Origin of the sequence: Streptomyces sp. NBC_00726, assembly GCF_045161735.1 — a bacterium.
Taxonomy (GTDB): domain Bacteria; phylum Actinomycetota; class Actinomycetes; order Streptomycetales; family Streptomycetaceae; genus Streptomyces.
Genome location: NZ_CP108983.1, coordinates 2,909,820 through 2,965,955 on the forward strand (window position 1 = coordinate 2,909,820; position 56,136 = coordinate 2,965,955).

A 56,136-nucleotide genomic window follows, 5' to 3' on the forward strand; every position below is an offset into this window, starting at 1 on the left:
GGGCGAGCGGCCTGCCGGTGTTCCCGGCGTCGCGCGCCAGCGCCACCCCGCCGCCCGCGAACAGCGGTACGGCGGTGGCCACGAGCGCCGCCTTGAGGAGGGACTTACGGCTGATCGCCGGACCGCCTGCGGCTCGGGCGGCGGGCTCGTTGCTCTCGGGGGATGCGGGGGGCATGGCTGACGGACTCCTCGGGATGGTGGGGAAGGGGCACGTGCGCGGTGCGGGGCCCGGGGCGGTGTCGGTCGCCCCGGGCCCGTTCCTCGATCGCCTGAGGGGCGGGGTGTTCCGCTGTTACACGGTTTTCGCTGTTACATGGCCTGCCAGAGGGCCGGGACGTTCGGCGGGGTCCAGCCGGGCTGCGCCTGGTGGCCCTGGAGGCAGCGGTAGCTGGCGGAGCCGTACGTCACGACGTCACCGGCCGCGTAGGTGGTGCCGGCCGCCCAGGTGCCGCCCGGGTTGGTCGGCGGGTCGGTCGGGTCCGGCGGGGTGGTGGAGCCGTTGGTGACCAGGGTCAGCCCGTACGCCTGGAGCGCGGCGTTCAGCGGCTGGAAGTAGGTCACCCCGCCCTGCGAGCAGTTGCCGGTGCCGCCGGAGGTGACGCCCTGGGCCTGGCTGCCGGAGATGAACGAGCCGCCGGAGTCGCCGGGTTCGGCGCAGACGTTGGTCCGGGTCACCCCGGAGACGGTGCCCTCCTGGTAGGTGACGCTGCTGTTGCGCTGCTGGATGGTGCCACAGTGCCAGCCGGTGGTGGAGCCGGAGCGGCAGACGGACTGGCCCTCGATCGCCTCGGTGGAGCCGGTGACCGTCACATCGCCGTTGCCGTAGCCGTTGACCAGCGGGCGCGGGGTCCAGTTGGTGTTGGTGGCGACCCAGGAGTAGTCGCGGCCGGGGAAGGTGGAGCCCTGGAAGGAGCCCTGGGCCTGCTGGTTGTAGCCGCTGGTGGAGACGCCCGGGGTGCCGCAGTGCCCGGCGCTGACGAAGCCGCTCTGGGTCCCGCGCTTGACGGGGAAGCCGATGGAGCAGCGGCCGGAGCCGTTCATGTAGTACGCGTCGCCGCCGCGCAGGTCCGTGAAGGTGCGGGGCTGCTCGGTGGCGTGCGCGACCTTCACCAGGTCGCGGGAGACCCCGGCCTTCGCGAGGAACGCCTCGGCGGCGGACGCCTTTCCGGCCTGGACGACGACGCGGTTGCTGCTGACGTCCACGTACCAGGCGGGGACGTCCTTCGGCGCGGTGCGCAGCGCGACCCGGTCCAGCGCGGCCTTGGCGGTGTCCAGCTCGGCCAGGCTGTGGTCGACGACCTCGGCCCGGGCACCGGCCTTCGCGATGCGGGCGGCGTCCGCGGCGTCGGTGGTGGAGACCGTCAGGTTGCCCGCGTCACCGGAGACCCGGGCACCGGCGTAGGCGGCGCCGAGCGAGTGGCGAAGCCCGGCGGTGACGGCGGTGGCCCGCGCCTCGTTGGCTATGCGGCTGCGGGCCTCGGACGCGGTCAGCCCGAGGTCCCGCTGCATGGCCTTCAGCAGCCCGGGCGACAGCTGGGCGGCATCGGTCGTGACGGCGGGGGTGTGGGGGGCGGGGTCGGCGGACGCGGTGCCGGTGAGACCGGCGAGTGCGAGCGCGCCGACGGCCACGGTGGCGGTACACGCGGCCAGGGCCCGTCTGCGGAGCATGGATCTCTCCACGGAACTCTCCTTGTTCTGGGGAACGCTTCGGGGGGAAGCAGTGCGGGGGAATTCGCCGCCAAGCTAGCCGCGTACACGTCAGTTTTAGGAGATCCCGTCCGCCCCATCGCGCCGCGTTATGGGGCGCCGAATCCGGGCCCGAACTCCCTTTGTATACGGGTCCGAAGTAGGTTCCCCTCATGCGAATAGGCCGGCTGCTGGGCAGTGGACGCGACGCGGATGTGTACGAGCTGGACGAGGCGTGGGTGCTGCGGCGCTACCGCCACGGGCTGGACGCCTCCCGGGAACTGCCCGTCATGTCCTACCTGTCGGCCTCCGGCTATCCGGTGCCCCGGCTGGGCCCGCAGCCCCTGTCGGCCGGTCCCGGCGATCTGGTCCTCCAGCGCCTGCACGGCCCGACGATGCTGGAGTGCCTGCTGTCCGGGGCGCTCGGCGCCGAGGAGGGCGCGGACCTGCTGACCGGTCTCCTCGCCGAGCTGCACACCGTCCCGGCCCGCCTCTCGCCCGACCCCGAGGACCGGGTCCTCCACCTGGACCTGCACCCGGACAACGTGATCATGACGCCGGACGGCCCCGTGGTCATCGACTGGAGCAACACCGAGGAGGGACCGCCCGCCCTGGACCGGGCCATGTCGGCGCTGATGCTGGCCCAGGTCGCGGTGGACCCCGCCCACCCGGCGGCGGACGGCGCCCGCGAGCTGGTGGCCGCCCTGGTCCCCCGCCTGGCCGCCGACGACGGCATCCCCGCCCCCCACCTGGCCGACGCGGCCGCCCGGCGCGCGCTCAACCCGACGATGACCCCGGCCGAGAAGGCCGTGATCGGGGAGGCGGCGGAGCTGGTGGCGGCGCTGGCGGAGCGGTAGCGGCGGGCCGGGCCCGGCGGCCGGTCACAGGTACAGCTGGCGGCTGCATTCGGCGCAGTGGGTCTTGCCCTCGTGCAGGACGACCCGGCGGTGCTCGCAGGCGCGGGGGCGGGGGCGCTGGGTGGTGGCCGGGGGTGTGATGCCGTCGCGGAGGTGGGCTTGTACGCGGACCATGCGGGCCAGTTCCGTGACGCAGGGGCCGCAGGCGTAGACGTCGCCCGTGGCGCCCGGGGTGGCCACGGCGCCGAGCCAGAGCACCGCGACGGCCTCGCGGCGGCAGTACAGCCAGCAGGTCCCGGTCACCCACGCGTTGCCGTCGCCGGACTGCGCGGGCAGCGGCCACGCGTCGCGCCACGGGCGCTCGACGGTGGGGGTGAACATCACACCGTGCCGCCGTTCGAGCCCGCGAGCTCGGCCGGGCGCAGCACCGCGTAGTCGCCGAAGTTCCGCCGGTAGCGCCGGTGTCCGGTGTCCTGAGTGTGGACGCGCTGCCACTCCTCGACCGGTTCCGGCGCCGTCCAGTTGCCCGACCGGGCCCCGCACTCCGCCTCGTCCCCGGACACGCATCGCGCCTCGTACTCCGGTTCGGCCGTCCCGTCCTGCTCGATGGTGAACGGGACGTAGCGGAACACCCGCCGCGTCACCGGGGTTCACCCGTGCCCGAGCGGAGCGCCACGGCCAGCGCGCGGGCGGTGACCGCGTTGCACCGCCCGAGGTCGATCAGCGCCAGCTCGTACGAGACGGGGTCGACGCCCAGCGACGGCAGGGTCACCCCTGCCGCGCCCAGCGCCTCCCGCAGCTCGTCCCGCGCCCGCTCGGCCTCCGCGACCTTCTCCTCCGCCGTCCGCTTCCCGTCTTTCGTCGCCATGTCGTCTCTCCGTACGCCCTCGTGCGCCCACCGCGCCCCAAATGCGCCGTGTGCTCTCTGTGACCAATCACTCACACCATGGCTCGCGAAGCCGTACGCTCGGTAGACCTTCAGGCATTCCAACGCCGGGCGTCATAGCGGGGAGTTGAACAGATGAACGAGCAGGCGGACCAGGACCAGGAGCCCACCAGCGCCGCGGCCTACTTCGGCGCGGAGGTCAAGGCGTTACGGGAGGCCATGGCCCTGTCCCAGACGGGCTTCGCGGGCCGGCTGCACTACCAGCAGGCCCAGGTGAGCAAGGTGGAGAACGGAGCCGCACTGGCCTCCGAAGCGTTCGCCGAGGCGATGGACCGCGTGGCGGGCACGCCGGGCACGTACGTCCGCCTGCGCGCCAAGGTGAGCAAGCTGGGTCACCCTGAGTGGTTCATCCCGTACATCCAGCTGGAACGCACGGCGACGAAGGTCGAGGACTATTCCAACGCCTTCGTGATGGGCGCGCTACAGACCCCGGAGTACGCCGAGGCCGTCTACCGGGCGGGGCATCCGCGCGAGTCCGACGCACAGATCAAGCAGAGGGTCGAAATTCGGCTGCGCCGTCAGGAAATACTGGAACGCGAAAATCAGCCCCTTCTGTGGGTGATCCTGCACGAGTCTGTCCTGCGTACGGTCGTCGGCAGTCACGCCGTCATGGTGGGCCAGCTTGAGCATCTGCTCGCGATGGCGGAGAACCCCCATGTCTCCCTGCAAGTACTGCCGTTCGCAGCAGGTGCCCCCGCGTCGGGAGTCTCGTTTACCATGCTTACGCAAGCCGATGGGGCAACAGTCCTGTACTCGGAGACGACGGGGCAGGGGCGCGTGAGCGACTCCACGACGGCCGTGCAGGAGTGGGCGGCCACGTACGAGCAGCTGCGTGCTTCGGCCGAGTCGGAGGCCCGGTCACGGCACCTTATCCACTCGATCATGGAGGACCACGCGAATGAGCAACACCCTGGACCCGCGTGACGTGCGTTGGGTCAGCAGCACCTACAGCGACGCCCAGGGTGGCCAGTGCGTCCAGTGGGCGCCCGAGCACGCCCTCGCCACGGGTGAGTTCCTGGTTCGCGACAGCAAGAACCCGAGCGGCCCGCACCTGGCTCTGTCCTCCACCGGCTTCGCCGGCCTCGTGGAGCTCGCCAAGAACCACGCGTAACCCACTCCCCCAACTCGACCTGGAGGAACGCGAATGAGCAGCACACCGGCCCTGCGTTGGGTCAGCAGCACGTACAGCGACGGTCAGGGTGGCCAGTGCGTCCAGTGGGCGCCCGAACACGCCCTCGCCACAGGTGAGTTCCTGGTGCGGGACAGCAAGAACCCGCACGGCCCCCACCTGACCCTTTCCTCCAACGGGTTCACCGGTCTCGTGGAGTTCGCCAAGAGCTGCGCGTAACCCACTTTCCGCTGACGGCCCCCGCCCCACGGCGGGGGCCGTCATCGTGCCGGGACACCGGCGAGCGCCTGGCGGGCGAAGGCCACCACATGGGCGCGCAGATCGAGGCCGCCGGCCTCCTCCGCTTCGGGGCCGATGATCAGGCGGGCCAGCTGCGGCACCGCGTTCGGCCAGGCGGCGAGGCCGATCAGGCTCAGCAGACAGGCCGCGACCCTCGGCGACGCCTCGGTCCCGAAGCTCTCCGCGAGGGCGGCGATCTTCTCCTCGTAATGACCGCGACGGCCCTCCTCGTTGGGCAGGACGCCGTCGCGGTAGTGCAGGCCCTCCCAGAAGAAGAGCCGGACGAGGACCGGATTGTCGCGGTGGAAGTCGTACACCCGGCCCACGTATTCGGCGGGGTCGTCGCCGCCCTTCAGCGGGACGGCCGCGGCCAGCTCGTCCAGCGCGCGCACGACGACGGCGTCGAACAGCTTCTGCTTGTTGCCGAAGTAGCCGTAGATCCGTTCCTTGTTCACACCGGCCAGCTCCGCGATGCGGTCGACGCGGGCTCCGGCAATGCCGTGAGCTGCGAATTCCTCCCTCGCCGCAGCGAGGAGCCGTTCCTTGGTGGAGGTCGTGTCCGAGGTCATGCCACCAGCGTAGAACGGCTTCCCATCATTGCCAACCAACTGGATGGTTGACGCCCAACCAATCGGTTGGCAGAGTGGAGACCGTCACCGGGGGCGGCACCGCCACAACGCCCTCCGCACGCCTCGTACACCTACCCGTAGGGGATTCCTCATGACCACCGCCACCCGCCCCGCCACCGCTTCCGCGCTGCCCTCCGTCCACATGCGCGCCCTGCTGACCTGGATCGCGGTGTTCGCCGCCCTGACCGTGGTGCAGCTGCTCGTCGGCCCGTACGTCAAGGGCTTCCCGATGCTGCTGCGCACCCTGGTCATCACCGGGCTCGTCGTGCCGGCCGTCGTCTACACGCTGGTGCCGAACCTGCTGAAAGTCCGGACCGCCGTACTGCGCCGCCGCGCGTCGGCTTAGGGCATACCCGTACGGGGAGGGCTTACGAGGAAGGCGTACGGAGGGGGCATACGGAGAGGGCTCACGGAGAAGGCTTACGTCCTCGAATCCCGTTGCCCGGGCCGGGGTTGTCGACCATGATCGGACCCCGTGACCGCCAACGAAACACCGCCCGCCGCCCCGACCCGCCCCCTCGCGCTGATCACCGGCGTCGGCCGCACGGTCGGCATCGGAGCCGGGATCGCACGTCAACTCGCCGCCTCCGGGTGGGACATCGCCTTCACCTACTGGACGCCCTACGACCGGCGCATGGACTGGGGCGAGGAGCGCGGGGCGACCGCCGCCATCGAAGCCTCGCTCGCCGCGCACGGCGCCCGCACCGCCGCGATCGAGGCCGACCTGAGCGACCCGGACGCCGCCACCCGGATCTTCGACGAGGCGGAGAGCCGGATCGGGCCCGTCACCGCGCTCGTCCTGAGCCACGCCGAATCCGTGGACTCCGGGCTCCTCGACACCACCCTCGCGAGTTTCGACCGCCACTTCGCGGTGAACACGCGCGCCACCTGGCTGCTCATCCGGGAGTACGCGCTCCGCTTCCGGGCCCCGGCCGGAACCGGCCGGATCGTCGCCCTCACCAGCGACCACACCGTCGGCAACGTGCCCTACGGGGCCAGTAAGGGCGCCCTGGACCGCATCACCCTGGCCGCCGCGCGCGAACTGGCGCACCTAGGGGTCACCGCCAACGTCATCAACCCCGGCCCGATCGACACCGGCTGGATGACCGAGGAGCTGGCGGAGGAGCTGCGCCTGGGCACCCCGCTGCGCCGCCTCGGCACCCCGCAGGACACCGCCCACCTGGTCGACTTCCTCTGCTCCCCGCAGGGCCAGTGGGTCAACGGCCAGCTCCTCAAGAGCAACGGCGGAGCCGCGTAGGGCGTGATCCACCGGACCGGGCCGGCCTCTTGACGCGCGCCCCGGTGGTGGCGAGGATCGGCCCGTTATCGAAGCGCTTCGACACGGGCGCCCCGCCACCGCCGCGGCGGGACTCGCGCGACGTACAGGAACGGATGCCATGCCAGTCCGAGCCCAGACGGGGACCACCGTCAGCAATCCGGTGATCCCCGGATTCCACCCCGACCCCAGCGTCTGCCGCGTGGGGGACGACTACTACCTGGCGTGCTCCAGCTTCGAGTATTTCCCGGGCATCCCGCTCTTCCACAGCCGCGACCTGGTCCACTGGACGCAGATCGGCAACGTCCTCGACCGCCCCGGACAGCTGCACCTGACCCCGGAGACCCGGGCCTCCGGCGGCATCTACGCGCCGACGCTCCGGCACCACGACGGCCGGTTCTGGCTCGTCGTCACCAACGTCGAGGTGGGCAACCTGCTGTTCACCACCACCGACCCGGCCGGCCCCTGGTCCGACCCGGTCCCGCTGCCCGGAGTCCCCGGCATCGACCCGGACCTCGCCTGGGACGAGGACGGCGACTGCTGGTGCACCGTGGCCGGGGTCTCCCAGGTCCGCATCGACCCGCACACCGGCGAGACCTTCGGCGAACTGCGCCGCATCTGGTCCGGGGCGCCCGGGGCGAAGGCGCCGGAGGCCCCGCACCTCTACCGGATCGGTGACCACTGGTACCTCGTCATCGCGGAGGGCGGCACCGAGCGCGGGCACGCCGTCTCCGTCGCGCGCGGCCCCTCGCCGGCCGGGCCGTTCGAGCCCTGCCCGGACAACCCCGTGCTCACCCACCGGGGCCGCGAGCACCCCGTCCAGAACACCGGCCACGGCGACCTGGTCCAGGGGCCGGACGGCTCCTGGTGGCTGGTGCTCCTCGGCGTACGGCCGGGCGGCGGCACGCCCGGCTGGCACGTCCTCGGCCGGGAGACCTTCCTGGCGCCGGTGACGTGGGTGGACGGGTGGCCCGTCGTGGGTCCGGTGTCCACCGAACTCCCTGCCCCTGATTGGCCGCTGACGCCCGCGCCCGATGCCCTGGCCCCGGTCCGGGACGACTTCGATGCGGCCGAGCCACCCCCGTACTGGATCTCGCCCCGCCACTCGACCGCCGGGCGGGGCGGGACGACGGAGCGCCCCGGCCGGCTGACCCTGCACGGGCGGGGCGGCACGCTGGACGACCCGGACGCGGTGTTCACCGGGCGCCGCCAGCAGCATCTGGCGTGCCGGGCCCGTGCGTTGACCGACGCTTCGGACGGGCACGGCGGCCTCGCGGTCCGGCTCGACGAGGCGCATCACTACGCGGTCGAGACGGGCGGCGGCGAGATCCGCCTCATCGCCCGCATCGGCCCGCTCCGCACGGTCCTCGCGACCCGCCCCGCCCCCACCGGACCGGTGGTGCTCGGCATCGACATCACGCCCAACCGCGCCCCGCTCGACCCGTGCACCGGCCCGGACACGGTGACCCTCGGCATCGAGGAGCCGGACGGCACGTTCACCCCGCTCGGCTCCCTGGACGGGCGCTACCTCTCCACGGAGGTGACCGGCGGCTTCACGGGCCGGGTGATCGGGCTGTACGCGGCGAGCGGGACGGTGTGCTTCGACTGGTTCACGTACGAAGGTCTCTAGGCGGCGGGGGCGGCGGGCGGCGGGACACCGGTTCGGGTGCACGGCTCATCATCGAGGCCGGGAAAGCGCCACCCCGGTTCCAGTACGCTTCCCGGATGCGCTATTTCATCCAGTACCCCGCCGGGACCAGCGAACTCGTCGCGGATGCCATGTCGCACTTCGTGGACGACTTCCGCGCGGAGTACCAGGACGACAGCGCCATGATCTTCACCTCCAGTTCGCCGATGGAACGCGTCGCGGACATTCCCTTCGCGAAGAACGCCTTTGCGGTGATCACCGAAATCCGGCGCGGCGACATCAATGCGAACGTGGCGCGGCTGGCGGGTTCGCTGAAGAAATCGCAATTCCCGGCCCTCCCCGGACCGCGCGCCCGGGGATTCCGGGTGATGGTCCACATCGACGGCGAACTGGCGTCGGTCGCGGGCGCCCCGAAGCGGGAGATCGAGCGCACGGTCTCCGCCTGCACGGGCCTGCGGCTCGAACCGAGCGGCCGCGGCCAGGAGTTCTGGGTCATCGGCCGCCTGGACATGCGGGACCTCATGTTCTGCGCCCGGCTGCCCAAGCCCGCCCGACCCAAGAAGGCCCGCGGCGCCCTCTCCCACGAGCTGTCGTCCATGCTCGTCCTGGCGTCCGAGCCGCGCCCCGACGACACCTTCCTCGACCCGTTCGCCGGCAGCGGCTCCTTCGTGGCCGCCCGGCTCGCCCTGCCGGCCGAGGAGGTCATCTACTCCGACCCGGACCTGGCCGAGCACCGCGACCAACTGCCGGGCGAGGCGCTGCGCGACCACCGGGTCCGGCTGCTCGCGGAGGACGCCATGAGCCTCCCATCCCTCCCGGACGGCTCGGTCGACGTCATCGTGACCGACCCGCCGTGGGGCGAGCACGAGGAACTACCTGTCCCCTACGAGGAGTTCGCGGCGAGCACCTGCGACTCCTTCGCCCGGGTGCTGCACCCCGACCACGGCCGCTTCGTCCTGCTCTGCAACCGCCGCGGCGCGCCCGTCTTCGACCACGCCTTCGGCGCCGCCGGATTCCAGGTCCACGCGACGCACGAAATCCTGGTCAACGGCCACCCGGCGACGGTGTTCGTCGGCGCCCGTCGCGACGGGGGCGAGCCGTCACAGACAGCCGAACGGTCCCGCGCGACCGAGCCGCCGCGCGAGACCGGGCAGCCCGCCAAGCCCCTGCTCATCGGAATGGGCACCTACCGCCGCTCACTGAACCGCTTCTCGCGCTGACGACTCCCGGGCCCGGACCCCGCGCAAGGACTGATAACCATGGCAACTCAGGAAAGCACCATCCCTCCCCAGAAAAGCCGCTGGAAACTCCTCACCCCCGCCGTGATCAACTTTCTGCTCGGAATTCCCGCTGTGATCCCGCTGTATTCGGCACAGCTGCTTCTCACGACATACCGAGCGTGTGCCCTGAACACCGAGGGTTACGGATCCGACTGCGGGGATGCGAGAACAATCGAGGCAACCGGCTGGCACAGGGCAAGCGTGGTCCTCATCGGCGGACTGGGACTGCTGCTCGTCCTCGCTGTTGACGTTCTGTTCCCCGCCGGCACCGGTCGCCCTCGGCGGCGCTGGCTCGCCGCCTCGGCCGCCCTCCCCGTGCCCTACCTGCTCGCTTCAATCGCATTCGCGATCTTCAACTGAAGGTTTCCGCGTCGGCATCGCCACGGTCCGCCGGCACATACGCAAGGACGCTGTCCCCCTGGCCACTCCCGCGCCCTCCCCTTGACCTAGTGCACTAAATACACTCTCCGTGTTCTCTGTTGCCTCTCCGCCAAGGGTCACTCATGCCTGCCGCCATCGCCCTGATTGTCGTCGGACTCCTTCTTCGACAGGTCGACCGTCTCCGTCACTTGCGCAGGCCGGCGGCGCTCACAGCTGCCGAGGCAATGGCGTTACAGAGATCCCGTGCGACGGCTTGGGCACCGGCGCTTCTGCTGCTCGGGGAGTGGATACAGATAGTCGGCTGGTGGCTCCTGGCCGATGCCGAACCGGTATTGGCCGCTCTCACCGCGGTGGCGGTCGGTGTTCACTTCAGGCACCTACAGGAGATCAGCCACTTCGCGGTGCATGGCGTCCTGGCCCGCGGCCGGCGGGCCAACGTGCTACTGGCAGAGGTCTTCGTACATCTACCGATGGCGCTGGGACCGGTGGGGCAGCGCAGGACCCGGCATGTACGTGATCATCATCCGAACGCGACGGTCCGCGGAGTCGACCCGAACTTCGAGGAGTTGAGGTTCGCCGGGTTGGTGCAAGGGGCGGGAAAGGGTGCCGTGACACGTGCGGCGGTCTTCCCACTGACCGCCCGTGGCCTGTGGGGCACGCTCACCGGCATGGGACGGGCCCTCGCCGGTCCGGGGCGTGCAGCTGCGGTCCTCGTGACAGCGATGGCCGCGTACGCGGTGGGGGGTTGGCTCGGGCTGGTGGCGGGGCTGGTCGTTCCCCGGCTGTGGCTGTACCCGCAGTTCGCCTGGCTGTCGCTGCTGGGGGAGCACACCTGGTTCGATCCCGAGCGGCGCACTGGGAACAGGACCGAGATAGAGGCGGGGCGTTGTCTGCGTCTGTACCCGGAGAGCGCCGTGATGTCGGCTGTGGCAGCGGTTACCTGGCTTCCCTACGGTGACCTGCACCATTACGCACACTCCGCGCACCCGGCCGTGCGGTGGAACTACCTTCCGGCGGTGGAGCGAGGGCTCGCGCCACCCCACTGCACGCCGCCGGCTCTCCTGATCGGAGCCGACTCGCTGCTCGCCCGCCATCGCCGCGCGCTGGCCCGAACTGTGGGTACGCCCCCGGCCCTGGCTTCAGGAGGGCCGGCGGGCGGCAGCAGGAACCTGTGACACCCCCGTATCGTGCCCGGTCCGGTGGCGGTTCCGACCGCACTCAAAGACCGTCGACAGTGGCGGCGGCCTCCTGCGGGTCCCAGGATTCCAGAAGCCGGCTGAACGTGTTCTCGTAGGTGCGCAGGGCGTTGGGCGCTCCCATGCCGTGCTCCCAGGCACGGGTGAAGTGGCCGACGTAGGTATCGATGCCTTTGAAAAGGACGGTCGAACGACCCTCTGTGTAGGCCGCGTCGCCCTGCTCGTCCTCAATCAGCACGGCCGCGTGCGCGAACACCACCGTGTCGACGGTTTCTTCGTGCCTGAGATGTTCGCGTACGGCCAAGCCGCAGATGACGCCGAGTTGCCGGTGCTGGTTGATCAGGGCGAGGAGATCGCGGGCGAAGTCCCGGTCGACAAGGTGCTCGCGCCGTACGACGAACAAGCGATTGATGCGACCGTCGGCCGCGAGGAAACGGCGGTTGGCGTCGAGGTACTCGCGGCGCTGGGTGAGCAGGGAAGGGTTGGTCGTGCGGTCGACGGCAAGGATCCGCTGGGGCTGTATGCCCGTCTCCACGAGGGCGTCGATGAGCATGACCGACGTCCGTGGCACCTCGGCCCCGTGGATGCTGAGATAGCCGTCCGCGATCCGCCGGTAGGCGGAGGCCAATGACGTCTCCAGCGCCGAGCGGATCGCGTCGTAGTACGAGGGCTCGTCCATGGCCTCGATGCTGTTCGTCCGGCGTAGCCGGATGTGCGTCTTGGCCGACCACAGGCGCCCCGCGAGGAGTATCAGGATCAGAACCGTTTGCAGGATGACGATCAGCTTCAGATTGACGTGATCGACAGCCCAGGCGACGGCGGGAGCGGCCAGGGAGGCGATGCCGATCAAGGCGCCCATGGCGTTGCTGTTGAGCACGTCGATGATCCGGGTCAGCATGCCAGGCCGTTGGGCCATGGTTCCCCCTCAGTACGTTGTCGCGCCCCTGCCTCGTCCCACCCCCGGTTGGGCGATAAGCCCTCAGGTGACGAGCGGGTTCGGCGCGATGGTGTAGGTGATGTCCCACAGGTCGCCCGGCACGACCCAGTCGGCGGACTCCACTGCCCGGCCGTCGTCGGCGTAGTGGGTGCGTTCGATGAGCGTGGCCTGGGCACCGGTGGCCAGGCCGAGCATGTGTGCCTGGCCGCGGTCCAGCCGGGTGGGGCGCGGGACTTCGACGATGCGGGTGATCGTGATGCCCAGATGCCCCATGCGCGCGACGACGCCGTGTCCGGCGAGAGGGCCGCCCTCGGGCAGGACCACGATGCTGCCGCCGGTCACGGTCATCGGCTCGTAGGAGGTGGCCAGGAGCACGGGCTGGGAGTCCGTGAGGAATTCGTACATGGTGACCACGCACAGGTCGCTGTGTCCGATGCCGAGACGGACCGCGGCCTCCGGACCCGCCGGTACTTTTGCGATGCTGCGTGCCTCCCAGGTTCCGGTGAATCCGGCGGGGGCAGGCGATCTTGAACCCGAAGTCGTACGGCTCAGCACTCCACGCCTGCGAGGCATGCGGACGTAGGTTCCGGACCCCGCTCGGCCTTCCAGCAGTCCCTCTGCGATAAGGGTTTCCTGAGCACGACGCACGACGTTGTCGCCGACTCCGAATTCCGCGCTGAGCGCCGCACGCGAGGGGAGCCGGTCACCGACGTTCCACACACCACTCACGACACGGTCGCGCAGTAGTCGCGCGATGTGCAGGTAGGGGGCCGGACGCGCCGATCCGGATGCACCCATGCTGCTCCTCAGATGCAAGGTCAAATTCACGGGGTTGACAATTTAGCCCATCGGCTAAAATCTGGTTAACCAAAAACCCGGACGGTGATCGGAGGGACGATGCCAGATGCAGTCGACCAACCTTCCGATGTTCTGCGCGCCTACGAGGCCCTGAAGGATCTGGCCCGGAGTACGCCCCGCATGCAGAGCGAAGCGGACGGGACGATTCGCCTGGAAGTGAACGTCGCGTCGGTTCCCGCCGACCTCTGGGACGACCTCCTGGCCGTTCTCGACCTGGGCAGCACCTACGGGCTGGCCAGCACTCCAGACGGTCAGACGGCCTGGACCCATTTCGACGCACCCGCGACGGCATGACGCCTCGCATCCCCTTCACCAAGGGAAACGGCGCCGGCAACGATTTCCTCGTCCTCCACGACCCCGGCAATCAGCTCGCCCTCACGCCGGCGGTGATATCGCAGCTGTGCGACCGGAGGACCGGCATCGGAGCCGATGGCATCCTGCGTGCCGTCCTGTGCGGCCGTTCACCTGAGGCTCGTCGGTATGCCGGGCAGGCGACGTGGTTCATGGACTACCGCAACGCCGATGGAAGCCTCGGCGGGATGTGCGGCAACGGTATCCGCGTCCTCACCCGCCACCTCACCCATCATCACCACAGCCCGCCAGGCCGTCTCACTCTCGCCACCCGCGCCGGTCTGCGTTCCGTCAGCATCACGGAATCCGGCCCTTCGGGGGAGGTCACCGTCCACATGGGCCGGCCTCATCTGCCCCTGCCCAGCGACGCTTTGGCCGTCACCGCCGGACAGGGTTCCTGGCCCGCACTGTATGTAGACGTCGGAAATCCGCACGCCGTCGTCTTTGTGGACGACCTTGACCACCCTGGCTCCCTCACATCTCCGCCGACCGTAGTTCCGCTTCCACCACAAGGCATCACCGTCGAGTTCGTTCGCATCCTGGCCCCCGGCCATCTGGCGCTTCGGGTCCACGAGCGCGGAGTTGGCGAAACTCCTGCCTGTGGCACCGGAGCCTGTGCCGCGGCCATCGCCGCCCACCGGGCCGGCATCCGGCCGTCCGACGACACGTATCGCGTCGACGCGCCCGGCGGCACGCTCCGCGTCCGTATTCAGCCCGACGGCACCTGCACACTGACCGGTCCCACCGCCCTGACCGTCAGCGGACTCCTCACTCTGGCGACCCCGGACTCCGAACACGCAGTGGCGCAGGCGGGCTCCGAGGACTGAGGCTCACCACAGAGTGGCGGCCAGGGCCGGTTACACCTCTCGCCAGTGGCTGACGGCCGTCGACAGGACCGCCTTGACGATCTCGGCTGCCTGGGTGCCGTATGTGGCCTGTGCCTGTAGAAGTGTGAATACCTTGCCGTACTGCTTCAGGTCGTACCGGGTGGTCAGATCGACGGTCGAAGAGACGAGCTCCAACTTCACCCGGGAATCGTCAAAGATCCAGAAGTCCTCCGCCGGCCAGACCGTGCTGCGGTCATACACATCACGTCGCGCCGGAATAATACCGAACTGCACCTTTCGTGTTTGCATCACCTCAAGCAGATGGAGCAACTGGTTGATGGAAGCCTGCGGGTCTCCGAACCCACGACGCAGGACAGATTCCTCAACAATTAGATCGAAACTCTTACTTCTATCGGACAGATACTTCTGCACATGTTCCCGCCGCGTTGCAGCGAGGTCGACGTCATCCAGCAAACCCCGTCTCTCTCGCAGGGAGTCCAGAATGATACGTGAATACTCGCGAGTCTGTAGCGGCCCAGGAATTACCCAGCTCGAATAGGCCCGAAACTGACGAGTCGATTCCCAAAGGGGCGCGATGGACTGCTGGGCGGAATTCAGTCCCAGCCGCTCCACGTCCGACCACTCACGGAAACGCTCCTGGGCCTCACGCAAGAACCCGCAGATCTCGTCGAACCGATCCTCCGCGCCGCATCCTCCCAGGTACTTGGCCACATCATCCGGCGTCGTACTGGTGCGCATCCCGGACTCGATCCGGCTGCACTTCGATGCGCTCCAGCCAACCCTCCGCGCAAGCTCGGCCGACTGCAACCCCGCCCCCAGGCGGACTTCCCGCAGTCGGCGCCCAAGCTCCCGCAGCGCTTCCTTCTTGAACTCAGACACCTCAGGCATGCAGGCAGTGTGTCCAACACGAGCCGCCCATGGCCAGTGCCCTTGCCGGACACACCTGTTGCCCCAGCCTCACCCTGCGCAAGCGGCCGGCGAACCGCTACACCTCAGCGGTTCCCTCGGATTGCTTCACTTCGCCCTCGCGGTGACAGACGCAGCGGATCTCCCCCGCCGAACCATCAGGAAAGAGCGGCAGAAGCCGCGCGGGAAACTCCACCACGGTCTCGTGCTCAGGGACAGCAATCGGCAACAGCCGCTCGAAATCAGTCACCTTCCACGACTGCAGAAGATACGTCTTCGTCCTGTCGTCGTAGTAGAGCGTGGGGCTCTGATTGACCTGACTCTCCGGGTCTCGGCACAACTCATGCAGGGCCACAGGGTCCTCCCTAATAGTGGCGACTTCATTCCGGAGCTAAGCGTTCCCCGCGCGAACGTCCAGCGAGTGCTTCCGTCAAAAATTTCAGGACCACCACCGAAGTGCATTCAAACTTTCAGCGACTTCCCGAATAAGCGCCCGGAATGCATAGATTTGCGAGTCAAATCAGCCTTTCAGGTGATTTCATCTTGGATGCGAATATAATCCCACGGAAGTCCGACTCCCTCACCGCCCACGCTTGAACGCCCACCGCACTGGCCCAGCACGATCATTCGTTCGATTTACGTGCAGGCGTGTCACGGACTGGAACGACACCTGACCGCGCACACTCCTGCCGATCGGAGTCTCAACGCGGTCCATGAGACGAGCCGAGCGCGAGAACGACGACACCCGCGCCTGCATCCCGCCGGCACATGACCGGGAGCACCAGGCCGCAGAACCCCGTTTCCCCAGGTCAGCGACATCCGACCGTGATCGTCATGACGCTGGGTCCACCCTGGTGCCGTCCAGTCCGCTCACGCAAACCGGGTCACCCTCAGAAGAAGGTCAGATCGTGCTGAGGTCGACCTCGACCGCAAAGGGCGCCGAGACCTTGGTTGCCCCGGTGAACACGCCTCCGTCCCAATAGACCCTGGTAGCAGGGTCGAGGACGTATGTGTTACACGAGGGGGACGCCGGGCGCCGCCTGCTCAACCCTCCAGTAGAAGGCGATACCGGACTTGGCGTACTGGTCCGTCTTCACGATCCGGTCGGTGGTCTCCGATCCCGGCACACCGCTCCTCGGGCCAGGAGTCGTACTGCTCCGCCGTGAAGGGACGGCGGCCGATCTCTTCCAATTCCGATCGCTGAGCGGCACAGTGGCGCTACGATCGATCTCCCTGGGGGGTCAGGTTTCCGGACACATCCATGCCGTGGTGTCGGGCCCCCGTCGTGCAAGAGGAGCCGGGTCGCCAAGATGCCGTACACCGCCGAAATCAGCCGCACCAATCCTGGCTGCTTCATCTTCCTCGTGGACCAGTCCGCATCCATGAGTGACCCCATCGGCAGCGGCGAAATGGCCCAGCGGCGCGCCCAGGTCGTATCGGATGCCATCAACCGGCTGCTGACCGAGTTGTCGGTCAAGTGCGCAAAGGAAGAGGGTGTCCGCGACTACTTCCACGTCGCGGTGATCGGCTACGGCCACACTCAGATCGGCTCCGCCTTCACCGGCGCGCTCGCCGGGCGTGACCTCGTACCGCTGAGCGAGATCGCGAACAACCCTGCCCGACTGGAGAGCCGTACGAAGAAGGTGCCGGACGGTGCCGGCGGCCTTGTGGAGACGACCGTGCAGTTCCCCGTGTGGATGGACCCGGTCACCAACGGCGGCACCCCAATGACTCGCGCCCTTGGCTACGCCGACTCCCTTGTCGCCCGGTGGGTCGACGAGCACCCGGGCGGCTTCCCTCCCATCGTCCTCAACTTGACCGATGGCGAGTCCACTGACGGCGATCCCACCAGCGCGGCCATCGGGCTCGCCTCGCACGCCACCGCCGACGGGTCGGTGCTCCTCTTCAACCTGCACGTGTCAGGGGCGAGCGGTACGCCCGTCACGTTCCCGGACAGCGAAGGCGACCTCCCCGACACCTACTCCCGGCTGCTCTTCCACATGTCGAGTGTGCTGCCCAGTCACATGCTTTCTTACGCCGCTTCGCAGGGCCACCGGGTCAGCGAAGCCACACGCGGCTTCGTCTACAACGCCGACATCACCTCCATCATCGAGTTCCTCGACATCGGTACGCGTGCCACGGAACTTCGCTGAACAGCATGGGCGCTTCCTCAATGTCCCTCGATGTCCAGCGCTTCCTCGTTCCCAAGACGGGCAGCTCCCCGGATGAGTGCGAGGACGCCATCGATATCTCACTGTCACCCGACGCGAGTTCACTCTTCGCCGCCGTGTCCGACGGGGCATCAGAGAGTCTGCTCGCCGGAGCATGGGCCAGGCAGCTGGTACACGGCGCCGTCGTGTCGATGGCGACTGCCGACGAAGAACCAGGGGGCCAGGAGGACGGCCTGTCCGAGGCATTCGTCGAGGACCTCCTGGCCCGCACCGTCGACCAGTGGGACGGCTACATCTCGGACTATCAGGCGGAGCGGGCTGCACGCGGCCGGCCAATCACCTGGTACGAACAGCCGGGCTTGGACAAAGGGGCCTTCGCCACGCTGATAGCCGTCCACATGCGGGCACCGGCCGTCCCAGAAGCCTCCGGAGCTGTGCGCTGCTGGACCTGGAGAGCTTTCGCCCTCGGCGACAGTTGTCTCTTCCATCTCCGCGATGACCGGCTGGTCGCCTCTTTCCCCATCACGGACAGCCACGGCTTCGGGATCACCCCTCAGCTGCTCGGCAGCCGTAACCGGGACGCCGGACTGATCACTGACCGGGTGTCGACCGCAACCGGCGAGCTACACACGGGTGACGAGCTGCTGCTGGCAACCGATGCGCTGGCCGCATGGCTGCTGTCGCACCCTGAAATCGATTCGGGCGGAGCAGGAAAACAGCTCGGAAATCTTGCCGACCTGGACCACGAGCTTTTCACCGAGTGGGTCCGAAGCGAGCGCGACAAGTCCCGGATGCGCAACGACGACGTAGCCCTCATTCGCATGCGGGTGAAGACGGAGGGGTAATGGCGGTCTCCCGCGCTGGCAAACCTGTCACCGGACGTAGATTCCCGACCGGCGCGAACTACGTGGAAGCCCTCCAGAACCCCACGCTCTGTTTCGAGGACCCGGACCTCAAGAGCGGGTCTGTCCAGCAGAGCCCCGTGCTGGGGCCGAAGGCGATCTCCGGGAACTTCGCAAGCGTCTTCTCCATCACCGCACCCGACGGGCAGCGGTATGCGCTGAAGTGCTTCACTCGCGACAGCAGCACTCTGGAAGCGCGCTACCAGGCCATCAGCAAGCAGCTCTCCGGCCTCAAGCACACCAAGCTGTCCCAACCGTGGCCCGTCAGCCTCGAGTATCTGCCGCGTGGCGTCCTTGTCGCCGGTCAGTGGTACCCAACCCTGAAGATGGCTTGGGTAGAAGGCACCAACCTGATCACATGGATCGGCCGGAACATCCGGAACACGGGGGCCGTCCTCGGCATCGCCGAGCGGTTCGCGGCACTGACCGCCGACCTGGAGAAGCTCGGTATCGCTCACGGCGACCTCCAGCACGGCAATCTTCTGGTCGCAGCCGACGGCACACTCCGCCTCGTCGACTACGACGGAATGTACGTGCCCGCGTTCAAGGGTCAAGGAGCAACGGAGAGCGGTCATCGCAACTACCAGTCCCCGAACCGCACAAGCTCGGACTTCGGCCCCACGATGGACCGTTTTTCGTCCTGGATCATCTACCTCGCCCTGGTCGCGATCGCCACTGACCCCAGCATCTGGGACCAGCTGCACGACGACGAAGGAGAGTTCCTGATTCTGAAAGAGGACGATTTTCAGGAACCACAGTCCTCCATGGCCTGGAGTCTGCTGCTGACCCATCCAGACCCAGCCCTTCAGGCGCTGGCAGCGCAGACGCACAGGCTGCTCGCTGCGAACGCCCACGCGGTCCCCTCGCTCTCCGCGACCGTGGCAGCGGTCCCTGCTTCCGTCCCAGCCCAACGTCCGGCCCCTGCCGCAGCTCCGGCAGGTGGAACCCCCATCTGGCTCGCGGGCCACATGCCACCGCATCGGAACGCCCCTACGGGAAACCACGGGAGTTCGGGCTCAACCACCGCTACAGGCTTTGCTCGCCGACGCCCCGCAGACGTTTTCTCCGGGATCTTCGCCCTGGCCGGGTCCGCCGTGCCAGCCGCACTGACCGCGCTGAGCGTGCTGCCGAGCGGCTACATGGCCGTCGCACAGCTGGGAACTCTGCTCGCATCCGGCGGCGCCCTCCAGGTCGCTCGGAGCTCCCACCCCGAGGCCCGGGCATCCAAGTCCCGGCTGCGGGCGCTCCAGCAGCGGGTGGAATCCTTGGCGGCCCCTGTGGCGGAGGGGCAGAAGATGCGCCAGGAGATCGAAGCCCTGGACCTGGCCGGCGCGAACCGGGATGTACAGATCAACCAGCAGATCAAGGACCTCCAAGCCGAGCTACGTGACGGTCAGTCCCGGATCGCCATCGTCCTCAACCAGAAAACCAACAACCTGAGGGCCACGCTGAGCGGACTGGCATCCAAGGAGCAGAAGCAACTGGACACGGCGTTGACATCAGCGATCACGGCGCACATCCAGGACAAGCTTCGTCGGGCTTCCATCCAGGAGGTCAAAAAGCTCTCGAACATCAGCAGCGGGACGGTCACGGCTCTGACCACCGCCGGCATTCATACGGCCGCCGACTTTACGAGGGTCCGGTATGTACAGACCGGCCGGTACAGCAACCGTGACGCGTACCTCATCCGGCCTAACGGCCAGCAGGTCAAGGTTCCGGGTGTCGGCGAGGTGCGGGCGCGCGCGCTGGAAAGCTGGCGGGCATCACTGGAGCAACGGGCCCGGCAGTCGGCTCCCACCAGCGTGAGTGCCAAGGACCGAACCACGATCCGCCAGCAGTTCGCTGCCGAGAAGAAGCGCCACGAAGCGGAGATCGCTCAGGCCGAGGGAGCTGCTCGTCGGGAGCGCGAGCAGCTCCAGCAACGCATCACCACCCGCCAGCAGCAAATCAACAAAGAGAAGCAACAGCACCAGACGGCCACGCAACGTCAGCGCGCAGTGCTGCTCCAGCGCCAGACCCGACTCGCCGACGCCGCCAGAACCCACGACCTGGTGGTCTCCCAGCTCGCCACCGCGAGCACGGAACACCGCCGCGCCTTCGGCCTGCGCAGCTACCTTCGCTTCGTCGCGAGGGGCCACTGACCGGCTGGTCGCCTTGCGCTGGACCTGGCGTCCAACGACTGGCAGTCCTTCGCTCACGCATGCTCAAGCACGGACCACCCACCCCCGGCCGCTGCGTGCTCCGAAACGTCATGGGAAAGCAAAAAGGCCAAGTCAGCTGGTATCTGACCTGGCCTTTCTCTGAGCCGCCTTCGGGATTCGAACCCGAGACCTACGCATTACGAGGGCGCGCAAGATCATCGTGGCTGGTGCTGGCGAGTGTCGCAGAATCCCGTTTCCTCTGATCAGAGGCTTGCAGCAGTGATCACCGTGCCGCCTGGTCCGCGCTCGTGCCACCCAGTCCGCTCACGCAGCGCTCACGCGCTGGCCCGCGTCAAACCCGCAGAGCCCCGCGCTCCTATGGAAGCCACAGCGTCGCACCCAGCTTGTCCAACTCGGCACGCCTCACCTTGTAGTCCGGCATGGCTCGGGCTACAACGGCCCAGAACTCCTTGGAATGATCTTTTCGGTGCAAGTGAGCGAGCTCATGCACCAAGACGTAGTCGACCAGGCTCGGTGGCAACTGCATCACGGCCCAGTGGATGTTCACGCCACCGTCCCGGTTGCATGACCCCCAGCGATACCCAAGCCTCCGTACGACGATGTCTTGCACGGGCGAACGCATCCGTTGCACCCAAGGTTTAGCCCGAGCTGGTAGCCAGGCCCGACCACGGCTGCGGTACCAGGCAATGAGTTCGTCCTCCGCGCGGTCCAAGTCGTCTCGACACATCATGAATCGGCCTCGAACCAGTCGGACCGGCGCCCGGGCGTCGTCAACCAGCTTCAACCGGTAGCTGCGCCCCAGGTAGTTGAAGCCTTCACCTGTGACGAACTCCTTCACGGGCCGGATGGCTGCCTCGCCCGTGCGCTCGTCCAGCTTGTCGTAGATCCATCGCCGTCGGCCCTTGACAGCAGAGACCAATAGAGCGACGTCTATCCCAGCCGGAACAGTTGCCGTAATGCGCGCATCGCGTTCCACCATCAGCCGCACACTGTTGCGGTCTGGCACCACCACTACGTCGATCTCCAGCCGGCCGACCTGCAGTGGGCCAGCGCGAACCGGGCCTAGTTGTTCCGCCTCCGTGGCCGCGGCCACCTCAGCTACTCCTCTGGAGCGCATGGCGATGGTGACCGAGGATGTCGAGCATGCTGTCGGCGAGGTGGTCAACCTGTGAAGGATCTGCCACATCGAGATCAATGAGAAGGCGGAAGACGGCCGACCTCAGGTCGCCCTGGGCCACAGGGTTGGACCAAAAGTTCTTCTTGCGCACGTGCTTCACCGCCTCCTCTTCGATCTTGCCCGCCGCACGGATAAGGCGGTTGTGGGCCTCGTCCGTCAGGACGCCCTCGGTGATCGCCTCCGACACCATCTCTCCATAAAGAGCCCGCTCCAGAGGAGACAGAGCTGCAAGCCTCTGATCCCCATGATCGCCGGTTCCCTCATGGACAGCGATAACCTTGGCTGTCAGTTCCTTGAAGAGCAGCACCTGCTGGTCCCACTGGTCAGCATAATCCCGAAGAATCTCTTCCAACCGCTCCCGCAGCTTGGTGTACTCAGCGGGATCCTCTCCCAGGTGCACCTCGATGTGGCGGCGGATCGCATGCTCCATCGTCGACGCCTGCGCCTTCGCACCAGGCAGCGCCTCGACTTTGTCGGAGAAATCTCCCGCCGTAAGCTGCCGCGGCGGTATAACCTGCTTCACCCCCAGGGCAGTGATGTGCTGGTTGATGAGTTCGCGGACTTTCTCGCCGTACAGGGATGCGTCGAAGTCACTCGTGTCCTGGTAGCGAGACCGCGCCCAGGTGCTGATTTCCGCATACAGCCGGGCGTCAGCGAGGTAGGGCTTCGCCTCCTGCCGGGGCATCACCATCTCGACAGTGGTGAGGAACTTCCGCAGCGCGCTGTCGAACTGACTACGCAACTCGTCGTCTGCGAGGAGTTGGACGCACTCCTCGAGGGTCTGCTTGTCGCCAGCCGGCGTGACACCCTGCTCCGTGAACAGCATCCGCAGGCGGTTGCGTCGCGGCTCCAGCCTGGCGATCTCGGCACTGAAATCGGTAGGTGCCCCTTCAGCGTCTTCGGCAGCATACGCGTCCATAGCCGCCTGGAGGTACTTGGAGATACCTGCATAATCCACTACGAATCCGGCAGCCTTGCCGTCAGCGGTGCGATTAACCCGGGCGATAGCCTGGAGTAGATCCGCTTCCTTGATCCGCCTGTCCAGGTACATCACCTGCTCGATTGGGGCGTCGAAGCCGGTGAGGAGCATGGTGCGAACGATCAGGAACGCAACCGGCTTCTCCCCGTTGGCCAGTTTGTCGGGAAATGCCTTACGGAACCGCTCGACTACGTCCTCGTGCCCCTTCTCGTCAGTCCACTGAGCTGTGCACTCGTCGTTGTTGTTGTCACCCGAGATGACTGGCACGAAGTCGATGGCCCTGAGCAGTGCCATCTGCCGGTGCGCGGCAACAGCGATCGCCTGCTTGGCTGTGAGCCGCTCGGCTGGCTTCTCCAAGAGCACGGGCGACAGCTTTTCGGCCTCGGCGACCAGCTCATCCCGAGCGCGGAGCAATGCGTCGCGGTACCGGACGGCAACCTTCCGAGAGTGGGCAACGACCTGTCCCTTGAAACCGTTCGGCATCACGTTAGAGACGTAGTGGGCCAGCATGTCCCGGGCTTTTTTCAGGATCAGGCTGTCAGCGCTGAGTACATCACTGGTCGTGGCATACCGCTGCTGGAGCTTGTCGTACTCCTCCTCGGTCAATTCGGGGAAGTACGAGGCGAAGGCGTCATCAAGGTCCTCGGCGTCCGCGATGGCGGCCTTGGCGATCCGGCCCTCGTAGACAATCGGAACGATCGCACCGTCCTCTTCGGCATCGGCGAGCCGGTACTGATCGATGAACGCACCGAAGATATCTGTGGTTCGGTTCTTCGCCCGCATGATGATCGGCGTTCCCGTGAAGCCGATCCGGACAGCGTTCGGAAGGGACTCCATCAAGTTTTGGTGCAGCTTGGAGCCATGGGAGCGGTGGGCCTCGTCCACCAGGATCAACACCGACTCACTGTCGTTGAGCTGCCCCCAGCCGACGGCCCGGTCGTGTGTAAGAGCATCCGCCGCGGCAGCCTGCTTCACCTTGGAGGCATCTACCTGCTTCTGGAGCATGACGAAGGCCATGCCGGCACCCTCCTTACGTAGCGCAGCCGGTACGCCGACCGAGCGCTTCACTACGTCAGGCTTCTCGCCGGTGAGTGCCGCCGTGTTTGACAGCTGGGTCTGCAACTGGGTCCGGTCTGTGACCAGCACGATCTTGAACTGACTCAACCCAGGCGTTGACCTCATCTTGCGCACCAGGAACACCATGGTCAGCGACTTTCCGGACCCCTGTGTGTGCCATACGATCCCGCCCCGTCGGTCGTCCTTGCCATCCTGCCGCTTGGTCTTGCCGGTCAGTAGGCGCTGCACAGCACGGTTGACGGCCCGGTACTGCTGATAGCGGGGGGCAATCTTCACCCGGCGGGTGCCACCGTCGTTGGTGGCAACGTCCATGAAGACGACGAAGTTCTTCACTATGTCGAGCAGCTGAGCCGGTCGCAGTACGCCCGCAGCAAGAATCTCCTGTGCCCACAGAGCATCTTTGTTCTTGCCGAGCTCAGTGGCGAGATCAGCCTGGGTCAGGGGGTACGGGTCGCGCCACACCGAGTAGTGGTCGGCGTGCGAGGTGTACGTGCCAAGCATCGCCTTGTCGCCTGTGGTCGCCATGGTGAGCTGAACGGTCCGGAAGAGCGGTTCGCTGCCCTCGCTGTGCGTCTTGGCCCCGCGCTGGTTGGCATAGCGGCGCAACTGGTCGATCGCCTGCGGGAGGGAACCTCCGTGCATGCCAGGCTTCTTGCACTCGATGACTACGAGCGGGATGCCATTGACGAACAGGACGAGGTCAGGGACAACGGACTTCTGGCCGGACGTCCCGGGCACATCCATGCGGAACTGCGAGACGATCAGGAAGTCGTTCCGCTCCGGGTACGTCCAGTCGACGTACTGCACCCGCTGGTCGCGGCCGCTGTCCCAGCCAGGCAGCCCGTCGACCGTGGTGCCGGTCAGGAGAAGGTCGGTCGAGACAGTATTGGCTTCTAGAAGAGTGGTCGAGGGGAGCCGCGTCAACGCATTTACTGCCTGTGTAGTGCGTGCCGCATCCAGCCATGCGCTACCGCCCGAGTCCAAGTTCAACTGCCGCAGCTTGCGTCGCAGGACTCGCTCGAGAACCGGCTCCGCGAAGGAGCCACGGAGCGAGGTTCGAGGGTCCTTCGGCTCCTCTGTACCGGTCACGCTGCCCCGCTCGTGCCGCCACCCCATCGCCACGAGCTGCGCGATGAGCGGCTCCTCGACGAGTACGTACTCCAGCCCCGACTCCGACACGATGCTCTCCGTCTCCCCCAGCGCGTCACCCGGTCAACCGAGGCTACCGCTCACCACCGACAGGAACACGCACACGGCCAGCGAGGAGATCATCGACCAGGCTTTGACCGATCTTTTCGACCTTAAGGAGCAATTCCTGCTCTTTTTGGATCGAATTATCGACCCCTTTTAGCCTGAAGGACCACTCTTCCTGCGCATCCAACCCAGGAACATCCAGTTCAAACTTTCGAAAATCCCTTAGGTGGATATGATTAAGCCCAGTCCCGGAAGAAAGTCGTCGAAGTTGACTGAAGAATTCAGGCGACTCGAAGAACATGCACCCATACCGAGAATTCAACAGAGAGCGCTTGGGCCGAATTAGCGCCACGGAAACGAAAATACTAAACTCAGGTAGCCCCGCAGGCACAACGCGCGCCACACCCAGCGTGCCATCCTTGGAAACAAGGATGTCTCCAGGAGACGGGGACGCTCGACGACAGAAGTCTACGTGATCCTCTCTCGAAATATAACGAACCGGAACCAGGGAGATCCCAGCCCCCCTCGTCAAATTCTCGACCGTAACAAAAGGAACACCAGAATCGCGATAGGTCGGAGTATGGTGCACCCCGTCAACAATCAGGTCAGACAATTCGCCTAGAGTTGCACGGCTACGCACAACGCCTTCCGTCATAGCATGCCGAATAAGCTCTGTCCGCACCAACGAGAGCTTATCCAGTACCCTTTGGTGAGATCGCTTGACGCGATTCACTTCATCAAGAATCTCTGCGATTCGGAGTTGCTCATCCAGCTCAGGGAGATCGAGATCAAGGGCGAAAAAATCCCCGACCTTCACATTAAGGAGACCGTGGTTCCGAACCCCTTCCTTGGCGATATTGAGGATCGCGCCGTTCAAGATGCCCGACTCGAAATAGTGCTCAATAAAGCCAGGATCTGCGACAGCGGGATCCACTCTGAAGCAGATATAAAGCGGCGAGACAACCCCAGTTTCATAAAGCTCAAGCCTCCGCACGACTCCAGCCGAATATCCTGCAGAGTAGCTCTTATTGTAGGCGAAATCACCTCGCTCGAGCTTGAAGTACTGTGAGAGATCCGCGCTTGCTACCTGCCGATTAAAAAACTCTTCTTGACTCACCAGGCCGAATCTTGCCGAGATTGTCAATACGTTTCGATTGTTTCCCACATTTCGCTGTGCGATACGCGAGGAGATGCTGCGGAGGTTCCGCCTAGTCCAGCCGCTGAACTCTGTCGCAACGTCGGATTCACGCATAACCAAGCTCCTTCAGGAATCCCGCCAACCGCTCAGCAGCAGTGTCACGCTGCTGCTCCAGGTTCACGAGTGTCACTGCATACTTGCTACCCCAGTTGCGGTAGGAAGCGACCAGTTCCTGCCTGCCTGCTGCCACGAAGCGGTCCATCCTTGACCGGAGGTCTGCATCCAGGAAGGTCAGGACCGTCTGCTCAGCCTCTTCTGCCGTAAGCCGCTCCGACGCCGTCTTCAACTCGTCGACGAAGATCGCCTTAAGTTCCTTCACTTTCGCCTTAGCAGACTTCAACTCGGCCTTAAGGTTGCGCAGCTCCGCTGCGCTGAGGATCTCTTCCGCTTCCTGTTCTAGCTCGGCGCCCTCATCGTCGCCCCCAGGTGTCTTGCTCGGCGTACCGGTCTTAATTCGCCCGTCCAGTTCGATAACTAGAGCTTCCGCAGCCTCCAGTTGCACCACATATGCTGGAATCAAGGCTGGCACCAGTCGATGCCCCCTCGCCTTTCGCTGATCAGCTCGCAGCCGCGCCAGCGTCTTGGCATCCGCGTCTTCCGGTTCCTCGAAGGCCGACTCAATGTTGGCTACCCAACGCTCAACGACGCCTCGAAAACCTTGTCCAACCAGGCTCTTTAGGTCGTACTGAACTTCGAACCACCAGGCCGCGATCACGCCAGAGAGTTGGAAGCGGTTGAGTACACCCACCGAAAGTAGATCCCGTGTAAAGGTCGTTAGCAGTTCCTCACGCGTCTTCATCAGCTCGCCGCTCTTATCCGAGACAAGATCAGGCTGCCTCCCGAGCGCCACAAGATGTTTCACATGTGCGCCCCACCATGTCTCGTACGCCTCCCCGAGCTTACGCTCGCGCGGAGCAGCGAGCTCCGGGATTTCAGCGGCTGTCATCTCATACCCAGCATCAGGAAAGTCGCAGTAGCCGGCATCCCGCTCTTTGAAAAGCTTCGTCAAATCAATGCCATATGCCCTGAAAAGTTCAGCTTTCGCCACAATTTCGGTCTTAGGTACACCACCATGCAGGTGTGCCCTCACGTCCTGCGGTTCGGGCGGCGGAGCATTATCGACATATCGGCGGATATTGAGGTTGTAGTCGTTACCCCTCAATTCCTCGAATGGGACGACCCGCGCGAATCCATCGATGTTCTTCCGTTCGCGGAAGGCAGTGACGATCTTCTCGTCATGCTGTGGGTCGACGGTGTTCTGGGCACGTCCCGGCGCGAACTCGCGGTCGGCGTTGATGAAAAGCACGCCGTCTCGCTTATCCTCAGGCAATCCATTCGAGCCGCGCAAAACAAGGATGCATGCAGGGATACCCGTGCCGTAGAAGATGTTCGGGCCGACACCAATCACCGCCTCCAGGCGGTACTCCTCGATCATCCGCTGGCGGATCTTGGCTTCCTCATTGCCCCGGAAAAGCACGCCGTGCGGCATGACCGAGGCCGCGACGCCGTCCGGCTCCAGCACGGTCAGCACGTGCTGGATGAACATCAGGTCAGCCTTCTTACCCGACTCTGGCGCCCAGCCGTATGCCATCCGCTCGGGGTGCGGCATGCCCTTACGCTTGTAGTTCTGCGCGAAGGGCGGGTTGGTGAGGACACGGTCGAAGCGAAGAAGTTCGCCCTGTGCATCCTCGTGCTTGGGGTCGGCGAGAGTGTCGCCGTGGGCGACGCCCTCGCCAGTCATGCCGTGGAGGAGCATGTTCATCCGGGCCATCGCCCACGCGCTCCCGTTCTCCTCCTGCCCGTATACAGCAAGTGTCGAAGCGTCCAGACCGTGCTCCTCGACGTACTCCTTGGCCAGGATCAACATGCCGCCGGAGCCGCAGCACGGGTCATAGACCGACTGGCCCTCCCGGGGCTCCACTAGGCGGACCATCATGCGGATCACGGAGCGGGGCGTGTAGAACTGCCCGCCCTTCTTGCCGCCCTCATCCGCGAACTCGCCGATGAGGTATTCGTAGGCATGACCGAGGAGGTCAGGAAACTCGAAGTCCTCGTTGCGCAGCTGGTAGCGGCCGAAGTGGTCGATCAGATCCCGCACCGCGGTAGCACTGAGCGGGGAGTTGCCGACTTTACGGGTGAAGTCGATGTGATCCAGGACACCGCCGAGGGCAAGCGAGTTGTGATCCTCCAACTCGCCGAGCGCCTTGTTTAGCAGGTCACCGGGGTTCGCCTCGCGGGCATGATCAGCAATGTACGACCACCGGGCACGCTCGGGCACGAAGAACTGGTTACTGGGGTAGTACCCCTTCGCCTCAGCGACCATCTCCGCCCGGCTCTGGGAGTCGCCGGCACGCAGCCGCTGCTCGATGACCTCGGCACGGACGACATCGAACTGATCGGAGGCGCGCTTAAGGAACAGCATCCCGAAGATGTACTCCTGGTACTGCGCCGCATCCATTTTGCCCCGCAAGATGTCCGCCGCCGCGAACAGGTGCCGCTCCAACTGGGGCAGGGTCAGCCGTGCCACCCGAGCCTCCTTCTCATAATCTGATCTCCGCAGGTCGAAGAGACCAGCCTGCTGCTCCGTGTGCGATCTATCGCTGCAGTGCTACCGCTTCGCACTGACAACGCTAGACGTCATCATCCCGCAACGATCCCTTGCGATGCGCCATGACCGCGGACGTCAGAGCCGCGACGGCTGCTCGGGGCTGGAAGCACCTGGCGTGCATGAAGGGGCGTCGTCGTGCACGCCAGCCTGCTTTGATCGACAGTGAGTAGTCGGTTAGTAACAGGACTATCGACGTTCTACGCGCCGGCTGACATCGTCAAAGTAGCTCGAAGCGCCTCGCGAATGACTCTTTGAGGCTCTCGGAAATGGCCTCGCCCAGAGACAAGACCCCGTACGACTGGCAGCCGCTCCTTCAGGGCAGTAGTGGGCCATGAACGAGGTGACAGTGGACTGGTCCAGGCGGGTCGCAGAGGCAGAGCTCGCTGATGCTCTTCCTCGCCGGTGGTCGCATAGCCAGGGAGTCGCAGCCCGGGCAGCCGAGATCGGGCGGATCTTAGGGAAGGACGCTTACCTGTTGACGGCATCTGCCGTGCTCCATGACGTGGGTTACGCACCCCGGCTGGCCGCAACAGGATTCCACCCACTCGACGGAGCCCGGTTTCTCCGTGATGGTCACGGTGCTGATGAGCGACTAGCGCGGTTGGTTGCGAACCACTCGTTCGCATTGCTGGAGGCCGAGGAACGAGGGCTGAGGGAGGAGCTCGCGAGCGAGTTCCCCTTGCTGGAGGAGCCGCTGCTGGTGGACGCCCTCGTGTACTGCGACATGACGACCACGCCCGACGGCGACCGAACCACCGCGCAGGACCGGGTCGCGGAGATCCGCAGCCGTTACGGGGACGACAGCGTGGTCGGGCGGTTCATCCGCCGGGCGGCTCCGGAGATCTTTGCCTCCGTGGAGCGGGTGGAAGCAGCACTGACGGCTCAGCCGAGGTAAGGGTAGGTGCCGGCGAGGTAGTCCCCGATCTGCTGGCGCATGCTCGGGTGGATGTCGTACTGGTCGAGGTCGGTCGGCTGGACGAAGCGGACGCCGTCGGCCTCGTCGTTGATCGTGGGCACTCCGCCGACGGGTCGGCCGATGTAGGTGTTCTCGTACTGCTGGCGGATCTCGCCGTCGGTGTACGCGACGATGTGGTTCGGGTTGGTGTAGACGCCGAGGAACCCGGTGAGCTCCGCGATGATCCCGGTCTCCTCCAAGCACTCGCGCACCGCGCACTCGGCCGCGGTCTCGCCGATGTCCTGGGCTCCGCCGGGGAGTGCCCACTGGCCGGTGTCGCGGCGCCGCTGGAGGAGGATGGCTCCCGTCTCGTCGGCGACGAGCAGGTTGCTGGCCGGGATGAGGGTGTTCGCCTTCGGGGCAGAGGGGTCGTTGTAGTACTCAGTCCTGCCCATGGTCGGCGGTCCTCTCCTGGTCGGGTGCCCATTGTCTCGCTGCGGCCCAGACGGCGTCGAAGCTTTCAGCGTAGTTGTCGAACCACCCTGTATCGCCTGCCCTCTTGAGGTGCAGGAGGGGGTTGGCGCTGGCCGGTTGACCCCAGATGTGTGGGTTGACGAGCAGGTTGTCGTCGTAGCGGAACATGGACGTGTAGAGGGTGGTGTCGTGGAGTCGTACGCCGCACCCGGTCTCGCCCAGCAGCGGTCGGTAGTACGTCAGTGAGGCGCGGATCTTAGCGGCGAGGGTGTCGCCGATTCCCTCCTCGCGGCCCCGTACGGCGACTGCCTGTCCACCGGGATCGCCAAAGCACAGGCGCACCCGCACGCCGTCGGCGGCGCGTTCGGAGAGCATCTTGGCGACGTGGGGGTTGGACTGGGCAAAGAAGGTGCCGGAGAAGACGAGGACGCCGATCTCGTGCCGCGCCTCTCGCAGCAGTGCGAGCCATACGTCCCGGGGCACGCTGGCCCGGTTCTGGTAGGTGCCGACCAGCTCAGTGCCTAACCCGTCCCTCGGTCGGCCTGGACGCTTGGACGGCTCGGGCCAGAGAAAGGTCTCTTCGACGCGCAGGTGTCGCGCGACGCGGAACCGGTGCCGTGCATGGGGAATCCGTCCGCCCAGCCATCGACTGACCGTCTTGGGATCTACCTCGCAGATCTCGGCGAGTGCATCGGGCGAGACGCCGCGTTGGCCGAGCACAGTGCGCAGTCGGTTGTTCACAGCAGCCATCGAATCGGCACGGCGCGTGATCGCGCAAGGACGTTTTGGGACGCAGTCCGTTGTAGTGGAACCTCGCGGACTGCCTACTCTGGCGGCATGGAGCTCTTCGTTCTGTGGGACATCGACCACACCCTCATCGAGAACTCGGGGGTCAGCAAGGAGATCTACGCCGCTGCCTTTCGTGCCCTCTCAGGTCGGGAGCCCACGGAGCCAGCGCGAACTGAGGGGCGTACGGATCGTCTGATCATGCGCGACATGTTCGCCCGCGAAGGGCTACCCGTGCCCGACTGGCACCTCATCGAAGCAGCACTCGCCCAGGCAGGGGAAGCGCGCCTGGAGGAGCTGCGCAGGCGCGGGACCGCCCTGCCCGGTGTGCACGACGCCCTGAAAGCCGCCTCGGCTCAGACCGGTTGGGTCTCCTCAGTCCTCACCGGCAATGTCGCCGCCAACGCCCGTGTGAAGCTTGCCGCGTTCGGCCTCGACTCCCTGCTTGATCTACCGGTCGGCGCCTACGGAGCGGACGCGGAGCTCCGCCCCCACCTGGTCGCTGTCGCCCGCGAGCGCGCACAGCGGCTTCATGGTGTTCCGGCCCACATTCCCACCTTCCTCGTGGGGGACACCCCTCGTGACGTGGAAGCGGCTCTGACCACAGGCTCCGGCGTCCTAGCTGTCGCCTCCGGCATCCACACCCAGGAGGAACTGACCGCCGCCGGAGCCGTCGAAGTCCTGCCCGACCTGTCGGACACGAAGCGTGTCCTTGGCATCCTGGAGTCCTTCGCAGGTCACTGAAAACGTCCCAGGACGTCCTTGGACCGTCCCCGAACGCGGTGTCGAGGTCCCCGAGCAGAAGGCCACTATCAGGCTCCCAACAGGCAACCAGCCGAAGGAGCCGACGTGATCGAGGAAGTCACCGGGATCAAGAAGATCCGCATGCTGTACCTGCAGCTGCTCTACCGCTGCAACTTCACGTGCCTGCACTGCTTCCACGGCAAGCGGCTCCAGTACGCCGACGCCTTCACCGTCGACGAAGCCGCGGATCTCCTCACCCTGATGCGGGACCAGTACGGCACCGAGGCCGTGACACTGCTCGGCGGAGAGCCCTCCGTCCACCGGGACCTCGCGCAGGTCGTCCGCCACGCCAAAGAGGAATTGGGCCTGCGCGTCGAGATCTGCACCAACGGGTACCGGATCGAGCGCCGTCTGACCGAGATCGCCCCCTCCCTGGACCTGCTCAGGGTTTCGCTGGAGGGCGTCGGGTCGACCAACGACGGCATCCGAAAGCAGGGCAGCTACCAGAGCGCCCTGGAGGCGCTCCGGCTGGCTCGGGATCTCGGCGTTCCGACCGGTGCGACCATGACCGTCACCTCGCGGAACATCGCCGAAGTCCTGCCCCTCGGACGGGCCTTGGCGGAACTCGGGGTCCGGCAGCTCAAGCTCCACCACCTGCGTCCGGTCGGCAACGCCGCCGATCATCCCGAGCTGCTGGTCACCTCCCCTTCCGCCTACGGCCGGCTCCGGGACGAGCTGGCATCAGCCGATCTGCCCTTGGAGGTGATCGTCGACGAGGACCTCTCCGAGGACGGTGCCCCACAGGTGTGCGCCCCCTCCGACGGTCCTCGCGAAATCGACCGCATCGAGGTCGACCCGCGCGGTGCGCTGACCATGTCCTGCAAGGCCGTGGGCAAGGACGCGCACGCCTTCTGGTACGAGAAGGCGGCAGGACGCATCGTCCACAAGCCCTCGTCCGTCGACGAACTCACCCTCGCGGTACCGGACGTGGTGTATGGCCGTGCCTGATCACCCACGCTTCGAGAGCCTGGAGGGATTACGCGGCACCGGCAAATCCACCCTGGCGCCCATGCTCGCCGCTGCCCGGCAGGCCGTCCTCGTCGCTACCGTCCCGCTGCCCTACCAGCCGCTCAGACAGGCGCTGGACGAGCGGACGAACGTAGAGGCACGGATGTGCTTCTACCTCTCGGGCCTGTTCACCGCGGCCGAGGAGATCCAGCACTACCTCGACGCCGGCGTCCCGGTCGTCGTCGAGAGCTACTTCGCCCGGTGCCTCACCACTCACCGGGCCCTGGGGGCACAACTCGGTATCACCCTGCCGAGCTGGCTGCCGACACCCGCTACGTACTACCTCGTCTGCGACGACAACGAGAGACAGCGTCGACTCGCGGGGCGGAACAAGCCGGTGTCGCGGTGGGACTCACTGATCGAGACCGCTACGGACCGAGTGACGGACGCCTACGCATCGTTCCCGATGCATCGCGTCGACACCACGGGGCGCAGCCCCGACGAGGTCCTCCGAGTGATCATGGATACCGAGACGCAAGGAGCGCACCCCCATGCAGACTCAGAGCCTGTGGGAGCACACCCTCACGTTCTTCCCGCAGTTCCTCGCCACGCTGCGGGAACGCGTCGCCCCTGATGCCACCGTCGCCGTGGTCGGCGCGAGCGACGGCAAGTTCGTCCTGCCCCTCGCCGCCGCCGGCTACCGCGTCGTCGCCATCGAACGCGACGCGGTAGCCCTCCACGGGGGCGACGTCCACCTCCCGGGTGACAGCCAGGCCCACGCGTTGGGACTGATCGATCGACTGAAGCTCGAAGAGCTCCACGAACGCGTAGAGGTCGTTGAGGACGACTTCCTGGACGGCGAGCCCCTGGGCCTGCAGTGCGACGCGGTCTGGACGAGCTGCTCGTGGCACTACAGTGCCAACCACCACCGCCCGCTCGGCGAGTTCGTCGACCGCATGCAGCGCCTGGTCCGCCCAGGCGGCATGTTCGGCGCGGAGTTCATGATGCCCGTCGAAAGACGCCACCACATGATCGAGCACTACACCTCCCCGGAACGTCTTCACCCCCACTTCATCGGCGACTGGGAGGTCTTGCTCACCCTGCGCACCACCGAGTTCACGGAACGCGCCCACGTCGGTCAGTTGCACGACCACACCCACCGCATGGGCCTCCTGCTCGCGGCCCGGACGTCCACCCTCACCGACCACTTCTGAGAGAAGACCCCATGAAGCACGAATACGAGGCGAAGTTCCTGACCGTCGACGTCGCCGACCTCCAGAACAAACTGAGCGCCCTCAATGCGGTCCAGGCATTCCCCCGCACGCTCCTCACCCGCAAGATCTTCGAGAACGACTCCCTCGACGGCGGAGCCTGGATCCGCCTGCGGGACGAGGGCACCCGCTCGACGCTCACGCTCAAGCAGGTCACCGACGCCACGACGATCGACGGCACCAAGGAGATCGAGACCGAGGTCACCGACCTGCACGCCATGGCCGACATCCTGCGCCGGGTCGGCCTCACCGAGGTTAGGTACCAGGAGAACTACCGCGAGGAATGGCGCCTGGGCGAAGTCGCCTTCGACTTCGACACCTGGCCCGACCTCTCCACCTTCCTGGAGATCGAAGGACCCGACGAGGCATCGGTACGCCAAGCCGCCGCACTGCTGGACCTCGACTACTCCGAGGCCCGGTTCGGCAGCGTCGACGAGATCTACAAGAGCGAGTCCGGCCGCGACATCCTCGCCGAACCCACGCTCCTGTTCTCCGAAGCTGGGAAGCAGAAGGACGCTTCTCCCACGGCCCAGGACCGTTGATCGGGGAGGGAGACGAGCGATGCTGACGGAAGTCGCCCTACAGCACAGGGTGATCCCCGGGATCGCCGAGTTCGCCCGGGGAGGACTGCCCTCACCGGCGGCCACCGACGACGGCAACGAGTGGGTCGACGGCCCCTGCTGGCTCTACTGCGGGCAGCGGCGGACGCGCGTCCTGTGGATCGGTCCCGCCAAAGTCGCCGGGGCCCAAGCCCCGATGTACGCGTGCGGCGCCTGCATCGGCGAGCTGCAGGAACGGGTCTGGCAATCCTTCTTCAACGAGAACCGCCCGGCTGGCTCCACCCGGCCAAGCGAATCCGCCGAGGTGGGGCAGTCGACCTCCGGTAGGAGAACCGGCAGGCATCGGGGCCAGAGCAGGCTCTTCCGCCGTAATTAAGCCCCTGCCCCGGTCACGCTGGCGCTCGCTGTCCCCCGCAGCGAAAGCCCGTGGCCGGGGCGGGTCATTGGCGTGCGTGCCTTCGGCGGAAGCCCCGAGACGAACAGCCTGACAACACAGCGACCGTTTCACGTCCACCGATACGGTCTTCCCTGCCATCCTGGGCCTCTTGGAGGAGCAGTCGTGACGCAGCAGGCCACGGACAAGCAGCCGGGCATCGCCGCCGCCATCGTCGTTCACGACGGCCGCGTGCTCATGGTCCGCCGCCGGGTGAGCGAGGGGCAGCTCTCCTGGCAGTTCCCCGCCGGGGAGGTCGAGCCCGGCGAAGGGCGCGAGGCCGCCGCCGTACGGGAGACCCGGGAAGAGACAGGGCTGACCGTTGAGGCGGTCAAGCTGCTCGGCGAGCGCGTTCACCCCAAGTCGGGCCGCTTCATGTCCTACACCGCCTGCCAGATCCTGGGCGGCACGGCTCACGTCGCCGATACCGAGGAGCTTGCCGAGCTTGCCTGGGTCACCCTGGGCGACATCCCGGAGTACGTGCCGTACGGGCTGTTCGAGCCGGTGCAGGACTACCTCGACGGTGCCTTGTCCGCATAAGACCGCTCCGAGCTCCGGCGGGGAACTGCGGGCGAGCACCAAAGCTCCACGACTCACTGGGTCTTGCCTGGATGCAGGGCTCCGTGCCAACGAACGCCTCCCCCTCACAGACGTGGACGGTGCTTCTGTTCCGCCGGGACCGCCGACCGTGCGGGCTCAGCCACACCGGCCGATAGTGCAGTCGCGGACAGTCGCATGGTCGTAGTCCTGCGGGCGGCTTCGGCGCGGGGGTTGGGTGCGGGGTTGCGGCTGGTGTGCTGGATGCGGGTGATCAGGACGCGGGCGGGTTGGCGGGCGGTCGTGAGTTCGCGCTGAGCGGCGGCTTCCTTGAGGAGCTGGTGGGGTTTGTGGCCGCCTGCTTCGGCGTCGGCGAGGACGGTGGCGAGGGCCGGCCAGGCGGGGTCGGTGAGGATGCGGTCGGCGTGGTCGGGGACGGCGGCCCGGACGTCGTGGGCCAGGGTTCGGCGGGCCTGGTCGCCCGGCTGACGAGCGGCGAGGTTGTCGATGACCGGGACGAGGGCGTGGTCGGCGGCGGTGTGTAGGTGATGCAGGGCCTGGCGGGCGGCTTCGGCCTGGTGGGCGTGGTTCTTCGCCTCGTGCCAGCGGGCGGCGATGATCGTGGCCCAGACGAGTGCGGCAAGCAGGGCGGCGAAGGCGCTGCCGTCCGGACCGGTGGCGGTGCGGGCGACGTCGCGGGCTGCACGGCGCAGGGTATGGGCGGCCTGGTTCTCAGCGCAGATCTGGGAGCGCTGGGCGCGGGCGAATGTCCGTGCTGCGGTTCGCAGTTCTGGTCGGAAGTGGTCAGGGGCTTTCTGTGCGGTGGCCTCGATGAGTTCGCCGAGCGCCGTGATGTGGGCCTGGGCGTGGGTGTCGTCGGTCATGCCCTGGTGGAGGGTGTCGAGGGCGTCAGTGGCCTGGTGCCAGGGGGTGGTGGGGCGCTGTCGGCGTGCGGTGGGGTGTTCTTCGGATGCGGTGGTTTCGAGGCGGGCCTTGAGCTTGGGGAGGGTGAGGTCGGGGGCGATCTTTCCGCCGGGGTGGAAGATCTGTTTCCCGTCCTTGTTGAGGTCGCCGGGGCGGCTGGCAGCGTAGCCGAGGAGGTCTCCGGACGGTCCGCGGCGGGGTTTGATGGCGATGCCGTCGGCTTCGAGGTAGGCGAGGAGTTCCTCGGCGTTGCTGGCGTGGGGGATGGCGGCGCGGATGCGGTCCTGGAGCCAGTCGGCGCTGGTCTGTTCCCAGCCGAGGCGTTGAGCCTTGTGCATCTCTGCCTGGGTGGGGCGGCGTCCGGCGGTGCGGTCGCTCTTCTTCAGTTGGCGCAGGCCGTAGTCGGTCTCGATCTGGCGGCAGGCGTCGCCGACATGGATGCCGCTGCCGTGGAGTTTGGGACGGCGGCCGTCTTCGCGGACGGTGGTGGCGAGGATGTGGATGTGGTCGTCCGCGTGGCGTACGGCGATCCACCGGCAGCTGAGGTCGTCGCCCGGCGGGGCGATGCCGGCGGCTTCGACGATGCGCTGGGCGATGTCGGCCCACTCGGCATCGGAGAGGTGCCGGTCCTCGGGGGCCGCGCGGACGGGGCAGTGCCAGACGTGGTCGGTGATCTTCTTCCCGAACTCGCTGTTCCGGAGATGCACCGGCTCGTCCAGGTGGTGGGCGAGCTGGGTGAGGGTGGCGTCCGGGTTCCGGCCGGGGTCGGGCATACCGAGCATCGCGAAGCCCGTGACGATGTGCGGGTCGAGGTGCTCGTCGTGGCGGCCGGGGCCGTAGAGGTAGGCGAGCAGGCCACGGGTGTTGGTACCGGCCGGTTTGATGGCGGCTATCACGCGGCCTGCTCCTTCTCCGCCTCGGCGGGGGCACGCAGGGCCTGGGCGAGCAGGTCCAGCAGGTGGTGCAGCTCGTCGAGGCGGTGACGTACGTCGGGTGGGGTGAGGTCGCTGTTGAGTGCGCGGGCGATCTGGTTGACGTTGACGCCGATCCGGTTGAGTTCGCGCAGTACCTGGGCGCGGAACATGTGGGTGCGGCGACGGTCCTCGGACAGCGGCAGGTTCGCTGTGAACCGGCCGGTGATGAAGGCGAGGGCGATGTCCGCGGTGAAGCCGGATTCCCCTTTGTAGCCGTGCTCGGCTGCGGCCTCTTGGAGCGCGGCGTGCTCGTCTCCAGTGAAGCGCAGCGGGCCGACACGGACGGTCCGCTTGGTGCCGGTGAAGCGGCGGATCGTTGGTTGCACGCTCTGCGGTGCTCGTTCGCCGGCTGTCGGATCGGTGGCGGGTGCGGGGCTGAGGATCTGCTGCTGGACGGCGTGGAGCTCGTCCTGGTCAGAGCCGCCCTCGGCCCCGACCTCCCGGCCATGCGCCCCCTGGTGCTGGGCCGACTCCGCCACCCCTGGGGCGGAGATCCCCGAAGACCGGCCTTGAGTCGGACTCGGGGTACTACTGGCTCCGCCCGGGGCAGCCCGTCCGAACGCCCGACGCAGTCGGGACAGCAGCGTACGGGGCTGTGCCGAGGCGGGCGGCTCAGCGGAGGTGTCGTCAGGTAGGTGCTGGCTGTGCTGCATGGAAGATGCTCCAGATGCGGCTCGGCGGACAGGATCACGGCGACCCGGTGGCGCGAGCCATCGCGTTGTCACAGGTGTGGGGATCTGCGGGGCGACCGGCGTGTGCTCGGGTGACCGGAAGGGTTCCGGTCACCCGAGCACATGAGGCGTCAGCCTCCGGAGACCTTGATGCCAGCGGCTTCGAGTTCCGGCCGGAGCGACTCCATGACTTCGGTCTGCCGCGCGCTTCCGATCGTCAAGTTCTGTTCCTTCACGGCAGCTCGCAGCAGGCCACGCGTGAGTTTGCCGTGATGGCGACCGGCGGCCCGGCCGATGGCCTTCAGTTCTTCGATGGTCGCCTTCGGAGGACGGCCGCCGACTGGTTTGGCCTTCGGCACCGGGGACGTGGATTCCGTCCGCTCCTCGCCGGAAGCTTGCGGAACCTCGGCGGCAGCGTCCTGCCGTCGACCCTCGCCGTGCTCACCGACCGGCCGGTTCCGCACAGCTACGGAGCCGATACCGGATGGGGCATCGGTTGATGCCACATGCTGGTGGATCTGTCGCATCAGCACGCCGAACGCGACCATCGCGGCGGCCGGAGGGACGGCAGCGACCACGTAGTCGAGGAGCGGAACGCTGCGCTCGCTGTCCGCGTCGCTGACCCCAGCGACGTTCAGTGCGATAGAGCCGACCGATCCGGCAGCGGTTACGGCGACCGCCCAGAGGTCGGTCGTACGCCGGAGCGCAGCGCGCAGCATGAACAGTTCGCCGGCGACGATGAACGCGTCCAGGGTGGCGGGCCAGGCCCATCGGCGGATGGGGGATGCGCCAAGCCCGTGCGGGCCTGCGACATCGGCGAGGTGCGCGTAGGACAGCCAGAACGCTCCGGCTGTCAGAACCACGATGACGATGCCGGCAGCGCCGAGCACGAGCTGCTCTGCGTCGGCACGCTTCGGGCGCTGCCCTTCGGCTGGGACGTCATCTCGTGTCTGCGGTGATGACGTGGTGAGGTGCGGAGCGGTCAAGCGGGAATCTCCTTGGGGGTAGTGGGTGAGGGGCGTCTTTGCCGTCTTGTGCGTTGCACGTGCAGGTCAGCGCGGTACGGCAGCGCGCTGGACGTGCCGTCTTGACGGGAAGCTCTGGCGTCTTGTCCCGACTCGGGACAGGGGTGAGGCGGATCCGCCCCGGCTCGTGTCCGGGCGCCTGCATCCGCTGGGACGGCCGGTCGCGGCAGCCGTCCCAGCGAGCAGGACTGTGACCTGCTGCGATACGGCGAAGACGCCTGGGACGGGGCAAGACGGAGCTGGACGCCGTCCCCCTGCTGGCTGCACGTGCTCAGGCGCGTGCGCTGCCGTCTTGCCCTCGGCTGCCGTCTTGCTGCTGTGTGCCCTGACCTGCACGATCACGGCAGGGACGGCAAGTACGGCAACCAGGGAGGTGGGGGTCAGCTTTCGCCACGCCGAGCGTCGACCGGGTGGACGGTCGGGCAGTACCGCCGCCAGGCGTCCAGGAACTTGTTGCGCGTGTAGCCCTTGCGCTGAGTCCGGTCGGCCATGCGCACGTTGCCGGGCCGGATGTCGTAGTCGCGCAGCATCCCGCTGAGCTCCCGGGAGGTCAGGCCGTAGCGTCCACGCTCTCCCCACGGGGCTTCGGCATCCGCGTTCAGGTGGTGCAGGAGGTCTTCGGTGGAGAGGCTGTCCGCCTCCCACTGCGCGAAGAAGACCCGTCGAATGTCAGCGAGGATCCGCGCCCTCGGGTGGTCCTCCTCAGCTGCCACCTCGGCCGCGACCATCCGTGCGCACGCGATCCGCGCAAGCCGTGGCCAGCGACCGCCGGCCAGGTCCGCGATGATCACCAGAGGCTCCCAGGTGTCGGCGGCTCGATCCTCGACCGGCATCTCCGGCTCCAGGCTCGAAGCGTCCTCCAGTAGCGGGAAAGCCCAGGCACGGATACGGTCGCGCAGTTCGTGCAGGGCCGGGATGTCGCGTCGCGAGCGGAAGGGTTTGACCTTCTCGCCCTCGGCCCTGCGGCGCATACGGATGACGACGGATCGATCCATGACGGTGTCCGGCAGGTCACCGATCCCCGCGATGGCCGCCATGGCGAAGGTGGCGAACCTGTGCGGGGTGTGGTCGTTGCCAACGACCCGGGTGACGTACCGGCCGCGCTGGTGGCCGGCGTTGAGGAGTCCGCGTGTCTCCTCGTTCTTCTCCGCGACCTTGAGGCCGAAGATGGTGTCGGCCTCGTCCACCAGCAGCGTCGGTGGCTCCTCCTCGTTGATCGAGCGGAAGATGGCCGCTGGTGTGGTGTTGATGGTGAGCATCGGCTCGTGGACCGTCTCGGTCAGCACGTCCAGGAGTCGCGACTTCCCGCACCGTTTCGCAGGTCCCACCACTGCCAGCCGAGGGGCGTGCTGCCAGGCGGGCTGGAGCTGCGTCGCCGCCACCCAGAGGGTGGTCGCGTCCAGCGCCTCGGGAGAGGGCGGAACCACGAACTGGGCTATCTGGGAGCGCAGTTCGTCCAGCAGATCCGAGCCTGGCGTCGGCTCCGCGTCGGGAATGGTCTCCAGACCGCTTGCCGGGTCCGCCTCGCTGCCGTCAGCCGGACCATCGTGCATCTCCGATGTGGCATAGGCGGCCTGGGCCGGACCCAGATGAGTGCCGGGCCGGCCGGGGATGGCCGTGGCGGGCCAGGCCGCTCGGGCGGGGGTGGAATAGGAGTCGGGGTTCTCGGGTTGCACTGGGCGGCTCCTTGTCTGGCGGCTGCGGGCTTGCACGCCCTTGCCGCCGGGTCGGATCTCACGGGATTGCTGGGGAGTCCTGGAGCCTCCGGCGTTGCACCGTCGGAGGCTCTCCCTCTTCTCGCGGGGGTCTCGGTACCGCGAGCGACCACGGACAGTACGTCCACGGCGTGCCACAGTCCAGCGTTTCTGTGTCAGCTCAGCGCAGAAGCGCCTACGGCGCATCAGACGCCTCATGCGGCCAGCCCCAGCAAGGCCAACAGGTCTGCCGTCACCACCCGGTAGGCGTTCCCGAGCCTGAGCACCTTGCACGGGTACTGGCCGCGCTTGGCCAACTCGTAGCCCTTGCTCCGGCCGAGCCCCAACGCGCGGTTACCCGTCTCCAGGTCAACGGCCGCCGGGAGCCCCAGAAGCTCCTCGCGACTCATCCCCTTCGCCCCTCCGGCGTCCTCGTTCTGGCGCATGCGCACTCCATCCATGACTGAGCCCACGGCGAACGCGACCTCCGCGTCCGTCTCCAGGTCTTGGAATCAACGCTAAGCGAGCTAATGTGTCTGTATGACACAACGCCGAAGTCACCATGGATCGAGCAAGGCCGACGACGAGGACGACGTCCCGGAGTGGGTGGACCAGGTCATGGCCACCGTGGCCGCCGAGGTCCGCAGACGACGGAAGGAACTGGGTTGGAGCGCACAGGACTTGGCCGACAGGTGCGCGGAGATCGGCCATCCGATCCCCCGCAACGTCATCGCCAACATGGAGTCCGGACGCCGCTCCAACCTGCCCTTGGTCGACGTCATGGTGCTGGCCGAAGCCCTGAACACCCCACCCATCTGCCTCCTCTATCCCGTGGGCTACATCGAGGACGTGCAGCGGCTCCCGCTCCAGGACTCCACTTCCACCCTGGATGCGCTGCGCTGGTTCACGGGGGAGGAGACCGATCTCGGCGCGGACGACGACATGCTCCGCTACTTCCGAGCCCATCACGCCGCCCAGGAGCGGCTGCGAAGTGCGCGACGCGACGAGGAGTACGCGCGCTACCACGCCCAGACCGCCCCGAATGCCGACCGGAAGGCCGAGGCCCTCCGCTCCCAGGCCCGCGCCGCCGAGACGGCCGACGACGCAGAAGACCGCCTGCGCAGAGTTCGCGCCTTCATCGAGGAAGAGGGCGTCACGCCCCCGTTCCTGTGGCCCGACCTGGCCGACGTGATCGACTCATCCGGGAGCGATCCCGAAACCAGCGAGGAGAATGATCTTTGAAGGGCTCCACCTACCGCCGCTGCTCCTGCCGCGACCCGAAGACCGGCAAGGAACTCGGCACCTCCTGCCCCAAGCGCAACAGCAGGAACCACTGCACCTACTCCGTACGACAGGAGCTCTCACCCCGCGAGGACGGCAGCCGCCGCTCCTTCGCCCGTGGCGGATACGCCAGTCTCAAGGCAGCCCAGGCCGACCTCGACCACGTACGCGCCCTCCTCGGGCTCGCCGACTCGGACGACCCCGAGGGCACCGAACTCATCGCCGAGATGCTGGCCGAGGTCAGCCGCGAGCGATCTCCTCTACCCGAGGTTGAGGAGACGCGGCGGCGCCTCAACTCCGGTCAGGACCTCATCGGCAGCCTGACCGTCGCCGAATGGCTCGACCGTTGGCTGGCCGGCAAGCGCATACGCAAGTCCGGCCTCAACCGCTACGAGACCGACATCCGCGTCCACCTGAAGCCCCGCATCGGCAACCGGCGGCTGGACCGGCTGCGGGTCAGCCACCTCAGCGAGATGTTCACCGAGATTCGCGAGGCCAACGCCCAGATCATGGAGGACAACGCCCAGCGAAGGGCCGCGCTTGACGAGCTGGCGACGGTGCCGTGGAAGGGCATCGGGAACCGCGCCCGCCGCAAAGCCATGAAGGTCGCGATCGACGAGATGCCGCCCTTCCGCCGCATCACCGGCCCTGCCACGCGCCAGCACATCAAGGCCACCCTTCGCGCGGCCCTGAACGATGCGATCGGGCAGCAGATCATCACGTTCAACCCCGCCGCCCACGTCGAGATCGACCCCGTACGCAAGCCGAAGGCGCTCGTGTGGACGGACGAGCGGGTCGCCAAGTGGGGGCAGACGGCCGAGAAGCCGTCCCCCGTGATGGTCTGGACTCCTCAGCAGACCGGCGCGTTCCTCGACTTCGTCGCCGAGGACCGGCTGTACGCGATGTGGCACCTGATCGCGTTCCGCGGCCTGCGCCGAGGCGAGACGTGCGGCCAGCCGTGGTCGGAGACGAACCTCGACACCCACTTCCTCACCGTCTCCTCTCAACTCGTCCAGGACGGCTGGGAGGTGGAAGCGTCCGACCCCAAGACCGACAGCGGCTCCCGCGTGGTCGCCCTCGACGACGACACCGTCGACGTCCTGAAGCACCACCGCGAACGGCAGGAAACGGCCCGAGAAGAATGGGGCACAGCCTGGGTCGAGACCGGCCACGTCTTCACCCAGGAAGACGGCTCCTGGCTCCACCCCGGCAAGGTGACCGACCTCTTCGAGCGCCTCGTCGCCGCCTCCGGTCTCCCGCCGATCCGCCTGCACGATCTGCGCCACGGCGCTGCCACCCTCATGCTCGCCGCCGACATCGACATCAAGATCGTGTCGGACACCCTCGGGCACAGCGACACCCGCATCACGCGGGACATCTACCAGAGCGTCCTCCCCCACGTCGGCAAGAGCGCCGCCGAGGCCACCGCGAAGCTTGTCCCCCTCCAGCGCAAGGCCGAGGCCGAGAAGGCCGCGCGCAAGGCCGCGAAGAAGGAGAAGGCCAGGAAGGCTGCGGCCAAGGCGGCCGACGTCGGCAAGGGCAGCAAGGGCGGCGGCAAGCCGAAGCGGGACAAGGTGAAAGCCCAGGCCAAGGCCGCCAAGAAGGCCACCCGCCGCAAGCCCAAGAAGTAGGTACCGAGCGGCTCCGCTCACGCATCGCTCACGCAAGCAAAGTCTCGGCATCCAGGCCGTGTGACGCGTCATGCCCTGAGCAACAGAAAACCCCAGGTCACGGGCTATGTGACCTGGGGTTCTTCTGAGCCGCCTTCGGGATTCGAACCCGAGACCTACGCATTACGAGTGCGTTGCTCTGGCCAACTGAGCTAAGGCGGCGCGCCCTGTTCGCACCATGATGCGATCAGTAGCGACGCCAAGTCTACACAGTTTCCGGGGGTGCTCCGAACCAGCCTGCTTGGGCATCGTTCTCGCAGGTCAGGTGCACTTCTTGTGCGCGGGCGGCGGGGTGCCCTCCAGGAGGTACGTGTTGATCGCGGTGTCGATGCAGTCGCTGCCGCGTCCGTACGCGGTGTGGCCGTCGCCCTCGTAGGTGAGGAGGGTGCCCGAGGAGAGCTGGCCCGCCAGGGACTCGGCCCAGGCGTAGGGGGTGGCCGGGTCGCGGGTGGTGCCGACGACGACGATGGGGGCGGCGCCCTTCGCCTCGATGCGGTGGGCGGTGCCGGTGGCGGGGACGGGCCAGTGGCCGCAGTTCAGGGCCGCCCAGGCGAAGCCCCGGCCGAAGACCGGGGACGCCTTCTCGAAGGAGGGGAGCGCCTTCTCGACGGCCTCGGGGCCGGTGAAGGCGGGCGGGAGGTCGAGGCAGTTCACCGCGGCGTTGGCGAACATCAGATTGGCGTACTTGCCGCTCGGCTCCCGCTCGTAGTAGCTGTCGGCCAGGGCCAGCAGCCCGGAGCCGTCGCCCGACTCGGCACCGGCCAGCGCCGTGCGCAGCTGGGACCAGGCCGACTCGTCGTACATCGCCGCGATGACCCCCGTCGTGGCGAGCGATTCGCCCAGCTCGCGGGAGTCGCCCGTGGGGATCGGGTCCTGGTCCAGGCCGGCGAAGAGCTTCTTCAGCCGGTCCGCCGCATCGGAGGCGGACGTGCTCCCGAGCGGGCAGTCCGACTGCTTCACGCAGTCCTGCGCGAACGACTGGAACGCCGTCTCGAACCCCGCCGTCTGCGCCCGGTTCAGCTCCACCGACGAGAGCGAGGGGTCCATCGCCCCGTCGAGGACCAGCCGGCCGGTGCGGCCGGGGAACAGCTCGGCGTACGTCGCGCCCAGGAACGTCCCGTACGACGCGCCCACGTAGTTCAGCCGCTCGTCGCCGAGCAGGGCGCGCAGCATGTCCATGTCGCGGGCGGTCTCCACGGTCGAGACATGCGGAAGCACCTCGCCCGAGCGCTTCTCGCAGCCCGCGGCGAACTTCTCGAAGGCATCACTCAGCTTCGTGACCTCGGCGTCGTCGTCCGGGGTCTGGTCCACCTGCGTGTACGCGTCCATCTGCGGCCCGGTCAGACACTCGACGGGCTCGCTGCGCGCCACCCCGCGCGGATCGACGGCCACCATGTCGTAGCGGGCCCGCACCTGGGCGGGGTAGCCGATCCCGGCGTAGCCCTGGAGATAGCCGATGGCCGATCCGCCTGGGCCGCCCGGGTTGACCAGGAGAGAGCCGATCCGCTTGCCTGGGCCGGTCGCCTTCTTCCGCGAGACGGCCAGCTTGATGTCGCCGCCGTCCGGCTTCGCGTAATCCAGCGGCGCCTTCATCGTCGTGCACTGGAAGCCGCTGACTCCGCAGTCCCGCCAGCTGAGGTGCTGCGCGTAGTACGTCTTCAGGGCCGCCGGGACCGCCGAGGGCGAGGCGGACGCCGCGTCGGCGGAGGACGTGGCTCCCGACGACGCGTCGCCACCGCTGCACCCGGAGACGAGCAGGCCGGCGGTGCCGAGCGCGAGGGCGAGGGTGCGGAACGGGCGCCTGGTGTCCATGCCCGGAGCGTAGCCGCCGCCTCGCCGTTCACCCGATTCCTCGCTCTTTCGGGTGATTCAGCACGATGCGCACCGCCCCGCCCGTACCGCAAGGCCGGAAGACCCGTCTCAGCCCGCGCGCAGCGCCATCGTCATCGCCTCCACCGCCAGCAGCGGCGCCACATTGCGGTCCAGGGCGCGGCGGCAGGCCGACACCGCCTCGATCCGGCGCAACGTGCGCTCCGGAGTGGACGCGCGGGCGACACGGTCCAGGGCGTCCTCGGCGTCGGCGTTGGCTATCGCGATCCGCGAGCCGAACTGCAAGGCGAGCACATCGCGGTAGAAGCCGGTCAGCTCGGTGAGCGCCAGGTCGAGGCTGTCGCGCTGGGTGCGGGTCTTGCGGCGCTTCTGCTTGTCCTCCAGCTCCTTCATCACCCCGGCCGTGCCACGCGGCATCCGGCCTCCGGCGGCGGCCCCGAGCGCTGCCTTCATGTCCTCCGTCTCCTTCGCGTCCACCTCTTCGGACGCCTGCTTCGCGTCCTCGGTCGCGGTGTCGATCAGCTCCTGCGCCGCCTTGAGGCACCCCCCGACGTCCTCGACGCGCAGCGGCAGTTTCAGCACCGCGGCCCGCCGCGCCCGGGCCCGCTCGTCCGTAGCGAGGCGGCGCGCCCGGCCGATGTGCCCCTGCGTCGCGCGGGCGGCGGCGGCGGCCCGCTCCGGGTCGATGCCGTCCCGGCGCACCAGGACGTCGGCGACGGCGTCGACCGGCGGGGTGCGCAGGGTGAGGTGGCGGCACCGCGACCGGATCGTCGGCAGCACGTCCTCCAGCGAGGGCGCGCAGAGCAGCCACACCGTGCGCGGGGCGGGCTCCTCCACCGCCTTCAGCAGGACGTTGCCCGCGCCCTCGGTGAGGCGGTCGGCGTCCTCCATGACGATGACCTGCCAGCGCCCGACGGCCGGCGAGAGCTGGGCGCGGCGCACCAGCTCACGGGTCTCCTTCACGCCGATGGAGAGCAGGTCGGTGCGGATCACGTCGACGTCCGCATGCGTACCGATGAGGCTGGTGTGGCAGCCGTCGCAGAAGCCGCAGCCCGGCGCCCCGCCCAGCGCGCGGTCGGGGCTCGTGCACTGGAGGGCGGCGGCGAAGGCCCGGGCGGCGGTGGAGCGCCCGGAGCCCGGCGGACCGGTGAACAGCCAGGCGTGCGTCATCTTCGAGCCGGGCGGCACCGGCTCCCCCACCGCGTCGGCGGTGACCAGCACATCGGCGTCCCGGGCGGCGGCGCCCAGCTGCTCCTGCACCCGGTCCTGGCCGACCAGGTCGTCCCATACGGACATGGGCACCGCCTTTCCGCTTCGCTCGACGCGTGGCTCCCGTCGCTCCGGTCTCCCATTGTGCGGGACGGGTCCGACAACACGGACGCCGATGGCCCCACACCAGGGAAAGGTGAGGGGCCATCGGCGTCGTCCCGTAAGGGTGTCCCGGTCAGCGGCGCGGCCGTCGTCCCCGGCCGCCCGAGGACTCCGGGCCCTCGTCGTCGTAACCGCCCAGCAGCTCGTCGGCCAGGCTGGGCAGGTCGTCCAGCGGGGTCTCCTCCGCCCAGTCGGGCCGGGGGCGCCGGGGCCGCTGCCGCTCCGCGTGCGGGTCGGTGATCTGCGGCAGCTCACGGGTGCGCTCGTTGTCGCCCTCCGCCGGCCGCTCGTCCCGGAAGATCCCGCGCGGCACCCGGCCGGCCGGGTCGGAGTCCTGTGCGCCGGCACCGCGCCCGGTGTCCTGCACGGCGGGCAGCACGGTCGTCTCCTCGGAGTCGTCCGAGAACTTCGGGATCACCGTCGTCTCGTCCTGGTCGGACGGCCAGGGGCCGCGCCCCCGGCCGGAACCGGACGCCGCATCCCCGGGCGCCGCGTCCCCGGGCGCGGGAACGGGCTGCGTGATCTCGTTCGGGTCCACGATCGGCGTGGGCACGGTCAGCTCGTTGTCGGGCCCGGCGGGCTCGCCGCCGCCGCCGGAACCGCCGGCCTCCGGGGACTCCCCGGAGTCCTGCCGCAGCCGGGATTCCTCCTCCCGGGCGGCCCGGGCGCGGGCTTCCTGCCGCTCGGCCAGGGCGCGGGCCTCCTCCTCGCGGGCGGCCCGCTCACGGGCCCGCTCCTCGGCGGCAGCCGCTTCGGCCCGAGCCTTCGCCTGGGCCTCCGCTTCAGCCTGTCGGCGGGCGGCCTCGGCCCGGAGCAGGGCCTCCTCGGCCTTGCGCTGCTTCTCCAGCCGCGCGGCCTCGGCCTCCTTGCGGAGCCGGGATTCCTCTTCCGCCTGCCGACGCAGCCGCGCCTGCTCCGCTTCGTAGGCCGCTTCCTCGGCCTCGCGGCGCGCACGCTCGGCCTCGGCGACGCGGCGCGCCTCCTCGGCACGCTGCCGTTCCTCCTCGGCCTTGCGGGCGGCTTCCTCCTCTACCCGGAGCCTGGCCTCCTCGGCGCGCTGCCGGGCCTCCTCCGCCTGGCGCTCGGCCTCGCGGCGGCGGGCTTCCTCCTCCTCGCGGCGCTTGCGCTCCTCCTCCTCGGCACGGAGCTTGGCGAGCTGTTCCTGCCGCTCGCGCTCCAGGCGCTCCTCCTCGGCCTTGCGGGCGGCCTCTTCCTCGGCGCGGCGCCTGGCCTCTTCCTCGGCGGCCTTGCGGGCCTCCTCGCGGGCCCTGATCTCGGCCTCGGAGAGCGGCAGGACCTGGTCGAGGCGGTGGCGTACGACGGTGGTGATGGCCTCCGGTTCCTGCCCGGCATCCACCACGAGGTAGCGCGTCGGGTCGGCCGCGGCCAGGGTCAGGAAGCCGGAACGCACCCGGGCGTGAAACTCGGGCGGCTCGGACTCCAGCCGGTCGGGCGCCTCGGTGAACCGTTCCCTCGCGGTCTCGGGCGCGACGTCCAGGAGGACGGTCAGGTGCGGTACGAGGCCACTCGTCGCCCAGCGCGAGATGCGGGCGATCTCGGTGGGAGCCAGATCGCGGCCCGCGCCCTGGTAGGCGACGGACGAGTCGATGTAGCGGTCGGAGATGACGATCGCGCCGCGCTCCAGGGCCGGGCGGACGACCGAGTCGACGTGCTCGGCGCGGTCGGCGGCGTACAGCAGGGCCTCGGCCCGGTTGGAGAGCCCGGCCGACGACACGTCGAGCAGGATGGACCGCAGCCGCTTCCCGATCGGGGTCGCGCCCGGCTCACGGGTGACGACGACCTCGTGGCCCTTGGCCCGGATCCAGTCGGCGAGCGCCTCGACCTGGGTGGACTTGCCGGCTCCGTCGCCGCCCTCCAGGGCGATGAAGAACCCGTTCGCGGCGGGCGCGACGGCCGGGTCGCCACCGCGCAGCGCCTCGCGCAGATCGCGCCGCAGCGGTACGCCGGAGCGGTCGTCCGTCTTCGCGAGGACGATGACCGCGACGGGCAGCAGCAGGGCGCCGACCAGCATCAGAGTGAACGCGGCGCCGCCGTGCGCGAAGACGAAGTCGCCGACGGTCAGCCGGTGGGTGCCGATGGCCGCGGCGACCAGGGGTCCGCCGACCGCGCCGAGGGCGATGAGAATCCGGACGACGGCCTGGAGGTGCTCGGTGATCCTGGTCCGGCGGGCCTCCTCGGTCTCCTGGTCGACCAGGACATGACCGGTGTTCGCGGCGACGCCCGCCGCGTATCCGGCGAGTACGGCGAGCAGGACGACGGTCGCGGTGTCCGGGACGAGGCCCATCACCAGGAGGGCGATGCCCGTGACGGCGGTGGCGAGCGAGAGCATCCGCCGCCGCGACAGGGTGGGCAGCACCTTCCCCGCCGTACGGATGCCCACACCCGTACCGCCGGTGAGGGCCAGAACCAGCAGGGCGAGGGTGACGGGCCCGCCGCCGAGGTCGCTGGCGTGCAGCACGGCGACGGCGGCCGCGGCCGCGATGGCTCCGGCGACCGCCGCGCAGGTGGCGACGATCAGCGGGATGGAACCGGTGCGGCCCTTGTCGGGGCCCTTCCCCGCGGACGGCCGGCGCAACCCCTCCAGGGGCGAGCGCGGGCGAGGCGTCTGCGTACCGGGCAGTTCCAGGAAGTACAGGGTCGAGATGGAGGCGGAGAACAGCCCGGCCGCGACGTACGAACCGAGGGCCGCCTGGTGGAAAGAGAACCAGTCCAGGCCGGAGCCCAGCAGACCGCCGATCACCGTCGCCACCAGCAGCACGGCGGCGGCAAGCGGAACGGCCGCGAAGTCCGTACGCAGGGACAGCCGGCGCAGTGCGTCGAGGTGGTCCGGCAGCGGGCGCACGGCGGCGCCCTCGATCGGCGGGGCGGGCAGCAGCGCGGGCGCCGCGCTCTCCTTGGCGACGGTCCAGAGCCGTTCGGCCGCTCCGGCCACGAAGACGGTGACGAGGATCATCGTGAGCGCGTTGGCGGGCGTCCAGTCGATCCACAGGGGCGCGACGACGAGCAGCAGGAGCCGCAGCCCGTCGGCCCCGATCATCAGCCACCGCCGGTCGACCGGCCCGCCCGGTGCCGTGAGCGACGTCAACGGCCCGAGAAGTACGGCTCCGAAGAGCAGGGTGGAAATGATCCGGGCCCCGAACACCGCGGCGACGGCAAAGGCCGCCCCCCGGTATCCCGTCCCGAGTGAGCCCTCCAGAACCGCCGCTTGCAGCGACAGCAGCACCAGCACGAGAAGGGCGAGTGCATCGCCGGTACCGCCGACGAGCTGGGCGCTCCACAACCGCTTCAGCGGAGGAACACGCAACAGGGCTCGTGCGGCACGCTCGCGTGAGTCTGCGGCAAGTGCGTCGGAGGTGGGGCTCACGACCGTAGGCTGCTCGGCTCGCGTCATCCGCCCAGCCTAACGGGACACCCACATCCCCCGTGCCCCGCCCGCCAATCCAGCCCCGCCGGCGTTTGAGGCGCGGGGCCCGGGGCAGAGCCCCGGTTTCGGGAAGGGGCGGGTAGGGGAAGACGCCCGCCACAGGCGCCCCACCCCACCCGGCCCGCCTACTCCTCCGCAGCAGCCTTCTTCGCCGTGGCCTTCTTGGCCGTCGTCTTCTTGGCCGTCGTCTTCTTCGCCGCCGCAGCCTTCTTCGTAGCCGCAGCCTTCTTGGCCGGCGCCTTCTTGGCCGCAGCCTTCTTCGTCGTCTTCTTCTTGGCCGGCCCCTTGGCCCGCTTCTCCGCCAGCAGCTCGAACCCCCGCTCCGGCGTGATGTCCTCGACACTGTCCCCGGTACGCAGCGTCGCGTTCGTCTCCCCATCGGTGACGTAAGGACCGAACCGCCCGTCCTTCACGACAACCGGAGCCCCGCTCACCGGATCCGTGCCCAGCTCCTTCAGCGGCGGCTTGGCCGCGGCCCGCCCCCGCTGCTTCGGCTGCGCGTAGATCGCCAGCGCCTCTTCGAGCGTGATGTCGAAGATCTGGTCCTCGGAGGTCAGCGACCGCGAGTCCGTGCCCTTCTTCAGGTACGGCCCGTAACGCCCGTTCTGCGCCGTGATCTCGACGCCTTCGGCATCCACGCCGACCACTCGCGGCAGCGACATCAGCTTGAGCGCGTCGGCCAGCGTCACCGTGTCGATCGACATCGACTTGAACAGCGAGGCCGTCCGCGGCTTCACCGCGTTCTTGCCGGTCTTCGGCGTGCCCTCGGGCAGCACCTCGGTGACGTACGGCCCGTAACGGCCGTCCTTGGCGACGATCTGGTTCCCGCTGACCGGGTCCGCGCCGAGCTCGAAGTCGCCGCTCGGCTTGGCCAGCAGCTCCTCCGCGTACTCGACGGACAGCTCGTCGGGCGCCAGGTCCTCGGGAACATCCGCGCGCTGGTGGCCCTCGGAGTCCTTCTCGCCGCGCTCGATGTACGGGCCGTAGCGGCCGACGCGCAGTTTGATGTCGTTGCCGACGGGGAAGGACGAGATCTCCCGCGCGTCGATCGCACCGAGGTCGGTGACGAGCTCCTTGAGCCCGCCGAGGTGGTCGCCGTCGCCGTTGCCCGCGTCGGAGGCCGCCCCCGCACCGGCAGCGTCGTCGCCCTCCTGCGTACCGAAGTAGAACCGCTTCAGCCACGGCACGGACTGGGCCTCACCGCGCGCGATGCGGTCGAGGTCATCCTCCATACGGGCCGTGAAGTCGTAGTCCACGAGCCGGCCGAAGTGCTTCTCCAGCAGGTTGACCACGGCGAACGAGAGGAACGACGGCACCAGGGCGGTGCCCTTCTTGAAGACATAGCCGCGGTCGAGAATCGTCCCGATGATCGAGGCGTACGTCGACGGCCGGCCGATCTCGCGCTCTTCGAGCTCCTTGACCAGCGACGCCTCGGTGTACCGGGCGGGCGGCTTCGTCGCGTGGCCGTCGACCGAGATCTCGTCGGCGGACAGCGCGTCGCCCTCGGCGACCTGCGGCAGCCGCCGCTCGCGGTCGTCCAGCTCGGCGTTCGGGTCGTCGGCGCCCTCGACGTACGCCTTCATGAAGCCGTGGAAGGTGATCGTCTTGCCGGACGCGGAGAATTCGGCGTCCCGCCCGTCGCTCGCCCGGCCGCCGATCTTGACGGTGACCGAGTTACCGGTCGCGTCCTTCATCTGGGAGGCGACGGTCCGCTTCCAGATCAGCTCGTACAGCCGGAACTGGTCACCGGTGAGGCCGGTCTCGGCAGGGGTGCGGAAGCGGTCGCCGGAGGGGCGGATCGCCTCGTGCGCCTCCTGCGCGTTCTTGACCTTGCCGGCGTACGTACGCGGCTTCTCGGGCAGGTAGTTCGCCCCGTACAACTGCGTGACCTGCGCCCGGGCCGCGGAGACCGCGGTGTCCGAGAGGGTCGTGGAGTCGGTACGCATATAGGTGATGAAGCCGTTCTCGTACAGCTTCTGCGCGACCTGCATCGTGGCCTTCGCCCCGAAGCCCAGCTTCCGGCTCGCCTCCTGCTGGAGGGTCGTCGTACGGAAGGGAGCGTACGGGGAGCGTCGGTACGGCTTCGACTCGACGGACCGCACGGCGAACGCGGAGTCCGCGAGCGCGGCGGCCAGGGCCCGGGCGTTCGCCTCGTCCAGGTGCAGCGTCTGGCCGGAGGCGGACTTCAGCTGCCCGTCCGCGCCGAAGTCGCGGCCCTGGGCGATGCGCCGCCCGTCGACGGCGCTGAGCCGGGCCGTGAGCGTGGACGGGTCGGAGGCGTCGCCGCCGCGCCCGGTGGCGAAGGTTCCGGTCAGGTCCCAGTACTCGGCGGAGCGGAAGGCGATGCGCTCGCGCTCCCGCTCGACGACGAGCCGGGTGGCGACGGACTGGACGCGGCCCGCCGAAAGCTTCGGCATGACCTTCTTCCACAGGACCGGCGAGACCTCGTAGCCATAGAGGCGGTCGAGGATGCGGCGGGTCTCCTGGGCGTCGACCATGCGCTGGTTCAGCTCGCGCGGATTGGCGACGGCGGCACGGATCGCGTCCTTGGTGATCTCGTGGAAGACCATCCGGTGAACCGGGACCTTGGGCCGCAGGACTTCCTGGAGGTGCCACGCGATGGCTTCGCCCTCGCGGTCCTCATCGGTGGCGAGGAAGAGTTCGTCGGACTCGGCCAGCAGCTGCTTCAGCTTCCTGACCTGGGCTTTCTTGTCCGCGTTGACGACATAGATCGGCTGGAAGTCGCGCTCGACGTCCACGCCGAGACGGCGCACCTCGCCGGTGTACTCGTCGGGCACCTCGGCGGCGCCGTTCGGGAGGTCGCGGATGTGCCCGACGCTCGCCTCGACCACGTATCCGGGGCCGAGGTAGCCCTTGATCGTCTTCGCCTTGGCAGGGGACTCGACGATGACGAGTCGGCGGCCGCCCTGTGCGGTCTCGCTGGTCGGGGACAACTTCGCTCTTCTCTCCGGTCGACGCTCGGTGGGCATCCGGGGCAGCGCGAGGGCGCTGCCGACAGTGCTGTCGCTGCGGAGTGTGACGGTACAACCCGCCCCCGTGTCAAACGGCAAAAGCCCGCAACGGCCACTCGAACGGTAACCCGACTTCCGCCATTCCTGCCGCCCGGCCCGCTCGGTCCGCCGCGCGCACGGCCACGGCCTGCGGGTTTCGGCGCGGTCCGGACCGCCCTGCGGGTGCGGGGCGCGAGGGTGGCGCGGCCCGGGCGTGTTTCCGGCCTCACCACCGGGTCCCGGAGCGACCCGGCCTCGTACACCTGGCGCATCGGCGTACTCACACGCGACCGAAGCACCACACCCCGAGGACGAGGAAAAGTACGCCGAACACGGTGGCGAGTGCGGTGGAGATCAGGGGGCGCACCCCGTACGCCACCGGCGCGCGGTTCAGCACGCGCGCCCCCGTCCACAGCAGCAGCGCCGCGCCGAACAGTGCGAACGTCGTTCCGGCGAGGACCGCGGGCCCGCTCTCCATTCCGTACGCCTCCCTCTTCCCCTGCCGCATCTCGGATATGCGGGGAGGCTCCCACCGCGGAGCGTCGCGGACGCCAACACGGGGTGAACAGCGGGGCCCTCACATCACGTCGAGCGTCGCGCGCCGCCTGCTCCCCCGTTCGAACAGGGCCAGCAGGACGACGGCGAGCACGGCGTACCCGGCGCCCGTCAGCAGTTCCGCGGCGATGCCCCGGCCGTCGAGCCCGGCCCCGGCGGACAACTGACGCGCCGCGTCGGCGGCGTGAGTCAGCGGCAGTACGTCCCCGACGGCCCGCATCCACCCCGGCAGGGTCTCCCGCGGCACGTTCGCACCGGTCAGGAGCAGGAGTACGGAAGCGGCCACGTTCGATACGAGGAAGACGTCCCGGAAGCGCAGCCCCAGGGCCCCCAGCGCCAAGCCGAAAGCGGAGCATCCGGCAGCGGCGGCGAGCAGCACCGCACCGAGTCCGGGAAGCGCCCCAAGCGGAATACGCAGGCCGAGCAGGAGGCGGAGAGCGTGAAGACACTGATGACGAGACCGTTCAGCACATACGGGAGTGCGCGGCCGAACCAGAGCGGAGCCCGGTGGCGGGGACTGAGCAGGACCGCGCCGAGCGTGCCGTAACGCCGCTCGTTGGCGACGGCCATCGTGCCGCCGTACACACAGGCTGTGGACGAGGAGATCACGGCGTTGCCGAGCAGGTAGAAGCGGTCGTCGGCGACGCCCAGCTGCCGTCCCAGGTAGACGAAGAAGAGGAGTTGCAGCAGCGGGCCGACGAGCAGGGTGCCGATGAACATGGGCGGCGTCGTCCAGTTGAAGAGCGCCCGGTACGAGAGGGCGCCGCCGATCACCACGAGCCTGACCGAGGAAACGATCCGGCGGTGGCGGCCGGGTGCGGAACCGGAATCCGCGTGGGGGATAAGGGCGGGCATGCGGCAACTCCTGGGGTGGGCGGAAGGGGACGCGGGGGCGCGGGTCCGGGGCTGCCGGCGCGTGGTCCGGCACCGCCGACGCGCGCCGGGTCAGGCCAGGGCGAGGGTCGCGGCGGCCCGCGCGCGCTGTTCGACACGTCCCAGCACGAGGACGGCGAGCAGCGCGTAGAGCGCCCCGAGTCCGAGCGCGACGCCCATCGGGACCAGCACCTCGGCCGCACCCGCGCCGCCGGAGGTCGCCGCGTGCACCGCGCGGGAGCCCCAGGTGGTCGGCAGTGCCCAGGAGACCGGACGCGTCCAGTCCGGCAGCACGGTGATCGGCACAAGCATTCCGGAGAGCAGCCACACGGGGGCGTCCAGCGGGTTGGCCAGCGCGTTCGCGTTGCGGAGCAGGACGAAGGTGGCGGCGAGCAGCAGCCCCATCATCCCGAGCGAGAGCACACAGACCGGGACGGCGGCCAGGAAGAGCATCGGATGCGCGAAGTCCAGCGGCACATCGAAGAGCAGGGCGCCCCAGAGCACCGTCGCACCCATGGCGTAGGTGCCGATGACGGCGGTGGCCAGGGTGATGGGCAGCAGCACGAGGGCGAGCGGGGTGGGCGAGGCGACGAGCGTTTCCAGGGTGCCCAGCCAGCGCTGGTTCTGCACGGCCCCGCCGGACCCGAAGAGGACCGAGGACCAGATGCCCATCAGCCCGGCTCCGACGGCCGCGGTCAGCAGCCGGTCGGGGTCGTCGGCGGCGCGGAAGAGATAGACGGAGAGCGTCGCGTAGACCAGGGGCACGAGGACGGCGAAGGTGATCTCCAGCGGCGAACGGCTCATGTACGACACATGGGTCCGCACCCCGACGGCGGTCAGGCGCAGGGCCCGGGCGGGCGTCATGCGGCGGCCTCGCCGTCGACGTGACGGGAGGGCGCGTCCGCCTCCTCGACGATCGCGATATAGGCGTCCTCCAGCGTGGGTTCCCGGGTGACGACCCGTCCGACGCGGACCCCGTCGAGCGCTGCCAGGACCTGTCCGTGCAGGTCGGCGCCGCGCTCCGTCTGCACGATGACGGCCTGTCGGCTGCCCAGGTCCTCGGCGGCCACGCCCTGCACACCGGCCACGGCACGGATGCGTTCGAGGTGGTCGTCGCCCGCCCCGTACGCCTCGATTTCCAGGATGCCGCGTTCCTGCACACGGGACTTGAGCCGGTCCGGTGTGCCGAGCGCCCGGATCGCGCCGCCCGCGATGACGGCGATCCGGTCGCACAGTTCGTCGGCTTCCGCCATGTAATGCGTGGTCAGCAGCACCGTGGTGCCGTCGGCACGCAGGTCGGCGACGGTGCGGCGGAGGTCGCGCGCCGCCACCGGGTCCACGCCGATGGAGGGTTCGTCCAGGAACAGGACATCGGGGCGGTGCAACAGGCCGCGCGCGATGTGCAGCCGCTGGCGCATGCCCCGCGAGT

55 protein-coding genes, 1 tRNA gene and 1 pseudogene (2 of these 57 running past the window's edge) are annotated in these 56,136 nt (G+C 68.2%); 25 read left to right on the forward strand and 32 right to left on the reverse strand.

The annotated features are described in order from the left end of the window. Together OG338_RS12890 and OG338_RS12895 are read right to left on the reverse strand one after the other, a co-directional pair. Positions 1 to 175: the beginning of a carbohydrate-binding protein gene (locus tag OG338_RS12890; RefSeq protein ID WP_405937474.1), read on the reverse strand. The gene continues 692 nt to the left of window position 1, outside the view; the window shows 175 of its 867 coding nt (coding positions 1–175); the start codon lies at positions 173 to 175; its stop codon lies off the left edge, out of view. A 134-nt stretch (positions 176 to 309) separates the two neighbouring features. Beyond that, entirely contained in the window at positions 310 to 1,668 is a 1,359-nt protein-coding gene (locus tag OG338_RS12895) for an alpha-lytic protease prodomain-containing protein (RefSeq protein WP_405940408.1), read from the reverse strand. A gap of 191 nt (positions 1,669 to 1,859) precedes the next feature. Here OG338_RS12895 and OG338_RS12900 point away from each other — a divergent pair, with 191 nt between their 5' ends. Further along, positions 1,860 to 2,543 carry a phosphotransferase gene (locus OG338_RS12900; protein ID WP_405937475.1) on the forward strand — a complete coding sequence of 228 codons (684 nt, stop codon included), beginning with the start codon at positions 1,860 to 1,862 and terminating at the stop codon, positions 2,541 to 2,543. A gap of 24 nt (positions 2,544 to 2,567) precedes the next feature. Here OG338_RS12900 and OG338_RS12905 read toward each other — a convergent pair whose 3' ends face one another. From OG338_RS12905 to OG338_RS12915, 3 genes are read right to left on the reverse strand one after another with little or no spacing between them, the layout of a single operon-like run. Beyond that, entirely contained in the window at positions 2,568 to 2,924 is a 357-nt protein-coding gene (locus tag OG338_RS12905; RefSeq protein ID WP_405937476.1) for a hypothetical protein, read from the reverse strand. Further along, the gene (locus OG338_RS12910; RefSeq protein ID WP_405937477.1) at positions 2,924 to 3,187 is read right to left on the reverse strand and encodes a hypothetical protein; all 264 of its coding nucleotides are present in this window, start codon (positions 3,185 to 3,187) and stop codon (positions 2,924 to 2,926) included. The genes OG338_RS12905 and OG338_RS12910 overlap by 1 nt, the downstream gene beginning before the upstream one ends. Continuing rightward, entirely contained in the window at positions 3,184 to 3,411 is a 228-nt protein-coding gene (locus tag OG338_RS12915; RefSeq protein ID WP_405937478.1) for a hypothetical protein, read from the reverse strand. The genes OG338_RS12910 and OG338_RS12915 overlap by 4 nt, the downstream gene beginning before the upstream one ends. 153 nt (positions 3,412 to 3,564) lie before the next feature. On the opposite strand from OG338_RS12915, the gene OG338_RS12920 reads away from it, so the two are divergent. Genes OG338_RS12920 through OG338_RS12930 form a run of 3 tightly spaced genes read left to right on the forward strand, consistent with a single transcriptional unit; the run spans position 3,565 to position 4,837 of the window. Then, entirely contained in the window at positions 3,565 to 4,413 is an 849-nt protein-coding gene (locus OG338_RS12920) for a helix-turn-helix domain-containing protein (RefSeq protein ID WP_405937479.1), read from the forward strand. Further along, on the forward strand, positions 4,388 to 4,600 hold the full coding sequence (locus OG338_RS12925) for a DUF397 domain-containing protein (protein ID WP_405937480.1): 213 nt from the start codon (positions 4,388 to 4,390) through the stop codon (positions 4,598 to 4,600). Before OG338_RS12920 ends, OG338_RS12925 begins: the two co-directional genes overlap by 26 nt. Positions 4,601 to 4,633: 33 nt before the next feature. Further along, positions 4,634 to 4,837, forward strand: a complete 204-nt coding sequence (locus tag OG338_RS12930) for a DUF397 domain-containing protein (protein WP_405937481.1) — start codon at positions 4,634 to 4,636, stop codon at positions 4,835 to 4,837. A 41-nt stretch (positions 4,838 to 4,878) separates the two neighbouring features. Here the strand turns inward: OG338_RS12930 and OG338_RS12935 are convergent, their stop codons facing one another. Further along, positions 4,879 to 5,466, reverse strand: coding sequence for a TetR family transcriptional regulator (locus OG338_RS12935; RefSeq protein ID WP_405937482.1), 588 nt, complete (start codon positions 5,464 to 5,466; stop codon positions 4,879 to 4,881). Between the two features lie 151 nt (positions 5,467 to 5,617). Between OG338_RS12935 and OG338_RS12940 the strand changes: the two genes are divergently transcribed. The 6 genes from OG338_RS12940 (at position 5,618) to OG338_RS12965 (ending at position 11,286) form a co-directional block, all read left to right on the forward strand. Continuing rightward, a complete protein-coding gene (locus OG338_RS12940) occupies positions 5,618 to 5,872 on the forward strand; it encodes a hypothetical protein (RefSeq protein WP_405937483.1) in 255 nt (84 codons plus the stop codon). 129 nt (positions 5,873 to 6,001) lie between these two features. Next, positions 6,002 to 6,784, forward strand: coding sequence for an SDR family oxidoreductase (locus OG338_RS12945; RefSeq protein ID WP_405937484.1), 783 nt, complete (start codon positions 6,002 to 6,004; stop codon positions 6,782 to 6,784). Positions 6,785 to 6,923: 139 nt separating this feature from the next. Then, positions 6,924 to 8,432 carry a glycoside hydrolase family 43 protein gene (locus OG338_RS12950; protein ID WP_405937485.1) on the forward strand — a complete coding sequence of 503 codons (1,509 nt, stop codon included), beginning with the start codon at positions 6,924 to 6,926 and terminating at the stop codon, positions 8,430 to 8,432. Between the two features lie 95 nt (positions 8,433 to 8,527). Beyond that, entirely contained in the window at positions 8,528 to 9,670 is a 1,143-nt protein-coding gene (locus OG338_RS12955) for a TRM11 family SAM-dependent methyltransferase (protein WP_405937486.1), read from the forward strand. A gap of 39 nt (positions 9,671 to 9,709) precedes the next feature. Then, positions 9,710 to 10,090, forward strand: a complete 381-nt coding sequence (locus tag OG338_RS12960) for a hypothetical protein (RefSeq protein WP_405937487.1) — start codon at positions 9,710 to 9,712, stop codon at positions 10,088 to 10,090. A gap of 143 nt (positions 10,091 to 10,233) precedes the next feature. Further along, the gene (locus OG338_RS12965; protein WP_405937488.1) at positions 10,234 to 11,286 is read left to right on the forward strand and encodes a fatty acid desaturase; all 1,053 of its coding nucleotides are present in this window, start codon (positions 10,234 to 10,236) and stop codon (positions 11,284 to 11,286) included. Between the two features lie 43 nt (positions 11,287 to 11,329). On the opposite strand, the gene OG338_RS12970 is transcribed toward OG338_RS12965, so the two are convergent. After that, a complete protein-coding gene (locus tag OG338_RS12970; RefSeq protein WP_405937489.1) occupies positions 11,330 to 12,205 on the reverse strand; it encodes a hypothetical protein in 876 nt (291 codons plus the stop codon). A gap of 81 nt (positions 12,206 to 12,286) precedes the next feature. Beyond that, positions 12,287 to 13,042, reverse strand: a complete 756-nt coding sequence (locus OG338_RS12975; protein ID WP_405937490.1) for a GntR family transcriptional regulator — start codon at positions 13,040 to 13,042, stop codon at positions 12,287 to 12,289. Positions 13,043 to 13,141: 99 nt separating this feature from the next. Between OG338_RS12975 and OG338_RS12980 the strand changes: the two genes are divergently transcribed. Next, positions 13,142 to 13,396, forward strand: a complete 255-nt coding sequence (locus tag OG338_RS12980) for a hypothetical protein (protein WP_405937491.1) — start codon at positions 13,142 to 13,144, stop codon at positions 13,394 to 13,396. After that, positions 13,393 to 14,280, forward strand: coding sequence for a diaminopimelate epimerase (gene dapF / locus OG338_RS12985; protein WP_405937492.1), 888 nt, complete (start codon positions 13,393 to 13,395; stop codon positions 14,278 to 14,280). The genes OG338_RS12980 and dapF overlap by 4 nt, the downstream gene beginning before the upstream one ends. Before the next feature lie 30 nt (positions 14,281 to 14,310). Here the strand turns inward: dapF and OG338_RS12990 are convergent, their stop codons facing one another. From OG338_RS12990 to OG338_RS13000, 3 genes and pseudogenes are all read right to left on the reverse strand, one after another. Beyond that, the gene (locus OG338_RS12990; RefSeq protein WP_405937493.1) at positions 14,311 to 15,189 is read right to left on the reverse strand and encodes a Scr1 family TA system antitoxin-like transcriptional regulator; all 879 of its coding nucleotides are present in this window, start codon (positions 15,187 to 15,189) and stop codon (positions 14,311 to 14,313) included. A gap of 97 nt (positions 15,190 to 15,286) precedes the next feature. Further along, positions 15,287 to 15,562 carry a hypothetical protein gene (locus OG338_RS12995; protein WP_405937494.1) on the reverse strand — a complete coding sequence of 92 codons (276 nt, stop codon included), beginning with the start codon at positions 15,560 to 15,562 and terminating at the stop codon, positions 15,287 to 15,289. Between the two features lie 546 nt (positions 15,563 to 16,108). After that, a pseudogene (locus OG338_RS13000) lies at positions 16,109 to 16,331 on the reverse strand (Uma2 family endonuclease); the annotation flags it as partial. 186 nt (positions 16,332 to 16,517) lie between these two features. Between OG338_RS13000 and OG338_RS13005 the strand changes: the two are divergent. From OG338_RS13005 to OG338_RS13015, 3 genes are read left to right on the forward strand one after another with little or no spacing between them, the layout of a single operon-like run. Beyond that, positions 16,518 to 17,360, forward strand: coding sequence for a vWA domain-containing protein (locus tag OG338_RS13005; RefSeq protein ID WP_405937495.1), 843 nt, complete (start codon positions 16,518 to 16,520; stop codon positions 17,358 to 17,360). Positions 17,361 to 17,380: 20 nt separating this feature from the next. Further along, on the forward strand, positions 17,381 to 18,223 hold the full coding sequence (locus OG338_RS13010; RefSeq protein WP_405937496.1) for a hypothetical protein: 843 nt from the start codon (positions 17,381 to 17,383) through the stop codon (positions 18,221 to 18,223). After that, positions 18,223 to 20,421: a hypothetical protein gene (locus OG338_RS13015; protein WP_405937497.1), complete on the forward strand. Its 2,199-nt coding sequence runs from the start codon at positions 18,223 to 18,225 to the stop codon at positions 20,419 to 20,421. Before OG338_RS13010 ends, OG338_RS13015 begins: the two co-directional genes overlap by 1 nt. 376 nt (positions 20,422 to 20,797) lie before the next feature. On the opposite strand, the gene OG338_RS13020 is transcribed toward OG338_RS13015, so the two are convergent. Genes OG338_RS13020 through OG338_RS13035 form a run of 4 tightly spaced genes read right to left on the reverse strand, consistent with a single transcriptional unit; the run spans position 20,798 to position 28,594 of the window. After that, a complete protein-coding gene (locus OG338_RS13020; protein WP_405937498.1) occupies positions 20,798 to 21,535 on the reverse strand; it encodes a M48 family metallopeptidase in 738 nt (245 codons plus the stop codon). Between the two features lies 1 nt (position 21,536). Further along, entirely contained in the window at positions 21,537 to 24,854 is a 3,318-nt protein-coding gene (locus OG338_RS13025) for a type I restriction endonuclease subunit R (RefSeq protein ID WP_405937499.1), read from the reverse strand. Positions 24,855 to 24,897: 43 nt separating this feature from the next. Beyond that, a complete protein-coding gene (locus OG338_RS13030) occupies positions 24,898 to 26,121 on the reverse strand; it encodes a restriction endonuclease subunit S (RefSeq protein ID WP_405937500.1) in 1,224 nt (407 codons plus the stop codon). Further along, complete coding sequence (locus OG338_RS13035; RefSeq protein ID WP_405937501.1) at positions 26,114 to 28,594, reverse strand: N-6 DNA methylase; 2,481 nt, start codon at positions 28,592 to 28,594, stop codon at positions 26,114 to 26,116. Before OG338_RS13035 ends, OG338_RS13030 begins: the two co-directional genes overlap by 8 nt. 412 nt (positions 28,595 to 29,006) lie before the next feature. Between OG338_RS13035 and OG338_RS13040 the strand changes: the two genes are divergently transcribed. Further along, positions 29,007 to 29,570 (forward strand): HD domain-containing protein, encoded by a 564-nt coding sequence (locus OG338_RS13040; RefSeq protein WP_405937502.1) that lies wholly within the window; start codon positions 29,007 to 29,009, stop codon positions 29,568 to 29,570. Here the strand turns inward: OG338_RS13040 and OG338_RS13045 are convergent. Continuing rightward, entirely contained in the window at positions 29,558 to 30,025 is a 468-nt protein-coding gene (locus OG338_RS13045; RefSeq protein WP_128818220.1) for an NUDIX hydrolase, read from the reverse strand. The genes OG338_RS13040 and OG338_RS13045 overlap by 13 nt on opposite strands. Beyond that, positions 30,012 to 30,785: an XRE family transcriptional regulator gene (locus tag OG338_RS13050; protein WP_392238781.1), complete on the reverse strand. Its 774-nt coding sequence runs from the start codon at positions 30,783 to 30,785 to the stop codon at positions 30,012 to 30,014. The genes OG338_RS13045 and OG338_RS13050 overlap by 14 nt, the downstream gene beginning before the upstream one ends. Before the next feature lie 96 nt (positions 30,786 to 30,881). Here OG338_RS13050 and OG338_RS13055 point away from each other — a divergent pair, with 96 nt between their 5' ends. The 7 genes from OG338_RS13055 to OG338_RS13085 all read left to right on the forward strand — a co-directional run bounded on the left by OG338_RS13055 (position 30,882) and on the right by OG338_RS13085 (position 35,386). Then, positions 30,882 to 31,574 (forward strand): HAD family hydrolase, encoded by a 693-nt coding sequence (locus OG338_RS13055; RefSeq protein ID WP_392238782.1) that lies wholly within the window; start codon positions 30,882 to 30,884, stop codon positions 31,572 to 31,574. Between the two features lie 105 nt (positions 31,575 to 31,679). Next, on the forward strand, positions 31,680 to 32,582 hold the full coding sequence (locus OG338_RS13060) for a radical SAM protein (protein WP_405937503.1): 903 nt from the start codon (positions 31,680 to 31,682) through the stop codon (positions 32,580 to 32,582). A gap of 61 nt (positions 32,583 to 32,643) precedes the next feature. Then, on the forward strand, positions 32,644 to 33,216 hold the full coding sequence (locus OG338_RS13065; RefSeq protein ID WP_405937504.1) for a hypothetical protein: 573 nt from the start codon (positions 32,644 to 32,646) through the stop codon (positions 33,214 to 33,216). Then, entirely contained in the window at positions 33,134 to 33,796 is a 663-nt protein-coding gene (locus OG338_RS13070; RefSeq protein WP_007493476.1) for a bifunctional 2-polyprenyl-6-hydroxyphenol methylase/3-demethylubiquinol 3-O-methyltransferase UbiG, read from the forward strand. The genes OG338_RS13065 and OG338_RS13070 overlap by 83 nt, the downstream gene beginning before the upstream one ends. Positions 33,797 to 33,807: 11 nt before the next feature. Further along, positions 33,808 to 34,395: a class IV adenylate cyclase gene (locus OG338_RS13075; RefSeq protein WP_405937505.1), complete on the forward strand. Its 588-nt coding sequence runs from the start codon at positions 33,808 to 33,810 to the stop codon at positions 34,393 to 34,395. Positions 34,396 to 34,414: 19 nt separating this feature from the next. Beyond that, the gene (locus OG338_RS13080) at positions 34,415 to 34,789 is read left to right on the forward strand and encodes a hypothetical protein (protein WP_405937506.1); all 375 of its coding nucleotides are present in this window, start codon (positions 34,415 to 34,417) and stop codon (positions 34,787 to 34,789) included. Between the two features lie 183 nt (positions 34,790 to 34,972). Continuing rightward, a complete protein-coding gene (locus OG338_RS13085) occupies positions 34,973 to 35,386 on the forward strand; it encodes an NUDIX hydrolase (RefSeq protein ID WP_124273699.1) in 414 nt (137 codons plus the stop codon). A gap of 104 nt (positions 35,387 to 35,490) precedes the next feature. On the opposite strand, the gene OG338_RS13090 is transcribed toward OG338_RS13085, so the two are convergent. The 5 genes from OG338_RS13090 to OG338_RS13110 form a co-directional block, all read right to left on the reverse strand. Beyond that, positions 35,491 to 37,203: a relaxase/mobilization nuclease domain-containing protein gene (locus OG338_RS13090; protein ID WP_405937507.1), complete on the reverse strand. Its 1,713-nt coding sequence runs from the start codon at positions 37,201 to 37,203 to the stop codon at positions 35,491 to 35,493. Next, complete coding sequence (locus OG338_RS13095) at positions 37,200 to 37,760, reverse strand: MobC family plasmid mobilization relaxosome protein (RefSeq protein WP_405937508.1); 561 nt, start codon at positions 37,758 to 37,760, stop codon at positions 37,200 to 37,202. The genes OG338_RS13090 and OG338_RS13095 overlap by 4 nt, the downstream gene beginning before the upstream one ends. A gap of 323 nt (positions 37,761 to 38,083) precedes the next feature. Further along, positions 38,084 to 38,938: a DUF2637 domain-containing protein gene (locus tag OG338_RS13100; RefSeq protein WP_405937509.1), complete on the reverse strand. Its 855-nt coding sequence runs from the start codon at positions 38,936 to 38,938 to the stop codon at positions 38,084 to 38,086. A 419-nt stretch (positions 38,939 to 39,357) separates the two neighbouring features. Continuing rightward, positions 39,358 to 40,653 (reverse strand): DUF3631 domain-containing protein, encoded by a 1,296-nt coding sequence (locus OG338_RS13105; RefSeq protein WP_405937510.1) that lies wholly within the window; start codon positions 40,651 to 40,653, stop codon positions 39,358 to 39,360. Between the two features lie 233 nt (positions 40,654 to 40,886). Continuing rightward, positions 40,887 to 41,117: a hypothetical protein gene (locus OG338_RS13110; protein ID WP_037630553.1), complete on the reverse strand. Its 231-nt coding sequence runs from the start codon at positions 41,115 to 41,117 to the stop codon at positions 40,887 to 40,889. 94 nt (positions 41,118 to 41,211) lie between these two features. On the opposite strand from OG338_RS13110, the gene OG338_RS13115 reads away from it, so the two are divergent. Both OG338_RS13115 and OG338_RS13120 read left to right on the forward strand, forming a co-directional pair. Then, on the forward strand, positions 41,212 to 41,913 hold the full coding sequence (locus OG338_RS13115) for a helix-turn-helix domain-containing protein (RefSeq protein WP_003949672.1): 702 nt from the start codon (positions 41,212 to 41,214) through the stop codon (positions 41,911 to 41,913). Beyond that, positions 41,910 to 43,583, forward strand: a complete 1,674-nt coding sequence (locus tag OG338_RS13120) for a tyrosine-type recombinase/integrase (protein ID WP_405937511.1) — start codon at positions 41,910 to 41,912, stop codon at positions 43,581 to 43,583. The genes OG338_RS13115 and OG338_RS13120 overlap by 4 nt, the downstream gene beginning before the upstream one ends. 127 nt (positions 43,584 to 43,710) lie before the next feature. Here OG338_RS13120 and OG338_RS13125 read toward each other — a convergent pair. The 10 genes from OG338_RS13125 to OG338_RS13170 all read right to left on the reverse strand — a co-directional run. After that, a tRNA-Thr gene (locus tag OG338_RS13125) sits at positions 43,711 to 43,784 on the reverse strand. A gap of 99 nt (positions 43,785 to 43,883) precedes the next feature. Next, positions 43,884 to 45,434, reverse strand: a complete 1,551-nt coding sequence (locus OG338_RS13130; protein ID WP_405937512.1) for an alpha/beta hydrolase — start codon at positions 45,432 to 45,434, stop codon at positions 43,884 to 43,886. Between the two features lie 108 nt (positions 45,435 to 45,542). Beyond that, on the reverse strand, positions 45,543 to 46,748 hold the full coding sequence (locus OG338_RS13135; protein WP_405937513.1) for a DNA polymerase III subunit delta': 1,206 nt from the start codon (positions 46,746 to 46,748) through the stop codon (positions 45,543 to 45,545). Positions 46,749 to 46,896: 148 nt separating this feature from the next. Next, entirely contained in the window at positions 46,897 to 50,235 is a 3,339-nt protein-coding gene (gene tmk, locus OG338_RS13140) for a dTMP kinase (protein ID WP_405937514.1), read from the reverse strand. 158 nt (positions 50,236 to 50,393) lie between these two features. Next, positions 50,394 to 53,222: a type I DNA topoisomerase gene (gene topA, locus OG338_RS13145; RefSeq protein ID WP_405937515.1), complete on the reverse strand. Its 2,829-nt coding sequence runs from the start codon at positions 53,220 to 53,222 to the stop codon at positions 50,394 to 50,396. Positions 53,223 to 53,559: 337 nt separating this feature from the next. Continuing rightward, the gene (locus tag OG338_RS13150; protein WP_405937516.1) at positions 53,560 to 53,757 is read right to left on the reverse strand and encodes a hypothetical protein; all 198 of its coding nucleotides are present in this window, start codon (positions 53,755 to 53,757) and stop codon (positions 53,560 to 53,562) included. Positions 53,758 to 53,856: 99 nt separating this feature from the next. Beyond that, entirely contained in the window at positions 53,857 to 54,174 is a 318-nt protein-coding gene (locus tag OG338_RS13155; protein WP_405937517.1) for an ABC transporter permease, read from the reverse strand. Continuing rightward, on the reverse strand, positions 54,093 to 54,689 hold the full coding sequence (locus OG338_RS13160) for a hypothetical protein (RefSeq protein WP_405937518.1): 597 nt from the start codon (positions 54,687 to 54,689) through the stop codon (positions 54,093 to 54,095). The genes OG338_RS13155 and OG338_RS13160 overlap by 82 nt, the downstream gene beginning before the upstream one ends. A 90-nt stretch (positions 54,690 to 54,779) precedes the next feature. After that, positions 54,780 to 55,571: an ABC transporter permease gene (locus OG338_RS13165; RefSeq protein ID WP_405937519.1), complete on the reverse strand. Its 792-nt coding sequence runs from the start codon at positions 55,569 to 55,571 to the stop codon at positions 54,780 to 54,782. Further along, positions 55,568 to 56,136, reverse strand: the 3' portion of a protein-coding gene (locus OG338_RS13170) for an ATP-binding cassette domain-containing protein (RefSeq protein WP_405937520.1). Its footprint extends 439 nt past the window's final position; 569 of the gene's 1,008 nt are visible here — the last part of the coding sequence; its start codon lies off the right edge, out of view; it ends in the stop codon at positions 55,568 to 55,570. The genes OG338_RS13165 and OG338_RS13170 overlap by 4 nt, the downstream gene beginning before the upstream one ends.

Excerpts from the sequence above, each read along its gene's own strand:
- OG338_RS13015 (WP_405937497.1), top strand. The coding sequence starts at position 18,223 with ATGGCGGTCTCCCGCGCTGGCAAACCTGTCACCGGACGTAGATTCCCG.
- OG338_RS13005 (WP_405937495.1), top strand. The coding sequence starts at position 16,518 with ATGCCGTACACCGCCGAAATCAGCCGCACCAATCCTGGCTGCTTCATC.
- OG338_RS13135 (WP_405937513.1), bottom strand. The coding sequence starts at position 46,748 with ATGTCCGTATGGGACGACCTGGTCGGCCAGGACCGGGTGCAGGAGCAG.
- OG338_RS13150 (WP_405937516.1), bottom strand. The coding sequence starts at position 53,757 with ATGGAGAGCGGGCCCGCGGTCCTCGCCGGAACGACGTTCGCACTGTTC.
- OG338_RS13055 (WP_392238782.1), top strand. The coding sequence starts at position 30,882 with ATGGAGCTCTTCGTTCTGTGGGACATCGACCACACCCTCATCGAGAAC.
- OG338_RS12925 (WP_405937480.1), top strand. The coding sequence starts at position 4,388 with ATGAGCAACACCCTGGACCCGCGTGACGTGCGTTGGGTCAGCAGCACC.
- OG338_RS13030 (WP_405937500.1), bottom strand. The coding sequence starts at position 26,121 with ATGCGTGAATCCGACGTTGCGACAGAGTTCAGCGGCTGGACTAGGCGG.
- OG338_RS13110 (WP_037630553.1), bottom strand. The coding sequence starts at position 41,117 with ATGCGCCAGAACGAGGACGCCGGAGGGGCGAAGGGGATGAGTCGCGAG.
- OG338_RS13115 (WP_003949672.1), top strand. The coding sequence starts at position 41,212 with ATGACACAACGCCGAAGTCACCATGGATCGAGCAAGGCCGACGACGAG.
- OG338_RS12930 (WP_405937481.1), top strand. The coding sequence starts at position 4,634 with ATGAGCAGCACACCGGCCCTGCGTTGGGTCAGCAGCACGTACAGCGAC.
- OG338_RS13080 (WP_405937506.1), top strand. The coding sequence starts at position 34,415 with ATGCTGACGGAAGTCGCCCTACAGCACAGGGTGATCCCCGGGATCGCC.
- OG338_RS12920 (WP_405937479.1), top strand. The coding sequence starts at position 3,565 with ATGAACGAGCAGGCGGACCAGGACCAGGAGCCCACCAGCGCCGCGGCC.
- OG338_RS12975 (WP_405937490.1), bottom strand. The coding sequence starts at position 13,042 with ATGGGTGCATCCGGATCGGCGCGTCCGGCCCCCTACCTGCACATCGCG.
- OG338_RS12980 (WP_405937491.1), top strand. The coding sequence starts at position 13,142 with ATGCCAGATGCAGTCGACCAACCTTCCGATGTTCTGCGCGCCTACGAG.
- OG338_RS12895 (WP_405940408.1), bottom strand. The coding sequence starts at position 1,668 with ATGCTCCGCAGACGGGCCCTGGCCGCGTGTACCGCCACCGTGGCCGTC.
- OG338_RS13160 (WP_405937518.1), bottom strand. The coding sequence starts at position 54,689 with ATGCCCGCCCTTATCCCCCACGCGGATTCCGGTTCCGCACCCGGCCGC.
- OG338_RS12940 (WP_405937483.1), top strand. The coding sequence starts at position 5,618 with ATGACCACCGCCACCCGCCCCGCCACCGCTTCCGCGCTGCCCTCCGTC.
- OG338_RS12990 (WP_405937493.1), bottom strand. The coding sequence starts at position 15,189 with ATGCCTGAGGTGTCTGAGTTCAAGAAGGAAGCGCTGCGGGAGCTTGGG.
- tmk (WP_405937514.1), bottom strand. The coding sequence starts at position 50,235 with ATGACGCGAGCCGAGCAGCCTACGGTCGTGAGCCCCACCTCCGACGCA.
- dapF (WP_405937492.1), top strand. The coding sequence starts at position 13,393 with ATGACGCCTCGCATCCCCTTCACCAAGGGAAACGGCGCCGGCAACGAT.
- OG338_RS12900 (WP_405937475.1), top strand. The coding sequence starts at position 1,860 with ATGCGAATAGGCCGGCTGCTGGGCAGTGGACGCGACGCGGATGTGTAC.
- OG338_RS13065 (WP_405937504.1), top strand. The coding sequence starts at position 32,644 with ATGCTCGCCGCTGCCCGGCAGGCCGTCCTCGTCGCTACCGTCCCGCTG.
- OG338_RS13070 (WP_007493476.1), top strand. The coding sequence starts at position 33,134 with ATGCAGACTCAGAGCCTGTGGGAGCACACCCTCACGTTCTTCCCGCAG.
- OG338_RS13010 (WP_405937496.1), top strand. The coding sequence starts at position 17,381 with ATGTCCCTCGATGTCCAGCGCTTCCTCGTTCCCAAGACGGGCAGCTCC.
- OG338_RS13045 (WP_128818220.1), bottom strand. The coding sequence starts at position 30,025 with ATGGGCAGGACTGAGTACTACAACGACCCCTCTGCCCCGAAGGCGAAC.
- OG338_RS13130 (WP_405937512.1), bottom strand. The coding sequence starts at position 45,434 with ATGGACACCAGGCGCCCGTTCCGCACCCTCGCCCTCGCGCTCGGCACC.
- OG338_RS12970 (WP_405937489.1), bottom strand. The coding sequence starts at position 12,205 with ATGCTGACCCGGATCATCGACGTGCTCAACAGCAACGCCATGGGCGCC.
- OG338_RS13075 (WP_405937505.1), top strand. The coding sequence starts at position 33,808 with ATGAAGCACGAATACGAGGCGAAGTTCCTGACCGTCGACGTCGCCGAC.
- OG338_RS12950 (WP_405937485.1), top strand. The coding sequence starts at position 6,924 with ATGCCAGTCCGAGCCCAGACGGGGACCACCGTCAGCAATCCGGTGATC.
- OG338_RS13165 (WP_405937519.1), bottom strand. The coding sequence starts at position 55,571 with ATGACGCCCGCCCGGGCCCTGCGCCTGACCGCCGTCGGGGTGCGGACC.
- OG338_RS12955 (WP_405937486.1), top strand. The coding sequence starts at position 8,528 with ATGCGCTATTTCATCCAGTACCCCGCCGGGACCAGCGAACTCGTCGCG.
- OG338_RS12965 (WP_405937488.1), top strand. The coding sequence starts at position 10,234 with ATGCCTGCCGCCATCGCCCTGATTGTCGTCGGACTCCTTCTTCGACAG.
- OG338_RS12935 (WP_405937482.1), bottom strand. The coding sequence starts at position 5,466 with ATGACCTCGGACACGACCTCCACCAAGGAACGGCTCCTCGCTGCGGCG.
- OG338_RS13040 (WP_405937502.1), top strand. The coding sequence starts at position 29,007 with ATGAACGAGGTGACAGTGGACTGGTCCAGGCGGGTCGCAGAGGCAGAG.
- OG338_RS12960 (WP_405937487.1), top strand. The coding sequence starts at position 9,710 with ATGGCAACTCAGGAAAGCACCATCCCTCCCCAGAAAAGCCGCTGGAAA.
- OG338_RS12905 (WP_405937476.1), bottom strand. The coding sequence starts at position 2,924 with ATGTTCACCCCCACCGTCGAGCGCCCGTGGCGCGACGCGTGGCCGCTG.
- OG338_RS12915 (WP_405937478.1), bottom strand. The coding sequence starts at position 3,411 with ATGGCGACGAAAGACGGGAAGCGGACGGCGGAGGAGAAGGTCGCGGAG.